This window comes from Herbaspirillum sp. FG34, from assembly GCF_057809315.1.
In genome coordinates this window covers 343,958-401,628 of the sequence record NZ_JBMDJS010000001.1, presented here as the reverse complement: position 1 = coordinate 401,628, position 57,671 = coordinate 343,958, and the positions used below count along the sequence as shown (strand labels likewise).

Below are 57,671 nucleotides of genomic sequence, written 5' to 3'. Positions count from 1 at the left end.
CTCCATCCACTGCGCAAAAGAGAAAACGATGAGCTATTTCGCCAACATGAAGATAGGTCGCCGCCTGGGCCTGGGTTTTGCCGTCATCCTCGCTGCTGCCAGCGTTGTGGTGGCACTCTCGATCTGGCGTCTGCAAGGCATTGCCGAAGCCACCAGGGAGATGATGCAGGAGCCGCTGACCAAGGAGCGCCTGGTCTCGGACTGGTACCGCACCATCCACACCAGCGTGCGCCGCACCACGGCCATTGCCAAGAGTGCCGATCCCAGCCTGGCCGCCTTCTTTGCCGCAGACGCGGCAGAGGCCAGCCGCATGTCCACCTCGCAGCAGAAGGCTATCGAGGCCCTGATCGAGTCGCCGGAAGAGAAGGCCGTCTTCGCCAGGCTGGGCCAGGTGCGCAAGGATTACATCAAGTACCGTGACGCCATTTCCAAGGCCAAGGCCGATGGCCAGCCTGAGGAAGCGGCCAAGATCCTGGCCGGCCCCTTTGACGCGGCCGCCAAGGGCTATATCGATGAGTTGCAACAATTGCTCAACTTGCAGCGTGCCAACATCGACCAGGTGGCCGCCCGCATCCAGAGCGTCTATCAGGAAAGTCGCAACCTGATGATCGGCCTGGCCATCCTGCAGGTGGCACTGGGCTGGCTGTTTGCACGCAGCCTGGCGCTGGGCATCACGCGACCGCTGGAAAAGGCGGTCAATGTGGCCGAATCGGTCGCCGCCGGGGATCTCACCACCCGCGTCGACGAAACCCTGGTCGCCCGCAAGGATGAAACCGGCAAGCTGATGCACGCGCTGGAGGCCATGACCGGCAACCTGGCCCGCATCGTCGGCCAGGTGCGCAGCGGCACTGATGCCATCGGCACGGCCTCGCGCGAGATTGCCACCGGCAACCTGGACCTGTCGGCGCGTACCGAACGCCAGGCCGGTGCCTTGGAAGAAACCGCCTCGGCCATGGAAGAACTGACTTCCACCGTGGCCCAGAATGCCGACAACGCCCGCCAGGCCAACCAGCTGGCAGCCTCCGCTTCGTCGGTGGCGCAGCATGGCGGGGAGGTGGTGTCGCAGGTCATTTCCACCATGGGGTCGATCAACGAATCCTCGCGCAAGATCGTCGACATCATCAGCGTCATCGACGGCATTGCCTTCCAGACCAATATCCTGGCACTGAACGCGGCGGTGGAAGCCGCGCGCGCCGGTGAACAGGGCAGGGGCTTTGCGGTGGTGGCTTCCGAAGTGCGTTCGCTGGCCCAGCGTTCGGCCTCGGCCGCCAAGGAAATCAAGACCCTCATCGATGACTCGGTGGCCAAGGTCGGCTCCGGCAGCGAACTGGTCAGTCGCGCCGGCACCACCATGGACGAAGTGGTGACCAGCGTGCGCCAGGTCGCCGATATCGTGGCCGAGATCACCGCCGCCAGCAGCGAGCAGAGCGACGGCATCAGCCAGGTCAACCTGGCCATCACCGACATGGACCAGACCACGCAGCAGAATGCCGCCCTGGTCGAACAGGCCGCCGCCGCAGCCGAAGCCATGCAGGAACAGGCCGCGCGCCTGTCCGACGTGGTCAGCCAGTTCAAGGTGCATGCCCAGGACCAGGTCGGCTACGCCAGCGCCGAACCGGCCAGCCGCGCACCGGTGGATATCACGCCGCCGCGACCGGCCTTGCCCTGAGGGGATGGTGAGGTCACAAACAATTAACCAGGAATCGCCCTTCATATCCGGGCGGGTTCCTGGTCTTGGGTAGGCCGAAAGTACGGAGGCTTGCAGCGCAACTGAAGCAATCTGCTTCAGATTGGCCGGGCATGTCCGCCAGCCCGGCCCGGCGCCATCAGTAGGTGGCCCGACCGCCCGAGAGGTCGAACACGGAGGCGGTGGTGAAGGAATTTTCCTCGGACACCAGCCAGGCCACCATCGCCGCCAGCTCTTCCACCTTCACGAAGCGTGCGCGCGGGATCTTGGAGAGCATGTAGTCGATGTGCGCCTGGGTGCATTGCTCCAGGATGCGGGTTTGCGCCGCAGCCGGGGTGATGGCGTTGACGGCGATGTTGCGGGTTGCGGTTTCCTTGCCCAGGCTCTTGGTGAGGGCGATCATGCCGGCCTTGGCCGCGCTGTAGGCGGAGGCGGTGGGATTGCCTTCCTTGCCGGCGATGGAGGCGATGTTGACGATGCGCCCATAGTTTTGCGCGATCATGCGCTGGACCACCACCTGGTTGACGTAGAAGGCCCCGTTGAGATCGATGTCGATCACGCGGCGCCATTCTTCGGGCGAATAGTCCGCCACCGGATTGTTCTGGCCGGCGATGCCGGCGCTGTGCACCAGGATGTCGATGGACTGGGTCAGTTTTTCGGTGGCTTCGATGGCTTGCTGCACGTCGGCCTGGCTGGAGATATCCACGCGGATGGTCTCGACATTGCCCAGCGGCTCCAGCCTGGCGCGGGCCTCGGCCAGGGCTTTTTCGTCCATGTCCCAGAGGACCACCTTGGCGCGGCCTTGCAGCAGGCGTTCGGCCACGGCATAGCCGAAGCCCTGGGCACCGCCGGTGATGATGGCGCTGCGGCCCTGGAAATCGTAGTGATTCATTGTGTCTTCTCCTTCCCTGTTGCGGTCGATTGGATCGCGCAGGCGCAGTCGTGCCCGCGCTTGGTCATTCTTGTTCTTGTACCTGGATGGGATACTGCCGCGCTGCCGACGGGCAGCGCGGGGTGACGCGGTGAACCGTGACGGATCAGGCGTCGATGGTCTTCTGCTGCTGTTCGCCCAGGCCGTCGATGCCCAGGCGCATGGTCTGGCCGGCGCGCAGGTAGACCGCTTCCGGCTTGACGCCCATGCCCACGCCCGGCGGCGTGCCGGTGGAGATGACGTCGCCCGGCTGCAGGCTCATGAAGCGCGACAGGTAGGAGACGATATGCGCCACACCGAAGATCATGGTGCTGGTATTGCCGTTCTGGTAGCGCTTGCCATCCACTTCCAGCCACATGCCCAGCTTCTGCGGGTCGGCGATTTCGTCGCGGGTGACCAGCCAGGGGCCGATGGGGCCGAAGGTATCGCAGCCCTTGCCCTTGTCCCAGGTGCCGCCGCGTTCGATCTGGTATTCGCGTTCGGAGACGTCGTTGACCACGCAGTAACCGGCCACGTGGGACATGGCATCCTTCTCGTCGATATAGGTGCCGCCCTTGCCGATGACCACGCCCAGTTCGACTTCCCAGTCGGTTTTCCTGGAGCCGCGCGGGATCTTCACGTTATCGTTGGGACCGACCACGGCGGAGGTCCACTTGTTGAAGACGACCGGTTCGGCGGGGATGGGCAGGTTGGATTCGGCGGCGTGATCGGCGTAGTTCAGGCCGATGCAGATGAACTTGCCGATGTTGCCCACGCAGGCGCCGATACGCGGCGAGCCCTCGACCACGGGCAGGCTGTTGATGTCCAGCTGGCGGATTTTCTCCAGCGATGCGTCATCCAGTACGGCGCCGTTGACATCCTTGAGATGGGCGGACAGGTCGCGGATCTTGCCGGACTGGTCGAGGATGCCGGGCTTTTCCTGCCCCACCGGGCCGTAACGCAGTAATTTCATCGTGTTTCCTTTGAGAAAGAATTGTCTCTGATTGACACCGTGGCGCCGTTGCGCGGCCTCAGATTGCCGAGGGCGGGCGACAGGCCGGTGGCTTTCGTTCTTGGGAAACTGGATATTACCAGTTTATTGGTAAGACCAATAGGTGGTTGATGGGGGAGGGGGGCTGCAGCTCTCCCTGCGGTGAAACATCCCTCGCGCACTACAACGAGCGCGCTGGCAGGTCAAATACAAAGCAGCTTGTCGTTGCGTGGGCGTAGCGCTTGCCTTGCTCGTCCTCGATACGCGCATCGGCCGTGGCCAGGCGGTCGCCGCTGTGGATCAACCGGCCAGTCACGCGTAACGGGCCGGTTTCGTGCGAGGCCGACCGCACGATGTGTTCACGATCAGGCAACTGGCCGCGGTGCCTGACAGCGATGGTATGGTCCCGCTCTCGGACGGGCAACGACTGGCTCAGGCCAGTCCAAACGTTTTTCTCAGCCCCTTCTCGACCGGGCCGGCAGGCATGAAGCGGCGCAGCTTTGCCAGAAGGGACGCTTCACCCTTCGGCGTGCGGCGCATTTTCCAAGGTCCCAAAGCGGCATCGACAATCGTATCGGCCACGCCACCAGGATCGGGCGCGTTTTTGACGTTCTTCTCAATGGCCTGTGAGACGGCACTGAACTCTTCGCCGTACTCAGGAATCTTGCAAAGGGTTTGTGGTGCATTGAGATCCAGGTTGGTCCTTGTGAACGATGGTTCGACCAGTGCGACGCGAATGCCGAACTGGCGCACTTCGTGGTCGAGTGTCTCGGAGAGCCCCTCGACGGCATGCTTGGATGCGGAATAGAGCGCCATGTAAGGTGCGGGCAGAAAGCCCAGCACCGAACTCACGTTGACAATGCGGCCGGAGCGCTTCTCGCGCATGTGCGGAAGCACTGCCTTGATCATGCGCAAAAGGCCAAACAGATTGGTATCAAACAGCGTCTTGGCTTCATCGGTTGACGTTTCTTCGGTCGCGCCCACCAGAGTCACGCCCGCGCTGTTGACCAGAACGTCGATACGCTGGGCCTGAGCAATGATGGTCTGGATTGCGTGTTCAACGGAGGCTTCATCGCGAAGTTCCATCTCCACCAGCGCGACACCGGGTATGGCCTGAGCCTTTTGCAGGTTGCGCACGGTCCCAAATACCCGGCACCCGCGTTGCGCGAATTTGATTGCAGTGGCGCGGCCTATGCCGGATGAAACGCCAGTGACGACAACGACCTGGGAGTTCGACATGGTAGTTCCTTTTATTTTGGTGAGTTGGCGATAGAGGGTGCTGAGCTTTGCAAAGGAACCGGTCTGATCTTGAACCAGATGGAATACATGGCCGGCAGAAACACCAGAGTCAGAATCGTCCCGGCGAAGGTGCCACCGATGAGTGTGTAGGCCAGCGTCCCCCAGAACACCGAATGCGTCAGCGGAATGAACGCCAGGATAGCGGCCAGTGCCGTCAGGAGCACGGGCCGTGCACGCTGTACGGTTGCTTCGACAACCGCATTGAAGGGGCTCAAGCCCTCCTGTTCATTGTGGTGAATCTGTCCAATCAAGATCAGCGTGTTACGCATCAGAATGCCGGACAGCGCAATCAACCCGACCAGAGCATTGATGCCGAATGGTTGCTGGAACAGCAGCAGCGTGGGCACTACGCCGATCAATCCGAGCGGGCTGGTCAGAAATACCATGACCATGGCCGACATCGACCGCACCTGCAAGATAATCACGAGCAGGGTCAGCGCAATCATGACAGGAAACAGTGGCAGCATTGCCGTGGTGGCCTTGCCGGCTTCTTCGATGGAACCTGCCAGTTCGATGCGGTAGCCAGCAGGGAGCTGTTTGATGATCGGTTGCAATTGCTGGTAGATGGCTGTGGAGACATCCGGCGGTTGCAGTCCGTCAGCGATGTCACCCCGCACTGTCATGGTGGGCGTGCGGTCACGGCGTCGCAGAATGGGATCTTCCATGCGCACTTCGACGCTACCCACCTGTGACAGTGGAATGCGTTGCCCCGCCGAACCGATCAGCGTAAAGCCTGCGATCTTTGCCGGATCAAGACGAATCTCGCCAGCCGCACGCCCAACCACCTGCACCGAACGGATATCCTCTCGTACTTCTGTAATCGGTACGCCACTCAACAGGAATTGCAACTGCAAGGCCACGGAGCTTGACGTTAGTCCCACGGCCTGGAGCCGGTCCTGATCAAGCGCAAAGTGCAAGGTGGGTACGCGCGAGCCCCAATCCGTGTTGACGGTCCGCATCATCGGACTGGCGCGCATGACCTGCTCGACCTGCGCTGCGATCATGCGCAGCTGGTCGGGGTCGGGCCCCATCACGCGGAAGGCCACCGGGAACGGAGAAGGCGGGCCGAAAACGATCTGAGTCACGCGTACCCGCGCCTGCGGTGCCAGGCCGTCGGCGATTACCTGGCGCAGCCGGTATTTGAGCGACTCGCGCTCTTTTTCGTTACCGGTGAGTACTACAATCTTGGCGAACGACGGATCAGGCAATTCTGGCGACATCGCAAGGAAGAAGCGCGGAGCGCCCTGGCCGATGTAGGATGTAACAACCTTCGCTTCCGCCTGCTTGGCCAGCCAGGCTTCCACCTTCGCCGTCGCCGCACTGGTTTGCTCAATCGAAGTGCCATACGGCATCTGCACTTCGACAAGTACCTCGGGCCGGTCTGATGTCGGGAAGAACTGCTTTTTGACCAGTCCCATGCCGACAACGGCCAGTACGAATGTCCCCACCACTGCACCGGCCACCCACCATTTGCGGGCGATGACACGCCTCAGTACCTGCCGGAAGCGATTGTAGTTGCGGGTGTTGTAGATGGCTTCATGTCCACCCTCTACGCGCTTGATGTCAGGAAGCATCTTCACGCCAAGATATGGCGTGAACGCGACCGCAACTACCCAGGAAACGACCAGCGCGATGCCGACAATCCAGAACATGTTGCTGGTGTATTCGCCAGCCGTGGAACGTGCGAACCCATTGGGCATGAAGCCGATGGCCGTGACCAGCGTACCGGAGAGCATGGGCGCTGCCGTATGACTCCACGCATAGGCTGAAGCGGCGATTCTGCTATAGCCTTCCTCCATCTTCACGACCATCATTTCGATGGCGATGATGGCGTCGTCCACCAGCAGGCCCAGCGCCAGAATCAGCGAGCCCAGCGTGATGCGGTCGAAGTTCTTTCCGGTAGCCGCCATGATGATGAACACCGCCGCCAGCGTCAGAGGTACCGCGGCCGCGACCACGATACCCACGCGCCAGCCCATGCTGAGGAAACAGACCACCATCACGACAAGTAGCGCGACGAAGAACTTGACCATGAATTCGTCCACTGCCGAACTGATATTGACCGACTGATCGGTCACCTTCGTCAGAGACATGCCCAGGGGGAGGCTTTTGTTGATCTTGGAGACTTCCGATTGCAGTGCCTTTCCGAGCTCCAGGCCGTTCCAATCATCGCGCATCACGACCCCGAGGAGCAGCGCCGGTTCGCCGTTGCTGCGCACCTGGAAGGTGGCGGGATCCTCATAGCCGCGCTCGACCGTAGCCACATCCGCAAGCTTCAGTGTGCGCCCCCTGGCGCTGATCGGTGTTTGCCGGATCTTCTCCAGCTTGTCGAATGCGCCATCGACGCGCAGGAAGACTTGCGGCCCCTTGGTTTCAATTGCCCCGGCGGGAGTCAAAACGTTCTGCGCATTGAGTGCCGCAAAGATGTCCTGAGGCGTGATCCCCAAGGTGGCAAGACGATCATGCGAGAACGACACGAAGATGCGTTCGGACTGCTCTCCAATGATATTGACTTTCTTTACCCCGGGAACATGCAGCAGTTGCTGCCGCAAGGTTTCCGCATCACGCACCATCAGACGCTGAGACTCGCCTTTGGCCTTGAGTGCAAAGAGCGCGAAGGTCACATCGGCATATTCGTCATTGACGATCGGCCCGATGACCCCGGCCGGCAGCTTCTTGGCCTCATCGGCGAGCTTTTTGCGCGCCTGATAGAACTCCTCCTGTACTTCAGACGGTGGGGCGCTATCGCGCAGCACAACCATGGTGAAGGCCAGACCGGGACGGGTGTAAGTCTCCGTCCGATCGTACCACCGCAGCTCTTGCATCCGCTTTTCCAGCGGCTCTGCAACCTGATCCTGCATTTCCTGTGCGGTTGCGCCGGGCCATGCCGTGATGACCGTCATCTGCTTGATCGTAAAGGGCGGATCTTCTGCACGCCCGAGCTGAAGGAATGCAAGGATGCCGGCACCAGTAATGAGCAAAATCAGAAACAGGGTAATGGAGCGCTCGCGCACCGCGAGTGCTGACAGGTTGAATCGGCCTTCGCTCACGGACGCTCTCCTTGCGCAGCCATGTCCGGTTGAGCACTGACTCGAACCTGCACACCTTCCTGCAAGAGGTGTGCACCCAACGCCACGATCTGGTCGCCCAATTTGAGCGGCCCGGAAATCTGGGCACTGTCCTCACCCAGATGCTCGATCCTTACAGCCCGCCAAGACACCTTTTCGGGCTTGCCACTGATGAGCCAAACGCCCGGCCCCTTGCCCCCATCGAAGACGGAGCCGATGGGGACCTGCAGACGGCCTTGTGTGGAGGCTAGCCCATTGGCAATCTGGATGGTGACCGTACTGCCCAGCGGCGCTTTGCCCAATTCACCGTCGAGCACATATCTGGCCTCGAAAGTTCGGGTAAGCCGATCAGCCGCATCGGAGAGCTGGCGAAGCCTGGCCGGAACGCCTGGCCCCGTTTTGCCAAAGAGCCTGGCCTGCGCGGTCGAGCCGATTGCCGGGCGCAGGGTCTCGGGCAGCTGGATCACGGCCTCGCGTTGCCCGGCGCGCGCCAGGCGCACGACAGTCTGCCCGGCGCTGACTACCTGCCCGGGCTCGGCGAGCGTTTCCATGACCACCCCATCGCTATCGGCAATTAATTCCGCATAGCCGCTCGCATTGCGTGCAACGACAGCCTGCGCTTCGGCAGCGCTCAGTTGGGCTTTCGCTGCATCCGCCGCTGCCTTGATTTGATCGTAGCTTGAGGCCGAGATTGCCCCCGTTCCCCGCAAGTCGCGGTAACGCGCCTCATCTTGCGCGCTCTGCTCGGCGCGTGCCCGCGCAGCAGCGACGGCTTCTCGTTGCGCCTGAGCTGCAAGTTTCAGATCGACGGGGTCAAGGCGCATGAGCGTCTGGCCGCGCTTGACGGTTTGCCCGGCGTCCACAAGTCGTTCCAGCACCTTGCCGGAGACACGGAAGCCCAGATCGCTCTGTATCCGTGCAGCGACGGTGCCGGTGAATGAACGTGATGCCGGAGTAACACCTGTGACCGTGGCGGCGCGCACCAAGGGCGCCTCGGTGCGCGGGTCAGATGCCGCTTTGTCGCCGCAGGCGGCCAGCGCAAAGGGGAATGCACAGAGAAGGGTGGAGGTAACGAAGCGGCGCCGGAGCATGAAAGTCCCATCGACGAAGTAATTGGACCTTCATTTTGATACTTGTGACCAATTCAGTCAATGGTCACAAAAGAATGTGGAAGATATGTCACGGTGACAAACTTCGCAGCACCAAACTGGACAGGTGTAACGGTGCCGCCTCGACATAATCGAAGCTGTGTTGCAAGAGCAAGGGGTTCAGGTAGGGGCGCATCACCAGGTAGATCGCCTTGACGATCTCGTCCAGAGGCGTTTTGCGTTCGAATTCACCGCTCTGTCGCCCGGCCTGCAAGACGTCTTGCAACAGCTTTTGAATGCGTTCTTCGTAGGCAATCACTGACTGCCAGTTCTCCGTGGCGGCGGCCGCGGCAATCTCGTAGAGCTTGCGATCCTGGAAAAACAGCTTGAGGCTTGCCTCTGTGGAGGTTTTGAACATGCGACGCAGCTTTTCCGGCGCAAGATCTGTCTGCGCCACGGCTTCGCGGATCTCGGCTTCGATCTGACGCAGGCAATTGGCGCAGATCATCTCGCCGATGGTCTGCTTGGACTCGAAGAACTTGTAGATGTATGCCTTGGAGAAGCCAATGGCCTTGGCCAGGTCGGATACTGTGGTTTTTTCGTAACCATAGCGGCTGAAGTGCTCGGTAGCAGCGTTAACGATTTGGTCCCGGACTTCATGGTCCACGGGCCCCCGGGCGGACACCGGGTAGGTATGGGGCTTGTTCATGGCGATAGCTTACGCCAAGATTCGTGATTGAACAAAGTGTGACCAATTGGTATTATGGTCACAACACATCACTTCCACGGATACTGGATCATGTTGCTCAAGCGTTCCCTTTTCGCACTGCTGGCTGCGGGCACGGTGTCAGCCTGCTCTGTCGGCCCGGATTATGTCCGACCTGCCACCGCATTGCCGGATCACTATCAGACCCGGAGCCTGTTGCAAAAGCCCAGTGGCAGCGCTCCGAGCCTGGCGGATCTGGGTCAATGGTGGACCCGTTTCGGCGATCCGCAATTGACGCGCCTGGTGTCTTTGGCCTTGCAGCAAAACCTCGATCTGGCGCAGGCCAGGGCACGCCTGCAGCAAGCGCAGGCAGCCGTGGGTGCTGCCAATGCGGCGCTGTTGCCTTCGGCTGGAGTGAGCGCTCAGGCTGCGCGGGCGTACCAGTCAGTCCAGACGCCACTGGGACAGATCCTCAACTCCCAGCCCGGTTTTGACCGCGATGGCCATGCGTATTCTGCGGACCTCGATGCCAGCTGGGAACTGGACATCTTCGGCGGCCTGCGTCGCGGCAAAGAGGCCGCGCTGGCCGACTACCAGGCCTCCGAGGCCGCAATGGCCGCTGTCGAGCTGGCGGTGGCGGCTCAGGTCGCCGATACCTACATCAGCATTCGCGGCTTGCAGGAGCGCCTGCAGAATGCGCGCGAGCAGGTACGTACCCAGCAGGCATTGCTGGATCTGAGCCGACGACTATTGGAACGTGGCTTGCTGGCGTCGATGCAGGTCAGACAGATCGACGCTGGCCTGGCCCAGTCGCAGGCTGCCGTCCCGGTACTGGTCACCGCGCTGGATGTGGCGATGAATGCCATGGATGTAATGCTGGGCGCGCCGCCGGGTACGTATGGCTCCGAACTGAAACAAGCGGGGAGCATTCCGCAGTCCCCGCAGCTTGGTGATATCGGCGCCCCCGCGCAACTGCTGCGACGCAGACCGGACGTCATCGCCGCAGAGTATCGACTGGTCTCTGCCAATGCCCGTATCGGCGTCGCCATGGCGGAGTATTACCCCAAGCTGTCGCTGTCGGGCCTTATTGGCAGCGCCACCTCGGTTTCCAGTGGCAACCTCTTTAGCTCCGGCGCAAGCCAGGCCAGTGGCGCGTTGGGATTGCGCTGGCGCTTGTTTGACTTTGGTCGCATCAATGCCCAGATTGAGCAGGCAAAAGGACAGGAAGCTGAAATGCTGGCAGCTTATCGTCTGACAGCGATCAAAGCCACAGAGGACGTCGAGAACGCCATTTCCACCTTGACCCGCAGGGAAGAGCAGGCAGCGTTCTTGCTCCAGAGCGTGCACTCACTTGAGCAATCTCGTGCCTCTGTCATTGCTGCCTACCACAGGGGCAGCGTGAGCATGATTGATGTGTTGCAGGCCGACCAGAGCGTGCTGCGCTCCGCCGATGCGCAAATCCAGGCACGTGCTGAAGCCGCGCGCGCGGTCGTGCTGACCTTCAAGTCCCTGGGAGGAGGCTGGCATCCACCTGCCAGCGCCAGCAGAACGTGAGGCGCACACCACCGACCCATTTCGTTGGCGCAAGTCAGTAATTTGCCGTGTTTGCGACGCTCCCCCCGGTCGTCTGCAAACCTTTCACCCCGTCTTGGCTCCCCGGCCCGGCGGGGTGTTTTTTGCGGATATTGTTTCCCTGGCCGTCAAGCGTGAACAGGCTCCAAGGGCGACGGCGCATCTGGCAGATTGAATGTGAACCGGCCTCGGGATCCCAAAGCGGGCAGAAAAGTCTGAGAGTCCCCGGGATGCGGATCAATCCGGGAATCGCCTTCATGGTTCTCCGCAAAAAACGCCGCACAGCACCCGCTGATCAGAATTGATAACGCAAGCGCAAATCCCCGGTCTGGGCCGTATAACCTGGCGCGACTTCCATCGTGTAGCGTGCCGTGATCGTCAGATTCTGCCGATTGACGAGCGTGGCGCTCAAGGCGAATACTCCGCTGTCGCGCAGCGCCGTGGCGCCGCTGCTGACAAAGGTGGAGGTTCCGGTGGTGTCGTCAGCAAAGCTTGAAATCGTGCGCAGCGCATTGCTGCGGTACTCGTGGCGCCATCCAATCTGAATGGCTGGCGACAATTCTCCATAGGCTGTGTCGACCATGCGCTCCAGCTTGAGCCCCACTTCGCTCTTGAGCGAATTGGCCGATACCCCGTCTACCCGCAGCGCCGCACCGTTGCCGCCGGTTTCGGTATAGGCATCCTGGCGCAGATTGCTGTAGCTGATCTTGCCGATGGGGGTCAACGTGGTACGGGACCACATCTGGTCCAGACGCACAGGCAGACCCGCTTCCAATGACACGATGTTCTGCAGTCCCTGGAAACGCCCGCTGGCAATACTGGAGAAACCGGTGAAATCAATGACGCGTGCCGTATCGTAATGATGCTTGATGACACCGATGCTGGCATCGGCATACCACCGGTCAGCCGTGTAGCCGGCGTAGGCCATCGCCCCGTAGGAATCCACGTGAGAAGAACTGCCGGCGTTGTCATCGCGGCCCACGACCGAGTTGCTGACGTAGCTGGCCAGCGCGCCGACGCGCCAGCGCTCTTCCACGCTGCGATCCACGCCCATCAGAAGGCCACTGTAGCTGGCGTGAAATCCGCTGACGTTATCGCGCATGCTCTGCCGGGCGCTTCCGGCCAGTGCTTGCCCCCACCAGGCCCAGTGACTCGCGGATTCGCCGGTGGCGATGCCGGAGCCGCTGCCGGCTTGCGCCACGCGCAAACCATCAACGTGCGCAGAAATGACGTCGACAATTTTATTGGTCGCACTGGAGACCGCCTGGTTGGCCGCCACCGTCCCGGCCGCCGGACTCAGTTGCGCACCCGCCTTGTTGGCCTCGCTCGTCGAGCCCAGTGCCAGAGCGGCGTTGAGCACGTTGAGCAAACGCTGGTTGGCACCGCCGTAGTTGATCAGCCCGTTGAAGGCGGATTGCGCATTGCTGGTGGTGGCGGGATTGACGGCATCGCCCAGACTCAGCACCAGTGCCGTGCGGCCGTTATCGATGACATTGGCACCGCTGACCGTGAAGCCGCTGGCCACATAGTTCAGGTTGGCGGGATCATAGTTGGTGGTGCCACTGGTGGAGATGGCCACATAGCGCTGTCCGCGCGCAAAGGAATACGCGCTGTCCAGTTTCTTGAGCGAGATGGTGGTGCCGGCGGCCAGCGTCGTATTGCCATCGACCTGCAGGGAACCGTAGCCGCTATCACCGCTGTTGCCATTGGTGGTGGCGCCATTGGCCACGCCCAGGATCAATCCGGCAGCGGCCGCTTGCGTGTAGTTGCCGGTAATGTCCAGACGATTGTTGATCTGCAGCTGACTGCCGCTGTTGTTCACCGTATGTGTGCCGGCATTGATATGGTCATTGAGCAGCAGGTTGCCCGAGCTCAGTACCACGTCTGCGGCATTGCTGGTGATGGTGCCGATGCCGTTGTTGTAGCCCGTGAGCACGCCCAAGCCCGAACCGCTTGCCCCGGAAATGGTGAGCGCGGCGGCCGCCGTGTTCTCGATGTCGCCAGCCAGCGTGCCGGTATTGGCAATGGTGCTGGCGCCCCCACTGAGGATCAGCGATTTGCCCTGGGAACGGATGGTGCCGCTGTTGCTGATGTTGTTGGCGGAGGAATCCAGATAGGCAGCATAGTCCACACCGCTGATGGTGCCGCTGTTGGTCAGACTGGCATTGCCGGTGATCGTGTTGCTGGCCGATGCCGAGGTGTCGTTGATGCTGTCGTTGCCCAGACCGGCGCCGCTGGTCATGGCCACGCCGGCCTTGCCGCTTACCTGTCCGGCATTGGTGATGCTGGCATTGCCTTGGGGGGTGTGGGCGACGATGGCAACGTCACTGTTGGCTGTCGCCGTTGCGCCGCCGCTATTGGTGATGTCACCGACATAGTCCACCGCTGCCCGCATGGCGGAGAAACCCGCGGTACCGGCGGACCCCGAGACCAGCTTGCCCGCGGTGGCGGTGCCGCTGTTGCTGATGGTCGTATTGCCAGCCTGCGACCACGCAACCAGTGCCTGTGCCGTGGTCGAATGTGCGCTGCCGGCATTGCTGGCCTGCGCCAGGCCGTAGTAGTTGATGACGCGAATGGCCGCCTGATAGGCCTCCACTGTGCCTGTCGCGGTATTGTTGATGTTGACGGTGACTTCAGGCCCGCTGGTGCCGGTGATGTTGTAGCTGCCATCCACGGTCACCGCCCGTGAATTGCCGTCCGCATACAGACCCCGTCCATTATTCACTGGGAGCTCCGCACGTCAGGGGGGGCAATCGATGTTTCGTCAGGGCCGCACCGCCCGCCTTACTTCACGCCCGCCGCCACCGCCATCCGATCAAAATCTGCATCCAGCTTTTGCAGCGAGCCGGCAATGTGCTGCTGTCTCGCCTTGATCCAGGCGTCCTGTTGCGCCACTCTTGCCGTGGCTTCGCGCAGCATGCGATCCATCTCGGCCGGCTGCGGACCGCCGACGGTCGCGCGATTGCGCACGATGGCCACGGGATCGAGCGTGCTGCGAAATTCCTGTTCCGACATCGGCAGGCTCTGCGGGAATTCCGAATTGAGCACCGCTTCGTGATAGATGCGCTGCGCCTGGTCATAAGGGAAATCCAGCGGACGGATATCGTTGGCCTTGGCATACTCCACCACCTCCGAGGCAAAGTGGTGACCCACCCGGAACGGCAGCTTGTACTTGCGCATGAGCACATCGGCCAGCTCCTGGGATGCGGTCCAGTCACTGTTGAGTTCTTCCAGCGCGCGCTTGGGATCGATGACCAGCGCCCCCAGAATGCTCTCCCAGTTCTTCAGTACCTTGACCGTGTTGAGCACCATCTCCTTGTTGGGTTTGACATCCTTGGCATCGCTCATGCCGGGCGGCAGGTTGTGCGCCACGATGAGCACGCCCATGCCATCGGCAATGACCCGCGAGGCATCGCGCCGGGTGCCGTTGAGCAGGCCCGGATTGCGTTTCTGCGGCATGGCCGAGGACACGTAGGTATTGGCGCCGCCTTCCTGCAACAGGATCCATGGACGCGGCTGGGCATATTGCGTCATCACGTCCTGAATGTAGGCGCCCGCATGCAGGGCGATGGACGAGACCAGGGCGCCCACTTCCACCGGGGCATCCACCGGCGACAGCTGCGCGGCGTCATAGGCGTTGTCGACAATGGCCGCAAAGCCCAGGTAGTCCGCCATGCGCTGGCGGTTCAGCGGCCAGCTGGTGCCATTGAGGACGGTGGTCCCCATGGCCGAGCGGTCCAGGCGCACATAGGCTTCGCGCAGACGCTGGGCGTCGCGGTCCAGTGCGGCCGCGAAGCCCAGCAGGTAGTGACCGTAGCTGTTGGGTTGCGCGGCCACGCCATTGGTGTAGTTGGGCACGATGGTGTCGCGCTGGCTGGCAGCCAGCTTTACCAGCGCGGCGGTGGTGGCGTTGAGCTGGCTGGCCAGGGTCAGCAGGTCTTCGCGCAGGATGGCCGCGCGCAGGGTGGAAAGCATGTCCTGGCTGGAGCGCCCCGCATGCAGCAGCGTGATCTGCGGGCCGGCGGCCTGGATCAGCAGCGGCTCGAAGGTGATCACCAGTGTCGGCCGTTTGGCCCCGGGCAGCTCGCCATCGGCCAGCACCTTGCGGATACCCTTGACGAACAGCGGCGTCATCGACTTGTCCAGCAAGCCTTCGTCGGTATTGATGACCGCCGTGGCCTTGTTGATTTCACCCAGCCAGAAGAATTCATCGTGGCGCGTGTGCTGCTGCGCGTGCAACGGGGGCGCGCTGCCCAACAGGGCGGCGCACAGCGCAAAGGCGAGGGTAGAAGGCTTGGGCAAGGCGGTCTCCTGGAGCAATGTTGGAATGTGCAGCGCCCATGATAGCGGCCATCGGCCATTCGCGTGGAGGCAGCCGCGTCACATCCTTCATACGCAGTCACGCCAATCTGTAGCGATTTGTCAGGACACGATATACTGTGCATTCATACAGTCATCTCGCCACGCCATCTCAGCCGCAATGCCCGCCGTCTCCGATCACCGCTTCTACTCCCTGAGCAATTTCCAGCAGGCGGCATGAGCGAGTCCACCCTTCCCCCCATCGTTGTGGTGCAGGACAGGAGCGTGCCGCGCTATACCGTCTCGGTACGCGCCTTGTGCGAATTCACCGCCAAGGCGGGCGATCTGGACCTGCGTTTCACCCCCACGCCGACTGCCCGGGAAGGCATGGCCGGTCACCTCATCGTGGCGCAGCGGCGCGGGCAGGGCTACCAGAGCGAAGTGAATCTTTCGGCGCAGCATGGGGCGCTGCACGTGCGTGGACGCGCCGATGGCTATGACCCCATGCGCACGCGGCTGGAAGAAGTGAAGACTTATCGCGGTCAGCTCGCCAGCCTGCCGGACAACCACCGTCACCTGCACTGGGCGCAGTTGCGCGTCTACGGGCACCTGATGTGCGAGAAGCTGGGACTGGCGCACATCCATCTGGCACTGGTGTATTTCGATATCGGCAGCCAGCAGGAAACGCTGCTGGAAGAGACCCGCAGCCGTGAAGAACTTGCCGCACTCTTTGCCGCCCAATGCGAGCGCTTCATGCGCTGGGCCGAGCAGGAACTGGCGCATCGCCACGCGCGTGATGCGGCCTTGCAGGCCCTGCGCTTTCCGCATGGGGATTTTCGTCCCGGCCAGCGGCAACTGGCCGAGGCCGTCTTTCGCGCCCACACGGCCCGGCGCAGCCTGCTGGCACAGGCGCCCACCGGCATCGGCAAGACACTGGGCACGCTGTTCCCGGCGTTGAAGGCGGCACCGTTGCAGCGGCTGGACAAGATCTTCTTCCTCGCCGCCAAGACGCCGGGCCGGCAGCTGGCGCTGGATGCCGCGACCACCTTGAAGGAGCACGGCAGGCTGCCGCTGCGCGTGCTGGAACTGTGCGCCCGCGACAAGACCTGCGAATATCCCGACCGGCTGTGCCGGGGCGATTCCTGTCCCCTGGCCCAGGGTTTCTACGATCGCCTGCCGGCGGCCCGCGCGGCCTGTCTGACGCAGCCGCTGCTGGATCGCGACCAGTTGCGCAGCGTGGCCCTGCAACACCAGGTCTGCCCCTACTACCTGGGCAGCGAGATGACGCGCTGGAGCGACCTCATCGTCGGCGACTACAACTACTGGTTCGATGGCGGCGCCATGCTCTACGCAATGGCCCAGGCGCATGACTGGCGCGTGAGCGTGCTGGCCGACGAGGCCCACAACCTGGTCTCCCGCGCCCGTAGCATGTACAGCGCGCAACTGAGTCGCGCGGCCCTGCGTGCGGCACGCGCGGTGGCCCCGCCGGCGGTGGCCAAGCCGCTGGAACGACTGGGCCGCGCCTGGACCGCCACCGGCAAGAAGGCCGACTTGCCCTATCAGGTGCTGGAGGCGCCACCGGCCAGACTGGTCGAAGCGCTCGCCGGCAGCGTGGGCGCCATCAGCGACTACCTGGCCCAGGTGGCGGTGCCGCTGGAGGCGCCGCTGCGGGATTTCTACTTCGATGCCATGGCCTTCGTCAGGCTGGCCGAATCCTTCGGTCCGCATTCACTGTTTGACCTCACGCGGGAAGATGAACGCAACACCGTGCTGTGCATTCGCAACGTGGTGCCCGCACCCTTCCTCGGAGCACGCTTTGCCTGCGCGCATGCCACCATCCTGTTCTCGGCCACGCTGGCGCCGTGGAACTACTTTGCCGATCTGCTGGGCATGCCCGCCAGTACCGCCTGGGTCGACGTGGCGTCACCCTTCCAGGCCAGCCAGTTGCAGATACGGGTGGCGCACCGGATCGCCACCACCTGGCAGCGCCGCGCCGCCTCCATCGCGCCCATTGGCGAACTGATGGCGCGCCAGTATGCAGAGCGTCCCGGCAATTACCTGGCGTTCTTCTCCAGCTTCGATTATCTGCAACAGGCGCATGGCGCCTTCGCCCATGCGCACCCGGAGATTCCCACCTGGCAGCAGTCGCGCCGCATGTCCGAAACCGACCGCGATGCCTTCCTGGCCCGTTTCGAAAGAGGCGGGCAGGGTATCGGTTTCGCGGTCTTGGGCGGTTCCTTCGGGGAGGGCGTGGATCTGCCCGGCGAGCGCCTCATCGGTGCCTTCGTGGCAACCCTCGGGCTGCCGCAGTTCAATCCGGTCAACGAGCAGATGCGCCAACGCATGGAGCAATTGTTTGGTTGCGGCTACGACTACGCCTACCTCTACCCCGGCATGCAGAAAGTAGTGCAGGCGGCCGGCCGCGTCATTCGTACCGAGAGCGACTACGGCACCGTGTGGCTGATCGACCAGCGTTTTGGCCGACCCGAAGTGCAGGCCCTGCTACCCGCCTGGTGGCAACTCGATTCACCACCGGCAGCAACTCCCCGAGACCCTCGGTAGCCGCTGTGCAGCAGGGGCTGCACGGACTTGTCAGGTTTTTCCCGAGTGACAAGTTTTTTTGAATGGATAGCATAGGCGGTGTTGGTACGGGTAGGGCAAATTCGCCACATCTTCCTGCAAAGTGGGAGGTGCGGCGCTGACCGGCACAGGCTGGGCGATCTGGCCGAAAGGGCTAGGTGGCCGGTGTGTCAAATCCGCGTCGCGGCAGGAACAAATTGTCGCTGACAAGCGACAAGACGAGCCGCTGACATGTAAGATTCCGCCTCTTCCTTCATGTATTCCCGTCAAGAAATGAGTGTTGTGTCTTGTCGGCTTTTTACATTTTTGACAACGAAGAAGGTTGCGGTATCAGGATTTGTTTGTTTTAATGACAACTCGGAATGTGGTCGAAAATACAACATTCCTGCGCTTGGTCCGTACGGAGCATCACTCCGTAGGCAGAGGGGAACGCACCGCCGATAGAGCGGATTAACGAATATAGCAGGGGGATGGCAGCATATGGGGAAACTTACCGCTTTTTAACAAGGTTGCAGGCAGGTCGTGCGCACCAGGTCAAAAGCCGCCGGTAGCAGGACTGGGCAGGGAGTCAAGCATGGGAAACGATATCTCCAACTTGCTGAGCAAGTTCGGGGCAACGGTGGACGGATACCTCGAGATCGAGGCTGCGATCAACTACAAGGAGCCGTCGCGCAAGCCCAAGGCGCCGCTGGTGGTGGCGCAGCAGGGCGCCGCCGTGACGGCAGCCGGGTCGGTGGACGGCAGTGCCGGGGCCGAGCCGGCACCGGTAGTGGCGGCCAGCGCAGCGGCGCCCTTGCTGGCGGACCCTGTGCCTTCTTCTTTGCAACGCATTGAGCCCGTGATGGATCCCGTCACGGCACCGTCGCCCGTTCCCGTGGCCGCCAGGCTGGCTCCGGTTGCCCCGCTTGCCCGTCCGGCACCTGCGCCGACCGCCCCGACCGCGACCCCGGCTGCGGGCTCACCCGATGCTTCTGCGAGCGTTCCCGTCCAAGCTGCCTCCACCACCGAGCCCGCCGTTCCCACCCTGTTGCGCTCCATGCTGGGCGAGGCCGCGCGCGAACGCGAAGCCCAGCAGCGCGCCAGCAATGACGACACCGGCCAGCCCCAACTGGCCGTGCCGCCTACTACACCGGCGCAGGTGATTGCCGTGGTCTCGCCCAAGGGCGGGGTCGGCAAGACCACCCTGTGTTCGGCGCTGGCCTGCAGCCTGGCGCGTCATGGCCGTGTGGTCGCCATCGACCTGGACCCGCAGAATGCCTTGCAATATCACCTGGGCGTGAGTGCCGAGGCCGTGGCCCGGCAGACTGCCGCGGCCGCCAGCGGGGACTGGCGCAGCAGCCTGGCCGTCGGTACGGCCGGTACGCAGGTGTTGAGTCATACCGTGGTGGCTGCAGCCGGGGAAGCGGCGCTGGCGCGGCAGATGAGCGTGGATGGCCAATGGCTGCTGCGCCAGCTGCACGCGCTGCAATTGCAGGCGGGTGACGTGGTCCTGCTGGATCTGCCGGCCGGCCAGACCCCTTATCTGGAGCAGGCCCTGCAGGCGGCCGATCAGGTGCTGGCGGTGGTCACGCCCGATGCCGGTTCCTTCCTGGCACTGGAGCACATGCGCCAGGCCCTGCATGGCCGCAACAATTGCCGCTACGTGGTCAACAAGTACGACGGCAGCCGCAGCTTCTGCCAGGACATGCTGGAAGTCCTCAAGCGCTGGATGGGGCCGCGCCTGGCCGGTGTGGTCGCGCTCGATCACGCCATCAGCGAAGGTCTGGCCTACGGCTTCAATCCGCTGGTCAAGGCCGGGCATTCGCCGGTCTATGATCAGTTGCAGGGCGTCAGCGAAGTGCTGCGCGCCGCTGTGCTCAAGGCGGCCGCCGCAGGTGCACGCGCATGAACCATGGACCACAGGCAACATCGCCATCGCAACGCCAGCCCGACATGAAATCCCCCGCCACGCTGTCCCCCCACCCACCAGGACAGGAGCCCTCGGCCCGCCCGTCGGCCAATCGCCTGCAGCAATGGATACAGCGCGTCGGCGAGCGCCTCGAAGGTCTGCCACGCGGCCCGCGCCGCCTGGTGCAATGGGCCGTGATGCTGTTTGCCACGCTGCTGGCCCTGCTCATCATTTCGGTGCCGCTGGATTTCACCGCGCAGTGCGTCTTTGCCATCGGCTGCTTTGTCGCCGCGCTGGTGCTGCGCAAGCAGTCGGGGCGCTTCCCGGTACTGGTGCTGATCACGCTCTCGCTGATCGTCTCGATGCGCTACATGTACTGGCGCATCACCTCCACGCTGGCCTTTGAAAGCTGGCTGGACATCGTCTTCGGCTATGGCCTGCTGGCCGCCGAAATGTATTCCCTGCTGGTGTTGACGCTGGGTTACCTGCAGACTGCCTGGCCCTTGCGCCGCAAGCCGCAGATGCTGACCATGCCGCCCTCGCAATGGCCGACGGTGGATATCTTCATTCCCTCGTACAACGAATCGCTGGACATCGTCTCGCTGACCATCTTCGCCGCCCAGGCCATCGACTGGCCCCAGGACAAGCTGCGCGTGCACGTGCTCGATGATGGCCGACGTGAGCAATTCCGCGAGTTCTGCGACAACATCGGCGTGAACTATCTGGTCCGTTCCAACAACAAGCATGCCAAGGCCGGCAATCTCAACGAAGCGCTCAAGGTCACCGATGGCGAATTCGTCGCCATCTTCGATGCCGACCACGTGCCGACGCGTTCTTTCCTGCAGATCTGCATGGGCTGGTTCTACAAGGACCCCAAGCTGGCCATGCTGCAGACGCCGCACTTCTTCTTCTCGCCCGATCCCTTCGAGAAGAACCTCAACACCTTCCGCTCGGTGCCCAACGAGGGCGAGCTGTTCTATGGTCTGGTGCAGGATGGCAATGACCTGTGGAATGCCGCCTTCTTCTGCGGCTCCTGCGCCGTCATGCGCCGCACTGCCCTGACGGAAATCGGCGGCATCGCCACCGAGACCCTGACCGAGGACGCTCACACGGCGCTGAAGATGAACCGCGCCGGCTACAACACCGCCTATCTCGCCATCCCCCAGGCGGCCGGCCTGGCCACCGAGAACCTGGCGCGCCACATCCGCCAGCGCGTGCGCTGGGCGCGTGGCATGGCGCAGATCTTCCGGGTGGACAATCCCTTGAAGGGACGCGAGCTGCGACTGGGCCAGCGGCTGTGCTATCTCAACGCCATGCTGCACTTCTTCTATGGCTTGCCGCGCCTGATCTTCCTGACCGCGCCGCTGACCTACCTGTTCTTCGGTGCCCATATCTTCCACGCCTCGGCGCTGATGATCACGGCCTACGTGCTGCCCCACGTGCTGCACGCCAGCCTGACCAACTCGCGCATCCAGGGACGCTTCCGCCATTCCTTCTGGAACGAGGTCTACGAGACCGTACTGGCCTGGTACATCCTGGGGCCGGTGCTGCTGGCGCTGATCAATCCCAAGCTGGGCGGCTTCAACGTCACCGACAAGGGCGGCATCATCACCGACGATCATTTCGACTGGAAGCTGGCGCGTCCCTACATGTTGCTGCTGGCGCTGAACGTGGCCGGCCTGGGCTTCGGCATCTGGCAACTGATCCACGGCGACCCCAATGCCGTGACCACCATCCTCATCAACATGGCGTGGACGCTCTACAACGTCATCATCAGCAGTGCTGCCATGGCCGTCGCCTCCGAAACCCGCCAGGTGCGCAGCGAGCCGCGCGTGGCGGCCGAGCTGCCGGTGCGCATCAAGTGCGATGATGGCAGCCTCATCGAAGGCACTACGCTGGACTTCTCGCAGAAAGGCATCGGCCTGCGCCTGCCGGCCGGGGCGACCATCGCGCGCAATGCCCGCATCGAGGTCACGCTGTTCCGCAATGATCAGGAGAAAGTGTTCCCGGCAGTGGTGGTGTTCAGCCGCAACGACATGGTCGGTGCGCAGTTCCACGAACTGACGCTGCGCCAGCAAAGCGAACTGGTGCGCCTGACCTTTTCGCGCGCCGACATCTGGGCCAACAACTGGGGCAAGAGCCGTCCCGATACCCCGCTCAAGGCCCTGCGCGAAGTGGCCGGCATCGGCATGAATGGTATCCGGCAAATGTTCAAGGCGCTGGCGATCCAGCTGCGCCGCCGGCCCGCCGAAGCACGCGCGCCTGCCTCGGCAGCAGCAGCCTCCGCCTCATCGGCAGCTCCCGCACCTGCCATGGATAACACTCTGGAAAAACAATAATGAAAACGAAGCAGCCTCAAGCGCAGCGCGCCCTGTTGCGCCAACGCTCCCTGTGTCTGATGCTGGCGGCGGTGATGACCGCCGGCAGCCTGCCGCTGCCGGTGCTGGCGGCCTCTGCTGGCAGTCCCGCGAGTGCGGCCACGCCCGGCCTGCCCGCACCGGTTCCGGTAGCCGGCGACCCTTACGTGTTCACCTTCAAGCAGCTGGGGCGCAATGGCTCCATGAACCTGCATGGCGTGGACGCTACCGACAGCCTCAACTTCGACGTGCCGGTCTCGCTGGTGACCACCGGCGCCCACGTGACGCTGTATTACACCTATTCCCCGGCCTTGCTGCCGGACCTCTCGCAGATCAACGTGATGGTCAACGACGTGGTGGCCGGCAGCATCCCGCTGCCCAAGGAAGGCTCGGGCAGCATGCAGACCGCCAAGGTCGACATCCCGCCCAAGCTCATTACCGAATTCAATCGGCTGAGCCTGCAATTCATCGGCCACTACACCATGGGCTGCGAGGATCCCCTGCATTCCAGCCTGTGGGCGCGCGTGGCCAATGGCTCCACGCTGGACCTGCAGACCACGCCCTTGCCGCAGAAGGATGACCTGGCGCAGATGCCATTGCCCTTCTTCGACCGGCGCGACATCCGCATGCTGAGTCTGCCCTTCGTCTTCGCGGGGAACCCTGACAACGGTACGCTGGAAGCGGCGGGTACGCTTTCTTCCTGGTTCGGCGCGCTGGCCGCTTATCGCGGCGCGCGTTTCCCGGTGCAGATCAATGCCTTGCCGCCGCGCGGCAATGCCGTGGTGATGGTGGCCGGCGAGGCCCCCACCAGTGTGGCCGGACTCGAGGTGGCCGCCCCCAAGGGGCCGACGCTGACCGTGCTGCCCAATCCGAATGATGCCAATGGCAAGCTGCTGGTGGTGTCCGGTCGCAACGTGGGCGAACTCAGGCAGGCTGCCGCCGCGCTGGCGCTGGGCAGCAAGGGCCTCTCGGGCAGCTCGGCAGTGATCGACAAGCTGCAGCCGCTGGCGCCGCGCCAGCCGTATGACGCGCCCAACTGGTTGCCCACCGATCGCGCGGTCAAGCTCTCCGAACTGATCGATCCCAAGCGCCTCAACGTGTCCGGCTACAACCCCGGCGAGATCACCATCCCCCTCAATTTCCCGCCGGCTCTCTCCAACTGGCGCCAGGATGGCGCGAAGCTGAAACTGGTCTATCGCTATACGCCCCAGCCCAAGTCCACCAACTCGTCCTTCCTGGTCAGCTTCAATGATGGCCTGATCAAGTCCGACATCCTGCTGCCCAAGGACAAGCTGGACAAGAGCCTGCTGGCTTCGATCAAGGATGAGGCCCTCACGCGCGAGATGGATCTGCGCCTGCCGCTGAACCTGGCCGGTCCGCAATCGCGCCTGCAACTGCGCTACATGTATGACTTCGTCAAGCAGGGCGAATGTCAGGACATCATCATCGACAACGTGCGCGGCAGCATCGATCCCGATTCCACCATCGACCTGCGCGGTTACGATCACTTCATGGCCATGCCCAACCTGGGCGTGTTCAAGGATGCCGGTTTCCCCTTCACGCGCATGGCCGATCTCTCGGAGTCGGCCGTGGTGTTGCCCGACAATGCCAGCACCGACGATCTCGCTGCCTACCTGACGCTGCTGGGCCGCTTCGGCAGTGCCACCGGATACCCCGCCACGGGCGTGGTGGTGACCCAGGCCGCCCAGGTCGACAAGGTCGCCTCGCGCGACCTGCTGGTACTGGCCTCGGGCCAGAACCAGCCATTGCTCAAGCAGTGGGCCGATCATCTGCCGGCGGCGGTGACGGGGGACAAGCAGCGCTTCGATGTGGGTGATTTCGCCCTGCGCGTACGCAGCTGGCTCAAGCTCGCCGACGATGACCAGGCCAAGCGCCGTGCGCGCCTGGCACTGGCCTTCACGGGCGGCGAACCGACCTCTTATCTGACCGGTTTCGAGTCACCGCTCGACAGTGGTCGCAGCGTCGTGGTGCTGGCCGGTGGCGACGCCACGGGCCTGGACCAGATCCTCGCGGCCATGGCCAGCAAGGATCCCGAAGCCGAGACCATCCAGGGCAGCCTGGTGGCCGTACGCGGCACCACCATCGATCCGCTGCTGGCTGAAGAACAGTATTTCACGGGCAGCATGTCACCGCTGCGCATGCTGCGCTGGTGGCTGTCGCGCCACGTCCTGGCCATGTTCGTGCTCATTGCCGGTGGCATCCTGATGCTCGGCGGCCTGGCCTACCTGACCCTGCGCGCCAAGGCGAGAAAGCGTCTCAATGCCTGAGCTGTCGTTTCAATTTCGACGCCGCAGCCTGGTCAAGGCCATGGCCGCGCTGGCGCTCGGTGGCGTAGCCGGCGTGGTTGAGGCCGCACCCGCGTCCTCCGCGTGTGCAGTCACGGACTGGCCGGCCTGGCAAGCCTGGGCCAGCGGCCACGTGCAGCCCGATGGACGGGTCCTGCATTCCAGCCTGCTGCCCAATCACACCACCTCCGAAGGTCAGTCCTACAATCTGTTGCTGGCGCTGATCGCCAACGATGCACAACGCTTCGAGCAGATCTGGAGCTGGACCCGCGACAACATGATGGGCGCCGATGCCGCCAACCGCCTGCCGGGCTGGCTGTGGGGGCAGGGCGCCGATGGCAGGTGGCAATTGCAGGATGCCAATTCGGCTTCCGATGCCGACCTGTGGATCGTCTACGCCCTGCTGGAAGGCGCACGCCTGTGGCAGCGCCCGACCTACCGCAGCGATGCCCGGCGCCTGCTCGACAGCATCGAAGCGCGCCTGGTGGTGGACCTGCCGGGCCTGGGCAAGATGGTGTTGCCGGGACCGCAGGGCTTCAACCAGCACAACCAGGTCTGGACGCTCAATCCCAGCTATCTGCCGCTGCCGCTGCTGCGCCGACTGCACAAGGAGCGCCCCAAGGGGCCCTGGCAGCAGATCGCCAGCAATACCGTGCGCATGATCCAGGCCACCAGCCCCAAGGGTTTCGTGGCCGATTGGGTCGGCTACAAGATGACGGCGGTACAGGCTGGTCAGTTCATGGTCGATCCGGCCAAGGGCGAGCTGGGCAGCTATGACGCCATTCGTGTCTACCTGTGGGCCGGCATGACCTCGCCGCGCGACCCTGATGCCGCCGCGCTGCTGGCCGCACTGGACGGCATGCGCCAACGCATCCTCGCCACCGGCGCTGCGCCCGAGAAGGTGGCCGTGACCACCGGCGTGGCCGAAGGCCAGGGGCCCTTCGGGTTTGGCGCGGCCCTGGTCCCCTACCTGCAGGCCAAGGGGGAAACCACCCTGGCCGCGCAATGGCAGGCGCGCGCCGCACAGCAACTGGAAAGCGGACTGGCGCAACCCAGCGCGCAACCTGAAATCCTTTACTACAACGTCATGCTGGGCCTGTTCGGAATCGGATGGGCCGAGAAGCGATACCAGTTCCGCGATGACGGAACACTCAATCTGTCCTGGGAGAAGTCATGCGCACGCGCCGTACCACGCTAGCCATCGGAGTGCTGACCGCGCTGCTGGGGGCCCATGCCGCACCGGTCCTGGCCGAGTCCGCGGAGATCGAGGCCCAGTTGGTGGAGCAGGGCCAGTACTGGCAGGCGCGCAACAACAACCAGCGCGCCGCCGAGGTGTGGCAGAAGGTGCTGCAGCTGGACAAGTCCCAGGTCAATGCGCTGTACGGCATGGGTCTGATCGGCGTCAAGCAGAACCGACCACAGCAGGCCAACGACTATCTGGAACGCCTGCAGGCACTCTCGCCCCAGCCCTGGCAGGCCCGCCAGCTGGCGCAGGACATCGCCCTGGCGCGCCCGGAAAACCAGGCCCTGCTGGCCGAAGCGCGGCGCCTGGTCGATGCCGGCGAGCGTGACCGCGCCACCGATACCTTCCGCAAGATGTTCAACGGCCTCACCCCTTCGGGGTCGGTGGGCCGCGAGTATTACAACAACCTGGCCTTCAACGATGCCAGCTGGCCGGAGGCACGCAAGGGCATGGAACGCCTGTTGCGCGAGACACCGGGCGACAGCATCCTGGCCCTGTTCTACGGCAAGCAGCTGGCGCGCCATGAAGACACCCGGGTGGAAGGCATCCGCGTACTTTCGCGCCTGACCAAGCAGGTGGACATCGCCGGTGATGCCGATGAAAGCTGGCGTCTGGCACTGACCTGGCTGGGGCCGCCGACACCGGCGCAGGTGCCGCTGTTCGAGGACTTCCTCAAGGTGCATCCGGACGACAAGGACATCCGCGATCTGCTGGCCAAGGGCCGGGCGCAGGTGGCCGCCGCGCAGACGCCCACGGTGCTCTCGCGCGGCTTGCAGGCGCTCGAGAAGGGCGATCTGCAGGAAGCCGAAAAAGCCTTCCAGGAGCGTCTTTCCACCCATCCCGATGAAGCCGATGCGCTCGGTGGCCTGGGCGTGGTGCGTCAGCAGCAGAACCGCCTGGCCGAGGCCGAACCGCTGCTCGCGCGCGCCGTCGCCAGGGGCGGCAGCGGCTGGAAGAAGGCGCTGCAAAGTGTGCGCTACTGGTTGCTGATCCAGCGCGGCCGCGACTTGCAGGCACGCGGCCAGAGCGCCCAGGCGCAAGATGCACTGACCCAGGCCCTGCGCCTGGATCCGAACAATACCGACGGCCTGGTGGCCATTGCCGACATCGAAGCCACGGCCGGCCGACTGGAGGCTGCCGCCGGCCATTATCGCCAGGTGCTGGCGGTGCAGCCGGCCCAGGTGGGCGCCATTCGCGGGCTGGTCAACGTGCTCTCGCAAAGCGGCCGTGCCGACGAAGCGCTGCGCCTGCTCGACAAGCTCACCCCGCAGCAGCAGGCCGAGTTCGGCGACCAGGGCCGCCTGCGCGCCCTGCGCGCCACTCAGCAGGCCAACCTGGCCGAACAGCGCGGAGACCTCAATGCCGCCCTGGAGGCCATGCGCGAAGCCGTACGCAACGACCCCGACAATGTCTGGACCACCTTCGATCTGGCGCGCCTCTATGTCAAGTCCGGTCAGTCGCGCCAGGCACGCGTGACCATCGACGACTTCACCCGCGCGCATCGCGACAACGTCGATGCGCTCTACGCCAGTGCCTTGCTCTCGGTGGAGATGGCGCAGTGGCAAGATGCGCAGGACACGCTGAGGCGCATCCCCGAGGCCCGTCGCACCGCCGCCATGACCGAGCTGATGCGCCAGGTCACGCTGACCATCCAGGTCGGCCATGCCACCGAGCTGGTCAAGACCGGTCAGCGTCAGGAAGCCCTGGCCCTGCTGGACCGCGTGCAGCCCGATGCAGCCGGCAATGCCGAACGTACCGGCACGCTGGCCTCGGCCTATGTCGACGCCGGTGACACCCCACGCGCGCTGGCGCTGATGCAGCCGCTCATCGCGCCACCGGCCACGCCGACCATCGGCACCCGCCTGCAATACGCCTCGGTTCTGCTCAAGGCCGGTGAGGATGCCCAGGTCTACGGCGTACTGACGGCCTTGCAGAACCAGAACATGGACGTGGGCACCCGCAAGCAATACGACGACCTGCGCTTCCTGTACCGTGTGCGCCAGGCCGAACGCCTGCGCGAGGGCGGCGACCTGGCCGCAGCCTACGACACGCTGGTCCCGGCCCTCTCGCAGCGCCCCAGCGATGTCGGTGCCGTCTCGGCGCTGGCCCGCATGTTCAATGCCGCCGGCGACAACGCCCGTGCCCTGGCGCTCTACAAGCCGCTGGCCGCGCGCAATCCGCGCGACGTCAATGTCTTGCTGGGCGCGGCGGATACAGCCATGCAGGCGCGCGAGAACGACTATGCGATCAATCTGCTGGAGCAGGTCGGCAAGCTCGACAGCACCGACCCCGCCACGCTGACCGAAGCCGCGCGCATCTATCGGGCGCTGGGCAAGGTCGGTGAAGCCACGGCGCTGTTGCGCCGGGCGGTGGCCATCGAAAACGGCGCGCGCCAGCGCACCCTGGCCGCGCGCGGCAATGGCTTCGACCCGGCTGTCAATCCCTTCCGTACCCGACGCACTCTGCCGGGCAACGAGAACGTGGCTGCCATTCCGCCGCCGGCGGAAACCCTGCTGCGCCCGGCCATGATGGCGGCCGCAGCCCCGGCTGCCAGCGATGTACTGCCCACTCCCGCAGCGGCGCGCGCCAGCACGTCCACGGCAGCGCCGGCGGTGGCCTATGGCCAGACGCTCGGTCCGGTGTTCAGCAATGCAGCACCGGCCCAGATGGCCCAGACCACCCAGCCTGCCGCGATGCGCGGCTACGCACAGCCGCCGGTGCAAGCCGCGGCCACTGGCACCGCCTTGCCCGGCGCGGCCAGTGCAGCCCAGCGCGCTTTGCTGGCACTGCAGGGGCAGGGCGACCAGCCCACTGACAATCTGAGCCCGGCACAGCGTGCACTCAACGACATCCTGCAGGCCCGCAGTCCCTACGTCACGCAAGGCGTGGTGGTGCGCGGCAATGCCAGCGAATCCGGTCTGAGCCGCATCAACGACATCGAAGCCCCGCTGGAGGCCAACATGCCCGTCGGTAACGGCCGCGTGGCCGTGCGCGTGACCCCGGTCTCGCTGGATGCCGGCGCCATGACCGATGAGGCGGCCAGCCGCTTTGGCGGCGGCGGCTCCAGTGCTACCGGAGTGGGCAAGCAGAGCGCCAGCGGGGTAGGCGTGGCGGTGGCCTATGAGCGTCCCGACGATGGCATCAAGGCCGACATCGGCACCACGCCCAGCGGTTTCAAGTATTCCAACGTGGTCGGTGGCGTCAGTGTGGAGCAGCCGCTGGGCGGCAGCAGCACCAACCGTTTCGGCGTGACGGTCTCGCGGCGTGCCGTCAATGACAGCATCACGTCCTTTGCCGGCAGCACCGATACGCGCGTGGGCCGCTCCTGGGGCGGCGTGACCGCCAACGGCGGACGTGCCGAGATGAGTTCGGACGATGCCCGCACCGGCGTCTACGCCTATGGTGCCCTGCACAGCCTGCAGGGCCACAACGTGGAATCGAACACGCGCGTGGAACTGGGCGGCGGCGCCTACCAGTACCTGACCAACGGCAACGACGAGAAGATGACGGCAGGCGTCTCGGCCACCCTCATCAGCTACGCCAACAACCAGAACTTCTACACCTATGGTCACGGCGGTTACTTCAGTCCGCAAGCCTACCTGGGACTGGGCGTGCCGGTGACCTGGGCCAAGCGCACCGACCGCTTCAGCTTCCAGCTCAAGGGCTCGGCTGGGGTGCAGTACTTCCGCCAGGATGGTGCCGATTACTTCCCCACCGATGCCGCCCTGCAAGCGGCCAGCGGCAAGAGCTACGCCCAGCAGACCAAGACCGGCATCGGCTACAGCCTGGAAGGCAGCGGCGAATACCGCTTCGCGCCGCGCCTGTTCGTGGGCGGCACGCTGCGCCTGAACAATTCGAGCGACTTCCGCGAACTCAATGTCGCCATGTACCTGCGTTATACCCTGGAGGACATGCAGGGCAGTTTCCTGACCTTGCCGGTCAGCCCGTATCGTTCGCCGTATTCCAACTGATTTGACTGAACACTTTTTGATAGAGAGATCGCCATGGCAGCTGCATCCATCCTCGCTGGTCTGAGTATCCTGGTCCTGGGCGAAAGCCACATGAGCCTGGCCGACCACCTCACCGAACCCCTCAACGCCAAGCTGGTCCAGATGGGCGCCAAGGTCCACTCCATCGGCGCCTGCGGCGCCAGCGCCGGCGACTGGCTGACCACCAAGAAGGTCGATTGCGGCGCCGAGCAGATCGACAACGGCAAGATCCAGATCAAGGGGCGCGATGCCACCACCACGCCCATCACCGAGCTCATCGCCAAGGACAAGCCGGACCTGGTCGTGCTGGTCATCGGCGACACCATGGCCTCCTACGACAAGCCCGACTTCCCCAAGGCCTGGGCCTGGCAAAGCGTGACCAGCCTGACCAAGGCCATCGCCGCCACCGGCACCAAGTGCGCCTGGGTCGGCCCGGCCTGGGGCAAGGCCGGCGGCATGTACCACAAGAACGATGCGCGTACCGAACTGATGTCGCGCTTCCTGGCGGCCAACGTGGCGCCCTGCACCTACATCGATTCGCTGACCATGTCCAAGCCCGGCCAGTGGATCACCACCGATGGCCAGCACTTCACCGTGGCCGGCTACAAGTCCTGGGGCGCAGCCATCGGCGATGCGCTGGGCAAGCTGCCGGCCGCTGCCGTGAGTGCCAAGGGCGGCAAGAAATGAGCGCGCTGCGCGTACTGGCGGCCAGCATCGCCCTGCTGGGCTGCGGCGTAGCGATGGCAGCCGATATTCCCTTGTATCCGACCGGCCCGGCCGAGGATGCCGCCTTCATCCGCTTCATCAACGCCACCAGCGAGCCGCTGCAAGTGGTGGCCCGCAAGGGCCAGCCGCCCTTGAAGCTGGAGGCCGCCAAGCCGGTCTCGTCGTTCTTCCCGGTGCAGGCCAAGTCCACCATCAAGGGCACGCTCACCGTCGGTGCCAGGAGCCTCGAGCTGGGCGTGCAAGCCAAGCCGGGCGAGTTCGCCACCGTGGTGGTGCTGCCTGACGCCAAGGACATCCGCCAGGTGACGGTCCAGGACAATCCGGATGACTTCAATGGCCTCAAGGCCTCGCTGGCCTTCTTCAACCTCGACGCCTCCTGCAGCGGTGCCGCATTGCGTCCGGCTGGCCGTACTGCCGACCTGTTCAAGGGCGTGGCGCAAGGCAGCCTGCAGCGGCGCTCCATCAATCCGGTCAAGCTTGCGGTGCAACTGGTCTGCGGCGGCAGCAACACCGGTCCTGCCCTGGATCTGGGCGAGCTCAAGGCGGGCGAGCGCTACAGCGTGCTGCTGCTGCCCTCGGCCAGTGGTCCGCGATTGCTGGCGACCACCGACAAGCTGGCCAATTGAGTGATTCATCGACGTTGACTGCGCCACGCCATGGTCTTTGCCTCGCTTGAATTCCTCACGCTGTTCCTGCCGCTGTTCCTGCTGGTCTATGCACTGGCGCCGCAGCGCGCACGCAATGGCGTGCTGCTGGCGGGCAGCTGGCTGTTCTACGGCTGGCTGAGCCCGCTGTTCCTGTCGCTGCACGTGGTGCTGACCATCGTGGCCTGGGTCGGCGGGCTGTGCGTCGATCGGGCCCGGGAGCAGGGTGGCCAGCGTCGTCCCGTGCTGCTGATCGCTCTGGTGGTCTTCAATACGGCCGTGCTGGTCTGGTACAAGTACGCCAACATCGTCGCCGCCACCCTGAGCGAGGTGATGCAGCATTACGGTGCCCTGCCGCCGGCCTGGCAGAAGGTGGCGCTGCCGGCCGGACTGTCCTTCATCGTGCTGCAGGCCATCTCCTACCTGGTGGACGTGCAGCGCCGCACGGTGGCGGTGGAGCGCAGCTTCATCAATTACGCCACCTACATTTCCATGTTCGGGCACTCCATTGCCGGACCCATCATCCGTTATGACTGGGTACAGCGCGAGTTGCGCCAGCGCTGGTTCAACCGGGAGAATTTCTCCCTGGGTGCGCGCCGCTTCATGGTCGGCATGGCCATGAAGGTGCTGGTGGCCGATACCCTCTCGCCGCTGGTCGATGCCGCCTTCCACCTGGAACATCCGGCGCTGGTGGATGCCTGGATCGGCTGCCTGGCGTATTCGATGCAGCTGTTCTTCGATTTCTCCGGTTACAGCGCCATGGCCATCGGCCTGGGCCTGATGCTGGGCTTCCACTTTCCCGAAAACTTCAACCATCCTTATCTGGCCGGCAGCATCCAGGATTTCTGGCGGCGCTGGCACATCTCGCTCTCCAGCTGGCTGCGCGATTATCTCTACATCGGCCTGGGCGGCAACCGCCACGGGGTCTGGAAGACCTATCGCAACCTGTTCCTGACCATGGCCATCGCCGGACTCTGGCACGGCGGCGACAGCTGGAACTACCTGCTGTGGGGCTCGGCCCACGGTGTGGCGCTGTGCATCGATCGCGCCTGGTCGCGCTCGTCGCTGCCGGCCATCCCCTCCTGGCTGGGCCATGTGCTCACGCTGCTGTTCGTGTGCCTGGCCTGGACCCTGTTCCGCGCCCCCGATTTCGACACCGCCCTGGCCATGTATGCGGGCCAGTTCGGCCTGCATGGACATGGCCTGAGCGATGCGCTGGCCGTGATGCTGCGTCCGGTACAGGCGCTGGCTGTACTGCTGGGCCTGTTCTGGATCGTGGCACCGCTGTGGCAGTCGGCGCTGGAGGCACGCTGGGGCAGGCGCGCGCTCTATCTCTGGTTCGTGCAGCTGTGGCCGATTGCGGCCTTCCTGCTCTCCTTCGCACTGATCGCCAGCCGCGAGACCGTTCCTTTCCTTTATTTCCAGTTCTGAGTCCACGATGAGCACGCCTCCCGTTTCCGCTGCGCATACGCCCCCTGAGCCCAGCGCCATGGCGCGCCGGGCCAGCCGCTGGGCCGGTAGCGCGCTGGCCGCCGTGCTGTGTGCCGGATTGCTCTCCTGCGGCTGGCTGGTGTATGCCGGCAAGATCGACTGGCTGCCTGCCCGCTGGACGCGCGAGGATGCCTTGCACGGCGAGCTCACGCATCTGCTGGCCAAGCAGCTCTCCAATGCCTGGCTGCCTGACCAGGCCGCCAGACTGGAACGTGCCGGCAGCTGGTTGCTGCTGGGCGATACCGGCCCGCGCGTGCGGGTGGGCTGTCCCGGCTGGCTGTTCCTGGCCGAAGAATTGCAGGTCAATCACCACGCCCAGGCCAATGCCCAGGCCAAGCGCGCCGCCGTGCTGGCGATCCGCCAGGCGCTGGCGCGTCGTGGCATCGGGCTGCTGGTGGCAGTGGTGCCGGACAAGAGTCGCATTGCCGCCAATGCCTTGTGTGGCCTGACGCGCCCCCCCGAATTGAATACCCGCGCAGCGCTCTGGGTGGCCAGTCTGCAGCAGGCCGGCGTGAGCGCCATCGATCTGGCCGCCACGCTGGCGCCGCTGGGAACGGCGGCCTATCTGCATACCGATACCCACTGGAACGAGGCCGGTGCCCGCGCGGCGGCCCAGGTGATTGCCGCGCGCATCGTCGCATCCGGTTTCCATGCCACGCCCGAGCAAGCCTACTCCGCCCAGCCCGGCCCCATGGCGCGTCGTCCCGGTGACCTGGTGCATCTGGCCGGTCTGGACTGGCTGCCGCTGCGCTGGCAACCGACCCCGGAAAGCGTGGCCGCCACGGTCTTCACGGAAGTGCCCGGTGCAGGGGCCGGGCAGGGCGCTGCCACCAAGGGCGGCGATGATCTCGACGACCTGCTGGGCGACAGCCAACTGCCCAACGTGGCCTTGATCGGCACCTCCTTCTCGCGCAATTCCAACTTCCTGGGCTTCCTGCAGCAAGCCCTGGGCGCGAAGATCGGCAGCTTCGCCAGGGATGGCGGCAAGTTCTCCGGCAGCGCCCGCGAGTACTTCGCCAACCCGGCCTTTACCCAGACCCCGCCCAAGCTGGTGCTATGGGAAATCCCCGAGCGTGACCTGCAGACGCCCTATGAGCCCATCACCCTGGCACCTGGTCCCGTGAGCCAGCATTAAGCCTGGCTTAATGCTGTCACTACGGGCATTAATGTTGCGTTAATGCAATAAATCATTTCCTTTCCGCTGCATTTTCCGTTGCCCCATCGTCCGCTTTGCTGGAGGCTGTCCCGCGGGCCTGCTAAACTTGCCGGTCCGCCCACTGACCGGGCCAGGACCCAGGCTTGTACCTGGTCAACCGCCACGACAAATTGACAGAAGAATTCGACCCCGCTCCCCTTGCGGACGAGCATGAATCCGGCTCCTTCGAGAGCTACTTCCGCGATCCTTCGCAAGCCGCCGAAGCGCCCCTGGCCTGGGGCCTGGGCCAGCGGCTGGACGTGCTGGACGCCTTGCGCGGCCTGGTCTCCGGCGGCCAGGCGGCGGCGCGCCTGCGCATCTGGATGTTCCTCGAACTGGCGGCGCAGCCGCAGGGCCGCCTGCAGCGCGAGGACCTGAACCAGCTCTTCTATGCCTTGAAGCCCGAGGCCATGGAAGCGGCCTTGAAGCGCCTGCGCGACCTGGGCCTCCTGGTCTGGGATGCCACCGGCCAGGATTACCAGCTCTCGCCCATCGCCCAGCAGGTGCAAGCCCTGCTGGCTCCGCTCACGCGCGCCGTCGGCGAGGATGACGAGATGGCCGCGCTGCTCTCTCAGGTCGCCGGTGCGCAGGCACTGGGCCTGTCTGACGCCAGCCAGATCCGTCACCTGCATGCCCAGCTGGCGCGCCTGCACGACCAGTTCGCCGATGCCATCGCCAGCGGTTCGGAAGCCCTGCTGCGCCAGGCTCAGCCGCGTTTCGAGCGGGCCTTGAAACTGGTCAATCGCGCCGGTGAAGCGCTGACTGCGCTCATCCGCAGCGAGCACGCCGACGCCCGTCTGGAGCGCGAAGCGCGCGCCCTGGGCAATGGCCAGGCGCGCCTCTTGACCATGGCCAGCCAGTTCACCCGCGCCCTGCAACAGGCTGACCGCCAGCGCGTCACCCTGGGCAGCACCGGCGTGACCAGTTCGGATGTGCGGCGCTGGCTGCAGGCGCATGCGGACTTGTCCTCGCTGATGGGGGAGGCGCTCTCCATGGGCGTAAAACCGGTCTTCGTCAGTGGCCATGAATTGCTGGACGTGGCCGAAGGCGAGTTCGAGCGCGACCGCCCCGATGCCCAACGCTCGCAAGGTTTGCCGCCTCCGGCCCAGGCCGTGGAAGGCAAGATCGAGGCCCTGCGCATGCCCGCCGAGCTGGGCGAGCTGATTGAACAACTCACGCGCCTGGGCGTCCTGCCGGAAGGCGAGGAGGCCGCCGAGCTGCAACCGCAGCCGCTGAGCACGGTGGTGCTGGGCGGCAGTTTCGGCAAGGCGGCCTATCGCCTGCAACTGCTGCCGCTCCTGGGCGACGCCCAGGCGCGCACCCTGCAAGGGCAGACCGGCGACCTGGCACGCCTGCCGTGGCAAGCCGGTTTCCTGCCGCGTGTCGATAAAGTCGATGACCCCGATGTCGCCGCCATGAGCGCCGGGGCCGTCCATCCAGATCCATCCCGGGAAAGACCGAATGAGTGAGACCCTAGACGAGGCCGGCCTGTTGGCCGCCGAACTGCTGGCACGCCGCTGGCTGCCCCGCAAGCACCCGCGCGTGCGCCGCGCCCTGGTCGATGCCGACCTGTGGCAAGCCCTGCAGGACCGCCTGGCCCAGGTCGGCCTGCGCCTGGTGGACAACATCCACGCCGACCACATCAGCGTGGTGCTGGTGCGTCCGGCCGAATCCGCCGTCTTCGGCGAAGCCGGCATGAATGCCAACAACAACCTCGACCTGCCGCGTGACGCCATCTCGCTCTTGGTAGTGCTGTGGGCGCTGATCGTATTGCCCAAGCGCGAGCGCCAGTCGGCGCGCGCCGCCGGCGACGACGCCCAGCAGCAGGACGAGATGTTCCAGACCGAAAAGCCCATGCCCAGCGCCGCCGAGGTCAGCCCGGTGGTGTCCTATACGGCACTGCTGGCCGACTTCGGCAACCAGCTCGGCAAGAAGACGCGCATGGACACCAACCTGCGTCGCCTGGAAGCCCACGGCTTCATCGTGCGCCGTGGCGTGGACATCGCCGAAGGTCCCTTGCTGGACCTGCTGCTGGACTACGATGCCCTGGCCCCACGCATTCTTGACGGTGCCTTAGGCGACGTGCTGGCCCGCGCCACGGTGCGCGACGAGAGTGGTGCCGCGCAGGCCGAGGCCGACGCCGATGCTACCGATGAATCATCCGAAGAGGGAGACGCCTGATGTTCCACCTGCAATCGCTGGAACTGTTGCAGTGGGATTATTGCCAGCGCCTGACGCTGCCCCTGGACGGTTCCATCATCACCATCGCCGGGCCCAACGGGTCCGGCAAGACCACGCTGCTCGATGCCATGCGCACCCTGCTGGGCCTGGATTGCTCGGGCGGGCGCAGCTACAAGACCTATGCCCGCCACGCCAATGCCGATACCACCTGGCTGCGCGCGACGGTGGACAATCGCCCGCATGGCCGCCAGAGCTCGACCCGCCCGTTCGCGCGCAACCTGCTCTATGCGGACCAGGTCACGCTGGCCTGCCGCATCGAACGCAACGGCGGCGACTGGCAGCGTCGCTACTGCATGAGCGATGGCGACGTCGCCATCGAAACCCTGGCGCAATTGCCCGAGAAGGATTGGCTGGGCCTGGACCACTGGCGCAAGCGTCTGGAAGGAGCCGGCCTGTCGCGCGCGATTGCCCGCGTGCTGGCGCTGGAGCAGGGCCAGACCGACCGCCTGTGCGAATTCTCTCCCAAGGAATTATTGCGCCTGGTCTTTGAAGTCTTTGGTGACCAGGAAGTGCTGGACCGCTACGAAGAAGCCCGTCGCCATCAACGCGACCTGGCCGCCGAGGTCACGCTGGCCGAACAGGAGCTGGCCTACAGCGAAGCGCAACTGGCACAGCTGGACAGCCGCGTGACCCTGTATCGCCAATACCAGGGCAAGCTGCGCGAACGCGAGATGCTGTCCACCGAAGTCATTCCGGTATTGCGCTGGCACGAGGAGCGGCAGGGCACGGCCACGCGCCTGCGCGAACTGCATCGCCAGCGCCTGCACCACCATCATCTGCGCCGCCAGCGCAGCAGTGACACCCTGCTGCTGTCCTCGCTGCTGACGCAGCAACAGGCTGCGCGCGAGAAGGTCGCCACGCTGGAGCGCGACAAGGCCGATGCCCAGCAGGCCCAGCAAAAGGCGCGCGACGCCGAAAAACCCGTGGAAGAACTGGTCAAGCAGGCCGATGAACTGCTGGCCCTGTCTGCCGTGGAAGGTGATGCCACGCAACTGCTGGCGCGCGTGGATGAACTGGAACAGCAGAAGAACACGCTGCACGACCGCTGGCGCGATCTGGAGCAGCAGCGCAAGGACGCCAGCGGCGCGCTGGAGCGCCTGACCGGACAACGCCAGGCCCCGCGCCCGAACGACGTGCAGCAGTTCACGCGGGCCTTGCGTCAGGCCGGTATCGCCCATCATCTGCTGGCCGACGTGATCGAGATTGCCGATGACCACTGGCGTGCCGCAGCCGAAGGCGTCTTGCGCGCCTCGTGCTGGGTAGTGGTGCTGGACGATCCCAAGGATGAAGCTGCCGCCATGGCCCTGGCCGAGCGCGAGCGCTATCGTCACTACGTCGTAGCCGACGCCGCCACGGCCAGCGCGCAGCCGCCGGCAGAGAGTCTCCTGGCGGTGCTGCGTTTCTCGGCCAAGGCACCGTCCTGGCTACTGCGCCAGCTGGCGCAGATCCGCCGCGTGGCCGATACCGTGGAAGGTGCGCGCAGCGGCGGCGAATGGATCACGCCGCAAGCCTACTGGCGCGATGGCCGCGGCGGGCGCAGCGTGTGGCGCGACCCGGGCGACTACCAGTTCGGCGCGGCGGCACTGGCGGCGCGTCAGACCTCCATCCAGAAACGCCTGGCCACGCTGGACGAGCAATTGACGGACGTGGTCCTGAAGCAGAGCGACATCAAGCGCCAGCTCGACGCCGCCAAGAAAGCCACCGAGGGCCACCTCGCCGCAGAGGCGCTGGCGAAGCGAAGTGAAGAATTCGAACAGGCACGCCGCCAGTTGCCGGCCCTGCGTCAGGCGCGGGTGGCTGCCAGTGAACGTTGGGGTCAGCTGGATGCCCGGCACGCCGAGGCCATCGAACAGCGCACCATCCTCGATGGCAAGCTCGATGCCCTGCAACGCCGCCTGCGCGACAGCGAAGGGGATCTTGCCGGGCAGGAGCGTGAATGGCGTGCACGTCACGATGAGCAGCGCGCCCGTGCGCTGGCCTCGCGCGCACAGAAGAGCCGTTTCCCGGCGCACTGGATTGTCGCGGCGACGGTGCAGGCTTTGTACGAGAAATACACCAACGCCAAGCAGGCCGAGCTGCGCATGGCTTCGGTGGAGAACGAACTGGAGAGCGGCCAGTGGGAGAAGGACGGTACGGTTGAGGACAAGCACCTCATCATGCAGGGCACGGTGGGCAACCAGCGCAATGAACTGGATGCGCGCAAGATCAGCAATCACCAGGCCGAGGAAGCCGTGGGCAATGCCCGCGAACGCTACATCGACGTACTGCGCGCCACCGTGCGTCGCTATCGCAAGAACATCGTCGACCTGGGCGCGCTGGCCGGGGTGGTGGTCAGCGCCGACCTGCCGCATCTGGACAATGACGACACCATCCTGCGCCAGGCCGAACTGAAGGTCAGTTTCAACTTCGACGGCAAGGGCGAGATCGGCCTGAACGACGGTGAAGCCTCGGGTGGCCAGCAGGTCATCAAGTCGCTGATCCTGCTGGTGGGCTTGTTGAAGGACGACGACATGCCGGGTGGTTTCGTCTTCATCGACGAACCCTTTGCCCACCTGGACGTGCGCAACATCCAGCTGGTCGGCAACTTCCTCAAATCGACCCGTGCGCAATACGTGCTCACCACGCCGATCACGCACAACGTCGAAGTCTTCGAGCCGGCCGATATCACGCTGGTCACGTCGAAGAAACCGCGCGAGGCGCGCTGGGCGCCGCCCATTGGCGTGTTGCAGCGGCGCTTGCGGTTGGATGCCTGAGGGCCTCAGCGATGCGCAGCCTCATCGAGATGCCGCGCGGTCGCAAAGGCCGTGATCTGCAGTCTGCGAGCGAGCCGCCCCCCGAGCTGCCCTTGCTGGATGCCGACGAGCGCGCGGCCCTGTTGCGCTGGGCGCGCGGCGAGGCCGCCACGCGCAGTCGCGAGGTCTTGCTCAAGGAGGCCGCCAGCGCCGGGCTCTCCATCGAAAAAGCCGAGCGTCTGTGCCAGCGCCTGCTCAACGAAGGCTGGATCAGCCAGCGCGAAGAACTCAGCGGTGGCAACTGGTTGTGGAAATCCATCACCTGGCGCGATCTGCGCCAGCTGCAATCCTTGCTCGGGATTGCCCATGCAGGCCAGCGCCAGGAGGAGCGTGAAGCGCTGTTGGCGCACTCGCGCCACTGGCTGCAAGCGCGCACGCAAGTGGAAGCAGTCGTTGCCCTCGATCCTGATCTGCTCGATGAACTGAGCACGGCCCTCGCTGCGCTGGAGGCAGAGAAGACCTTGCGCCGCGATCTGCTGGCCGAGCGTCTGGGCTTGCTGGAAGCGATTGCGTCCTGGCACGACAGTGGCCAGCAGGGATTACGTCGCAATTTCGCCCTGCATGCGCGTGACCTCACCAAGGCACTCAGTGCAAGCGAATGGCGCTGGCTGGAATCGATGTTTGATCTGGAACGACTCGGCATCGCCAACTTCGCGCAAGTGGGATGGCTGGCCGGCGATCTGCTCCTGTCATGGCAAGCGCACAGGGTGGAACTCGCTCCGCTGCATTGCCTCGGCCTGCCGCTGGAAGATCTGCGGCGTTGTGAGCGCATCACCTCGCCGCAACGCTGGTGGCTCATCGAGAACCGCGCCAGTTTCGAACACCAGGCGAGACAACGCCCTGCGGGCGTGGCACTGCTGTGGATGCCGGGCCGTCCCTCATTGGGCTGGCTGGACATGGTATCGCATCTCCTGCGACTGGCCCCGGCGCCGGCCTGGATCAGTGCCGATGCCGATCCGGCCGGTGTCGATATCGCCTGTACCGCAGGGGCGCGCTGGGAGCGTGCCGGGCTTCGGTGGGAGCCGTATCAGATGGGATTGGTGCAATGGGAAAACACTACTCAGCGCTGGCCCTTGAATGCCCACGACGAACGTCTGCTGGCCGCGCTGTTGGCGCGGCAGAGCCTGCCTGATTCCTTGCGCTGCCTGTGTGAAGCGATGCAGGCTGAAGGCCGCAAGGCCGAACAGGAAGCCTGGCTGTAAGGGCCAGCGTCCTGTCCTTTCTTTCTCACTCCGTCAGGAACTGAACCACCGCCTGCGTGAAGGCACGGGGCTGCTGCTGGTTGGAAATGTGGGCCGCATCGAATTCCACATACAGCGCTCCGGGGATGCTGGCGCGCATGAACTGTGCATCGGTCGGGGGCGTCGGCACGTCGCCACTGCCGGCAATGACCAGCGTGGGCGCACGGATGCCTGCAATCGCTTCTCTCAGATCATTGTCGCGCACCGCGGCACAGGCGCCTGCGTAGCCTGCGGCCGGGGTGGCCAGCAGCATGGCGGTCAGGTCCTGGACCTGCTGCGGATGCTGCGCTGCATACTCGGGCGTCAGCCAGCGCGAGACCACGGCGGCGGCAATGGCAGAGAGGCCATCACGCTGCACCGTCTCGATGCGACTGTTCCAGGCGTCCGCCGTGCCGATCCTGGCGCCCGTGTTGCAGAGGATCAGTTTGTTCACACGCTCGGGATGATGCACCGCCAGCCACATGAAGGTGCTGCCGCCCATGGAGAGTCCGCAGAAGTGCGCTTGCGCAATCTCCAGCTGGTCCAGCAGGGCGATCACGTCGCTGCCCAACTGGGTGATGGTGTAAGGGCCGGGCGTGACCTCGGACTGGCCGTGACCACGCGTGTCGTAGCGCAGCACGCGGAAGTGCTTGCTCAGTTCGGCAATCTGCGGATTCCACATCGCCAGCGAGGTGCCCAGCGAGTTGGACAGCACCAGCACCGGCAGGGCGGCGTCGCCGTCGAGCTGGTAATGCAGTTTGATTCCGTTCAGGGTTGCGAAGGGCATGAGTAAATCCTTGGCCCGCGCCACCGGACGGTGGGTGCGGGCGTGTGTGAATCAAAAAGCGTCAGATGCGCCGGGAATCAGCCAATCTGCGCGATGGCCGAGGGATGCTGGGTCAGCGGTGTGACCGAAATGGTCATGAACGGGTAGAGCGGCAGGGCCGAGAGGATGTTGTGCAGCTCATCATTGCCGGACACATCGAAGATGCTCACGTTGGCATACTGACCGACCACGCGCCACAGGTCGCGCCACTTGCCTTCACGCTGCAGCTTCTGCGACATCTCCTTCTCATCCTTCTTCAACTGGTCGGCCACGGCCTTGTCGAGCGTGGCGGGAATGTTGACCTGCATTTGAACCATGAACAGCATGATGTTTGCTCCGTTGTCGTTATAGGGGATGTTGCGATGTTCGATAGTCGAACATAAATCCTTTATTCGCACAAACCAGTGTAGGCGTCCGTGCTTGGACCTGTCAACTTGGGCAGACGGTTTTCTCCGCGTCAACAGCGATCCGCCTGTCGCTGCGGCGCCGTCTCCATGCGGCTCAGTCGCGTCGTTCGGGAATCGGAAAGCCGGTGGCCGGGAAGGAGCTGGTCTCGATATCGAGCCAGGCCGGGCGCTCGGCATACATGTCGGCCACCAGTTGCTTGATGGCCTCGATGTACCAGGCATTGTCGTTGATGCGGTGGGTCAGGATGATGGGCGAGGTCGCGCGGGGATCGTCGATGAGCCGGTAATGCAGGTCATTGCGCAGCCGTGCCGAGGCCGGGATCAGGCACAGCCCCGATTCGGCCGCCACCAGGCCCAGCGCGGTCTGGATCTCGCGCACTTCATGCACTTCGGCCGGGTGGATGTCCTGGTCGTTGAGCAGACTCAGGATGTGGTCGGCGAAACTGGGGCGCGGCTCCTTCGGATAGACGATCAGCTTCTGCCCGTGGACTTCCTTGAGGTTCACGCGCTGCTGGCTGGCCGCCAGCGGGAAGGAGGGCGGGATCGCCAGCACCAGTTTTTCCTCGCGCAGGACGATGCGCGCCACCGTCGCGTCATTGCTGCGGATACGCCCGAAGCCGACGTCGATGCGGCCCGACTTGAGGGCCGCAAACTGCTGCATCGAGGTCAGCTCCAGCAACTGGATGTCCACCTCCGGGTAGTGCTGGCGCAGCTTGCGCACCAGCACCGGCAGGCCGCCATAGAGGGTCGAGGCGACGAAGCCGATGGACAGCGTCTGGCGCTGGTTCAGGCCGATCTGCTGGGTGGCGTTCTTGAGTTGTTCCAGGCGATTGAGGATCTGCAACGCCTGCTCATAGAACACCCGACCGGCTTCGGTCAGGCGCAGCGGACGGCTGTTGCGCAAGATCAGCTGCACCCCCAGTTCTTCCTCCAGCAGCTGGATCTGGCGCGACAGCGGCGGTTGCGCGATGTGCAGTTGTTCCGAGGCGCGGGTGAAGTTGCGCGTATTGGCCACGGCCACGAAGTATTTCAGTTGTCTGATGTCCATGGCGGAAAATCATATCTCACAGAAACTAATGATGTCTAATTCTTTGATTTTTATAGGAGGTATTGGAAACTATATAAAAAAGGTATGAAACTAGACGAATTTAGTGTTGGCAATGGCAGGGCTTCCGGGTGTTCAATGCAGTCCATGGATACCCCACAACACCTTCACGCTGCGGCCCCGGCCCTGATCGACCGGGTCGAGACCTTCCTGGTCGATCTGCCGACCATCCGCCCGCATCAATTGTCCATGGCGACGATGAACGGCCAGACCCTGATGCTGGTACGTCTGTACTGCTCCGACGGCACCGTCGGCGTGGGGGAGGGCACCACCATTGGTGGCCTGGCCTATGGTGCCGAATCGCCCGAGGGCATGAAGCTGGCCATCGATACCTACTTCGCGCCGCTGCTGCTGGGGGCCGACGCCGGCCTGATCCCGGCCATCATGGCGCGCCTGAACAAGGCCATTTGCGACAACCGCTTTGCCAAGTGCGCCATCGAGACTGCGCTCTTCGATGCCCTGGGCCAGCGCACCGGCCTGCCGGTCTCGCAGCTGCTCGGCGGTCGTGCCCGCGAAAGCCTGCCGGTCGCCTGGACCCTGGCCTCGGGCGACACCGCCAAAGATATCGACGAAGCCGAACGCATGCTGGCCGCGCGTCGTCACAGGATTTTCAAGCTCAAGATCGGTCGCCGCGACGTCGATGCCGATGTGGCCCATGTGGCCGCCATCAAGAAGGCGCTCGGTGATCGTGGCGCGGTGCGGGTGGATGTGAACATGGCCTGGAGCGAACTGGAGGCCCAGCGCGGTCTGGCCGGTCTGGTCGATGCCGGCTGCGAACTGGTGGAGCAACCGGTGGCTTCGGCCCAGGCGCTGGCGCGCCTGAAGGGCAAGCACGCCATCGCCATCATGGCCGATGAGTCGCTCACCGGTCCGGCCTCGGCCTTTGCGCTGGCGCGCATCGGCGGGGCGGACGTGTTTGCGATCAAGATCGAACAATCCGGTGGCCTGCGTGCGGCCCAGCAGGTGGCCGCCATCGGCGACGCGGCCGGCATCGAGCTTTACGGCGGCACCATGCTGGAAGGGGCCATCGGCACCATCGCCTCGGCGCATGCTTTTGCCACCTTCCGTGAATTGCAGTGGGGGACGGAATTGTTCGGCCCGCTGCTGCTGACCGAGGAAATCCTGGCCGAGCCTTTGCGCTATCAGGATTTCGAACTGGCCATTCCCAACCGCCCTGGCCTGGGCATCGTGCTGGACGAAGAGCGTGTGCAATACTTCCGGCGCGACCGCAGGCAAGGGGCGACAGTGACAGCAGTGAGGCCGGCCACCCTGGCCGGATAAAACAAGAAAAGCACTTTCCCCATCAACAAGATCAATTAGGAGACTCAACATGGCAGCCAAGATTTTCAGCACCCCCGAAGTTCAGGACTTCCTGCGTCTGGCCAGCGGCCTCGATACCGAAGGCGGCAGCCCGCGCACCAAGCAGATCGTGCATCGCATCCTGTCCGATTTGTTCAAGACCATCGAAGACCTGGAGATTACCTCCGACGAATACTGGGCTGGCGTGGCCTACATCAACCGTCTGGGCGCGGCCAGCGAAGCCGGTCTGCTCTCGCCCGGCCTGGGCCTGGATCGCTTCCTGGACATGCGCATGGATGCCGAAGACGCTGCCCTGGGCATCACCGGCGGTACCCCGCGCACCATCGAAGGACCGCTGTACGTGGCCGGCGCGCCGGTGACGCAGGGCTTCGCGCGCCTCGACGACGGCAGCGACCAGAGCGGCCAGACCATCATCATGCACGGCACCGTCTACGGCGCTGACGGCAAGCCCATGGCGGGCGCGCAGGTCGAAGTCTGGCACGCCAACACCAAGGGTTTCTATTCGCACTTCGATCCGACCGGTGAGCAGAAGCCCTTCAACATGCGCCGCACCATCATCACCGATGCCCAGGGCCGCTACAAATTCCGCAGCATCATGCCGGCCGCCTATGGCTGCCCGCCGGCCGGCCCCACCCAGGGCCTGCTGAACCAGCTGGGCCGCCACGGCAACCGTCCGGCGCACATCCACTTCTTCGTCACGGCCGAGGGCCATCGCAAGCTGACCACGCAGATCAACATCGACGGTGATCCGCTGATCTATGACGACTTCGCCTACGCCACCCGCGAGGGTCTGGTGCCGCCGCTGGTCGAGCGCACCGATGCGGCCAGCATCAAGGCCGAAGGACTGGAAGGTCCGTTCGCCGAGATCGTCTTCGACATCAGCCTGACCGCACTGGTCAACGGTGCCGACAACCAGGTCGTGGACCGTCCGCGCCTGGCCGCCTGATCCCCTGATCGTTCTGCGCCAGCCGGGCTGGCGCACGACTGTCCCCTCCCCGCCGACAGACTTGCCGCGATGCCTTGCAGCGCGGCAGGCGGGGTGCACCCTGGAGAACCTGACATGACCACCCTTGCCGCCGCCGACAAGTACGAAGAGGTCGAACGCCTGCTCGACACCGCCCTGGACGAAGACGCCACCAACGGCATCTTCCGCTGCCGCCGCGACATCTTCACCAATGCCGACCTGTTCGAGCTGGAGATGAAGCACCTGTTCGAATCGAACTGGGTCTACCTGGCCCATGAGAGCCAGGTCCCCGAGATCAACGATTACTACAGCACCTGGATCGGCCGCCAGCCGGTGGTCGTCACCCGCGACAAGAACGGCGAACTGCATGCCGTCATCAATGCCTGCGCCCACAAGGGGGCCATGCTGTGCCGTCGCAAGCATGGCAACAAGAGCAGCTTCACCTGCCCCTTCCATGGCTGGACTTTCTCCAACAGCGGCAAGCTGTTGAAGGTCAAGGACGAGAAGACCACCGAATATCCGGTCTCCTTCAACAAGAACGGCTCGCATGACCTGACCCGCGTGGCGCGCTTCCAGAACTATCGCGGCTTCCTCTTCGGCAGTCTGTCGGAGGACGTGCTGCCGCTGGAAGAGTACCTGGGCGAGACCCGCGTCATCATCGACCAGATCGTCGATCAGGCCCCCAACGGCCTGGAAGTCCTGCGCGGCAATTCCAGCTACCTCTATGACGGCAACTGGAAGATGCAGATGGAAAATGGTTGCGATGGTTACCATGTCAGCTCGGTGCACTGGAACTACGCCGCCACCATGAGCCGCCGCAAGGAAGGCGGCACCAAGGCCACCGACGCCAACAACTGGAGCAAGGCGGTGGCCGGGGTATATGGTTTCGAGAACGGTCACATCCTGCTGTGGACCAATACCCTGAACCCGGAAGTGCGCCCGATCTGGAACCAGCGCGAAGAACTGGCCGCCCGCGTGGGACAGGCGCGCGCCGATACCATCGTGGCACAGACGCGCAACCTGTGCCTGTATCCCAACGTGTTCCTGATGGACCAGTTCGGTACGCAGATCCGCGTGGCCCGTCCGATCAGCGTGAACCAGACCGAGATCAGCATCTTCTGCTTCGGCCCCAAGGGCGAGAGCGATGAAGACCGCCGCGTGCGGATTCGCCAGTATGAGGATTTCTTCAATGTCTCCGGCATGGGTACCGCCGACGACCTGGAAGAGTTCCGCGCCTGCCAGGCCGGCTATGCCGGTTCGGCCGTGCGCTACAACGACATGAGCCGGGGTGCGCCGCTGTGGAAGCAGGGCCCGGACGAAAATGCGAAGAAGATGGGCATGAACCCCAAACTGAGCGGCGAGCGCAGCGAAGACGAAGGTCTCTTCGTCTGCCAGCACCACTACTGGACCGAGCAGATGCGCAAGGCCGTCAGCAAGGAACGCGCAGCCGCAGGGCAAGGAGAACAAGCATGAGCCAGCCGACCCGACTCGATGCCGTCTGCGCCTTCCTCTATCGCGAGGCGCGCTATCTCGACGAACGCCAGTGGGAATCCTGGCTGGAACTGTACGCCGCGGACGTCGAATACTGGATGCCGGCCTGGGACGATGACGACCAGCTCACCGAAGATCCGCAGCGCGAGATCTCGCTGATGTATTACGCCAATCGCGATGGTCTGGAAGACCGCGTCTTCCGCATCAAGACCGAGCGTTCCAGCGCCTCCATGCCGGAGCCGCGTACCAGCCACATGATCGCCAACGTGGAGATCCTGGAGGAGACCGATGACGCGCTGGAGGTGCGCTACAACTTCCATACGCTGTCGCACCGCTACAAGATCACCGACCAGTTCTTCGGCACCACCCTGGTGAGCTTGCGCAAGACCGAGGATGGCCTGCGGATCGCGCGCAAGAAGATCGCCCTGAAGAACGACTACATCCGCCAGGTCATCGACGTCTATCACGTCTGACCAGAGCGCAGGAGACACGACATGAGCAGCTATCGCATCGCCCTCAACTTCGAAGACGGGGTGACCCGCATCATCCAATGCGGCGCCAAGGAAAAAGTCCTGGACGCGGCGTTCCGCCAACGCATCAACCTGCCCATGGATTGCTCCGACGGCGTGTGCGGCACCTGCAAGTGCCGCGCCGAGAGCGGACAGTATGACCTGGGCGACGACTACATCGACGACGCCCTCAGCAGCGATGAAGCCGAGCAGGGACTGGTGCTGACCTGCCAGATGATCCCGCAATCCGATTGCGTGGTCGCCGTGCCGGTGGCCTCGACCGCCTGCAAGACCGGCAGCGCGAAATTCGCTGGCAAGGTGGCCGAGGTCAGCGCCTTCGGTGAGGCCGCCTTCGAACTGGTGCTGGAGGTGGCGGCTGACGCGCCGGCTTTCCTGCCGGGGCAATACGTCAATATCGCCGTGCCGGGCAGTGGCCAGCATCGCTCGTATTCCTTCAGTTCGCCTTCCGGTGCTACGCGCATGAGCTTTCTCATCAAGAACGTGCCGGGCGGTCTGATGAGCGGTTGGCTGAACAAGGCCGGCACCGGTGACGCACTGGAGATGACCGGCCCGCTGGGCAGCTTCTACCTGCGTCCGGTCAACAAGCCCGTGCTGATGCTGGCCGGTGGTACCGGACTGGCGCCGTTCCTGTCGATGCTCGAAGAGATGGTGCAGCGGGGTGGGCAGCACCCGGTACACCTGATCTATGGCGTCACGCGCGACCAGGACCTGGTATTGGTGGATCGTCTTGAAGACCTGGCCAAGCGTTTGCCCGGGTTCAGTTTCACCACCTGTGTGGCCGATGTCGCGACCACGCATCCGCGCCAGGGCTACGTGACCCAGCACATGCCTGCCGAGGTTCTGCATGACGGCCAGGTCGATGTCTATCTGTGCGGTCCGCCGCCGATGGTGGAGGCGGTGCAGAAGCACTTCCAGTCGCAGGGCATCGCCCCGGCCAGCTTCCATTACGAGAAGTTCGTCACCAGCCAGCCGGTGGCGGTGGCGGCATGAGCGCAGCGCTCACGCGTGGACGCTTCGCGGGCAAGGTGGCCGTCGTCACCGGCGCGGCCCAAGGCATCCTGCAGGGCGTGGCCATGGGCATCGCCGCTGAAGGCGGCCAGGTCGTGATGGTGGACCGGGCCGACTTCATCCATGACGTTGCGATGCAGGCACCGGACGGACGGGCTACCGGCTGGGTCGCCGACCTCGAAACCTATGCCGGCGCACAGGCCGCGATGGCGCGTGCGATCCAGCTGCATGGTCGCATCGACCTGCTGGTCAACGGCGTGGGTGGTGCCATCCGCATGCGGCCCTTTGCCGAATTCGAGGCCGCCCAGATCGATGCCGAGATCCGCCGCTCGCTCATGCCCACCCTCTACGGCTGCCATGCCGTGCTGCCGCACATGCTGCGGCAGGGGCGGGGCACCATCGTCAATGTCTCTTCCAATGCCACGCGCGGCATACGCCGGGTACCCTATTCGGCGGCCAAGGGCGGTGTGAATGCCATGACCATGGCACTGGCGATGGAATACGGTGAACAGGGCATCCGCGTGGTGGCGACCGCGCCCGGTGGCACGCAAGCACCGCCGCGCCGCGTACCGCGCAATGCGGAAGGCGACAGCGTGCAGGAACAGGCGTGGATGCAGCAGGCCGTGCAGCAGGTCACCGATTCTACCTTCTTCAAGCGCTACGCCACGTTGCAGGAGCAGGTCGCGCCCATCCTCTTCATGGCCTCCGATGAGGCCAGCTATATCACCGGGGCGGTGCTGCCGGTGGCCGGTGGTGACAACGGCTGAGCCGCTTGCCCCTCTACACTGAAACGGAGAAACCATGTCTGAACGCCAGGCCATCATTCCCAAGGGAATGGAAGACGTCTACGAAAAAATCGGTTATGCACCCGGCGTATTGGTCGGCGATGTGCTCTACGTTTCCGGCCAGATCGGACGCGGTCCCGACATGCAGCTGGTGGAGCCGCGCGAAGCCCAGATCGTGCAGGCTTTCGAGAATCTGAAACGGGTGGTGGAAACCGCCGGCGGCACCCTGGACGACATCGTCGACCTCTCCACCTTCCATACCGACATGCGCGACCTGCCCTTGTTCATCAAGGTCCGCAACCAGTACCTGAGAAGCTATCCGCTGCCTGCCTGGACGGCGACCGGTGCCCACATGCTGGGTGGTGGTCCCGGCTACCTCATCGAGATCAAGGCGGTGGCGCATCTGCGCAAGAAGGGAACTGCCTGACTCGTACCGGACCACGGCAAGAAAAATGCTGGGCATGACAACACAAAACAACGCCAATCCCGCAAGACAAACGACAACGGAGGAGACCCCATGAAAACCCAGGAAGTGAGCCAGATCATCGATGGCGCGCGTTTCACGCAATTCCACTGGATGGTGATGTGCCTGTGCGCATTGCTGCTGGTGTTCGACGGTTATGACCTGTTCATCTACGGCGCCGTGCTGCCGGTATTGATGAAAGAGTGGACCTTGTCACCCGTGCAGGCAGGTGCATTGGGCAGCTATGCACTGTTCGGCATGATGTTCGGTGCCTTCATCTTCGGCCCCCTGGCCGACCGCATCGGCCGCAAGAAGGGCGTGGCGATCAGCTTCGTGCTCTTCAGCCTTTCCACCTTCGCCAGCGGCTTTGCCAGTTCGCCCAACGAGTTCGGCATCTTCCGCTTCCTGGCCGGGCTGGGTTGCGGCGGTCTGATGCCCAATGCCGTGGCCCTGATGAATGAATACGCCCCCAAGCGCCTGCGCAGCACCCTGGTGGCCATCATGTTCAGCGGCTATTCGCTGGGTGGCGTGTTGTGTGCGGGCCTGGGCATCTGGATGCTGCCCCGTTTCGGCTGGCAATCGATGTTCTTCGCTGCGGCCGTGCCGCTGGTGCTGCTGCCGCTGATCCTGTGGAAGCTGCCGGAATCGGTCGGCTTCCTGCTGCGTGCCGGCAAGCAGGAGCAGGCGCGCGCCATGCTGGCGCAGGTGGCGCCGCACGCCGCGCCTGGTGCCGATGTACAACTGGTGCAAGGGGAGGCCAAGCCCTCTGGCGCACCGATGCTGGAGCTCTTCAAGCAGGACCGCACCGTGGGCACGCTGATGATCTGGATCGCCTTCTTCTGCTGCCTGCTGATGGTCTATGCACTCGGCTCCTGGCTGCCCAAGCTCATGGCCAGCGCCGGTTACAGCCTGGGTTCGTCGCTGTCCTTCCTGCTGGCGCTCAACTTCGGTGGCGTGGTCGGCGCCATCGGCGGCGGCTGGCTGGGTGACCGCTTCACCCTGCCCAAGGTGGTGGTGAGCTTCTTCGCGGTCGGCACCGTCGCCATCGCCCTGCTGGGGTTCAACAGCCCCACGCCGGTGCTGTACCTGCTCATCATCGTGGCGGGCGCGACCACCATCGGTACCCAGATCCTGTTGTATGCCAATACCGCCCAGTTCTATCCGCTGGCGATCCGTTCCACCGGTCTGGGCTGGGCTTCCGGTGTGGGTCGCTCGGGTGCCATCGTCGGCCCCTTGCTGGGGGGCGCACTGATGGCGGCGGCGCTGCCGCTGAGCATGAATTTCCTGGTCTTTGCGATTCCCGGCCTGGTGGCGGCGCTGGCCTTCGGCATCTTCCTGCTGCGCTATCGTCACGGGCAGCGCGCCGTGGCGGCCGAGGCGACATCGACCGTGTCGGCTGCCACGATCTCGCGCAGCGTTTAAGCTAGTCATTCAAGCCGGTTCGGCGCCCCGGAGCATCGCTCCATCGGGCGCCGGACCTTTTCCCTTTTGTACGCTGGTGCGGTTGCCTCTGCAAGGAAGCTTCAATGGTTCAACGACAAGGCTCGCTCACCGCCTGGGTGGCGGGGTTTCTGGCAGTACTGATCTCCTATGCCGGCCCGCTGGTGATCTTCGTGCAGGCCGCCCATGCCGGCCAGGTGCCGCAGGCGCAACTGGTGTCCTGGGTGTGGGGGATTTCCATGGGGGCGGGCGTGAGCGGGTTGCTGCTCAGCTGGTGGTTCAAGATGCCCATCATCACGGCCTGGTCGGCCCCGGGCACGGCGCTCTTGCTGAGTCTGTTTCCCGCCATCGGCATGCCGGAAGTAGTCGGCGCCTACCTGATGGCCGCCGTGATCCTGATCGTCATCGGCGTGACCGGCTACTTTGAAAAAATCCTCGCCGTCATCCCCAAGGGCATCGCCGCCGGCATGATGGCCGGCATCCTGTTCCAGTTCGGGGTACAGGCCTTTCGCTCCAGCACCAATGCCCCGCTGATGGTTTCGGCCATGCTGGGCGCCTATCTCGCGGGACGCCGCTGGTGGCCGCGCTACGGCATCGTGGTGGTGGCGTTGACCGGTTTTGCGGTGGCCTTCGCCAGCGGCAGGACCGAACTCGGCGTGTTGCACCTGGAACTGGCGCGGCCCGTCTTCATCGCCCCGCACTTCAGCGTGGGCGTGTTCTTCAGCCTGACGGTGCCGCTCGTGCTGGTGAGCCTGACCGGCCAGTTCCTGCCGGGCATGGCGGTGCTGCAACTGGCGGGCTACCATCCGCCCACGCGCGCCGTGGTCACCGGGACCGCGCTGGCCTCGCTGGTGACGGCCTGCTTCGGCGGCATCACCATCGTGCTGGCCGCCATCACGGCGGCGCTCTGTACCGGCAAGGATGCCCATCCCGAGCCCGGCAGACGCTACGTGGCCGGCATCGCCAACGGCGTCTTCTATCTCATCGGCGGCACCTTCGCAGCATCCATCGTGACGCTCTTTGCCGCCTTCCCCAAGGAACTGATCGCAGCCCTGGCCGGGCTGGCACTGATCGGCGCCATCGTGTCCAACATCCGCCTGATGAGCGAGGACGGCATCCACGCCGAGCCCGCCGTCATCACCTTCCTCGCTACCGCGTCCGGCATGACCCTGTTCGGACTGGGTGCGGCCTTCTGGGGCGTGGTCATCGGCATGGCTGCGCACTGGCTGATCGGCCGCCCCACACAGAAAAAATGAACACAAGGAGACCCCGATGAAATCGCCGCATGATGTCTTCGACCCGCTGGCCCGCGAGGTGCTGGCCGTGGCGCCGGGCCGCGCGCATGACCTGGCGCGCCTGCGCGTGCTGGCGCACGTTCACGCTGCGCCGACCGTGACGGTGGTCGGCAAGTACAACCACGGCAAGAGCCGACTGCTCAACGAACTGATGGGGCGCGACGTCTTTGCCGTGGCCGACCGGCGCGAGACGGTCACGCTGTCCGAGCATCATCATGCCGAACTGCGCTGGCTGGATGCACCGGGACTGGATGCCGATGTCGCCCTGCAGGATGACAACCACGCCCAGGAAGCCACCTGGCTGCAGGCCGACGTGCGTCTGTTCGTGCATGCGGCCAAGGAGGGCGAACTCGATGCGGCCGAACGTCAGCTGTTGCAGGCTCTGCGCGCGGACCAGCAGCGCACGCGGCGACAGACCCTGTTCGTGCTCACGCAAGTGGACCAGATGAGCGACGAAGACCAACTGGCCAAGGTCAGCGCCGCCATTGTTGCGCAGGCGCCGGGGCTCACCCTGCATCCGGTATCCTCGACACGCCATCGCAGCGGCGTGGAAGGCGGAAAATCCCTGCTGCTGCAACGTAGCGGCATCCCTGCACTGCAGGCACTGCTGCGGGAGGTGGTGGAGCAGGTCCCGGGCGCTCGCCAACATGAACGCAGCTTGCTCTTCACGGAGATCGGCCAGCAGCTGCTGCAGCAGCAGGCTGCGCTGGAGAGCGGGCTGCAGACACTGCGCCAGCGCCAGCAACAACAACGCCAGGATTTCGAACAGGGACTGCAGGCTGTGCTGGAAAAAGTGCATCAGGACCTGCTGCCTGTCGTCGAATTTCAAGGGGATGATCCTGCCCTGGTGCCCGATACCGCCGCCGACGAATTCAAGCTCACCGCAGGCAAGCGTGAACGGGCGCGCATCCATGTCGCCTATTCCCGCGCCTGCATCGCCATTCGTGCGCACCTGATCCAGCATGGCGTGGAAGGTCTGCCGGCCAGTCAGCAGACCTCGGTGGCCAGTCTGGATACGGTGATGGTGGCCGTGCTGGGCATCTCCATCAAATACCGGGCCGACCTGCGCCGCCGTTTCTGCGAACCGGCAGGGCAGGCGCAACTTGCGCAATCCTTCCTGCATTACTACGAACTGTCCGAAGATCGCCAGGCCCTGCAGCAGCAGATCGCCAACAGCCAGTCCGATCTGCACGCGCACGCCCGCGCGCGACAGGCCCTGGCGCGGCTGCAAGACGGGGAGGGCGCATGAGCCGCGAAGAACAGCGTTTCATCGATGCCATCGGCCGCACCGGCCAGGGCGAGGCCGACCTGCAGCCGCTGCTGGCGGCGCTGCGCGACTGGCTGGCCGCGCTGGGCCAGGCACTGGCGCAAGCGGCGCTGCCCGGCGGCGGCTTGCAGTCTGTCTGCCCCATGGCGCGCCGCATCGCCGCCTTGCAGGAAGACCGGATACGACAGGCACGCCGCCGTGAAGAACAATGGATTGCGCTCGCCCCCGCACGCGCGCTGGCCCAGCGCTTCGAGGGCAAGCTCATGCTGCTGGTGTTCGGCAAGTTCAATGCCGGTAAAAGCTCGCTATGCAACTTTCTCGCGCAGCGCTTCGGCCAGCGCCACCAGACGGTGCAGTATTTCCATCTGCAGGGCGGGCTATTGGTGGAGAGTGAAGTTCCTTTCCCTGAAGGCGCCACCGAAACCACGGCACGCCTGCAGGGCGTTTGCCTGGGCCAGGGCCTGGTACTGCTCGACACCCCCGGCCTGCACTCGGCCACCGACGAGAATGCGGCGCTGACGCAGCGTTTCCTCGACAGTGCCGATGCCGTACTGTGGCTGACCAGTTCGACTTCGCCAGGACAAGTCCAGGAGCTCGATGAACTGGCGCGCGAACTGCGCCGTGGCAAGCCGCTGCTGCCGGTGCTCACGCGCAGCGACGTGATCGATGAGGATGAGGTGGACGGGCAGATCGTCAAGATCCTGCGCAACAAATCCGACGCCAACCGCGCCGACCAGGAAGCCGACGTGCGCGCCCGCGCTGCCGACAAGCTGCAATCGCTGGGCGTGGCGGTGCATCAGTTGAAGACGCCGGTGTCGGTCTCCGCGCATGTGGCCAGGACCGCCGGTGCCGATGCCCAGGCGATGCAGGGGGCCGGCTTCGAGCGCCTGTATGCGGCGCTCGCCGAGTTGCTGGCGCCTGCCCTGGCCTATCGCGACCGCAAGCCGGCGGAGGTCCTGCTGCATCATCTGCAGGAGGATGTGCTGGCGCCCCTGCAAGCGCAGACTCTGCCCGCGCTGCAGGGCTTGCAGCAGCTGGTGCAGGATGAACTGGATGCACTGCCGGCCCGGCGTGCACGCATCGTGCAACTGGCCTGGCGCGAGGTGATGCCGGGTCTGCCGGCCCTGCTGGAGCAGCATGCCGCCAGCGATGAGGTGGACGCTCTACTGGCCAGCCTGCAAGCGCAACTGATGCACGCCTTCGAACGCCACGCGCGCGCGGTACTGGACAGCCATGTGCTTCCGACACCGGTACCGGTGGCATTGGTTCTGCCTGCCGGAAGCGGCTATGAACGCGTGGCCGAGGATCTGCCGCCGTCCTACGAAAAACTGTATGAGGCGATCGGACAAAGTGTACTGGCCGTGCTGGAGGAACTGGCCGATGAAGTGGCCAGCTACTGTACTGCCCGGATGGCTGCACTGTCTGATGCAGTGTCCGTGCAGCGGGCGCTGATCGAAGAGCATGCGCGGCGGCTGGCGCAGCTGGAAGAAGATCTGCGTCAGCCACAGACCATGGCGGCGCGCTGACGTCGCTGTCTGGCGAGATGGCGGCTCGCCTGGAATCTTTTGGCGTGTTAAGGATCGCTTAATTTTGTCGACCTACAGTAAAGCATCGACGGTCAGCTCAGCAGTGGGCTGGCCCCGACGCTGCGCCATGGAGCGGCAGCACTTTCATCCTGAACCACGACAAGGAGCCATCATGGACATCACCAAGATCACCGCCATCAGTGCCATCGTCTTCGGCCTCGCCGGCATGGCTGCGCCATTGACCTACGCCCAGGACATGCAGGGCACGGTCGCCTACATGAACGGCGGCATCGGTGCCGGCGAGCAGGCCAAGCTGCGCGAGGCGGCCAAGGACTACAACCTGCGCCTGCTGTTTTCCGAAGCCAAGGATGGCGCCTACGTCAGCAACGTCAAGCTCGATATCACCGATCATCACGACAAGAGCGTCTTTCATCTGCCCAGTGCCGGCCCCATGACCAACCTCAAGCTGCCAGCGGGACAGTACCAGGTCACCGCCATCTACAACGGCGTCAAGAAGACCAGCAAGGTCAGCGTGGGTGAAAAGCCCGTCTCCTTGAGCTTCAACTGGGTGCATCAGGATAACTGAGTCCGCCTTCCCCCTTGGCCAGCCTCGGCCACCCCTCAATACCTGCCTGAACGCCGCCGCCCTGCGCCATGAGCGCGGTGGCGGTGCTTGCGCCTGGTCGGCGTGGTCATGGTGCGGCAAGGATCCGGAAACGGGGAGGCAAGGCGTCATTGTGCCCAACTTTGGGCCGACATGCGGCCAAGCAAGATCAGGACTATTGATGGAACGCCAACAAGGCAGCGGCTGAAACGCCCGGCATCCCCTCCGCGCCCAAAAAAATTAATGTTTTACATTTCATAATGTTTCCACCCGGCCAGTTTGGGATATCCTTGCCTGGCAAGGGTTTGCGGGCTTGCGTTGCCGTTTCGGCATACCATGTTTCTTCATTTTGAACTGGTCGCCAGGCCAGCGCACTCCTAGAATCGACCGCATGCAGGGCGGCGGTCACTGGAAGGCCAAGGGGTTGGCACCAGTCTTGCTGGTACGCATCAGGGGGCAAGCCGGACGGTCAGGGAAAGTCCGTCTTTCGGGGCGCCATAGTCAACATGGTTGGGATGGAAAGAAGCATGATCAAGAACATACGTATCGGCTCGCGTCTGGGGGCGGGCTTTGCCGTGGTGCTGGTGTTTTCCATGGTGGTTGCGGCGGTGGGCATCTGGCGCCTCAAGACGGTGGCCTACCAGACGCAGGAGATGATGGATGTGCCGCTGAAGACGGAACGGCTGGTGTCGCAATGGAATACCTTGCTGCTCATCGCCATCCAGCGCACCACCACCGTGGTCAAGAGCCATGATCCCGAGCTTGAAGCCTTCCTGGCCAAGGAAGCCGCCGCCTCCAGCAAAGAGTCCGCGCAAACCTTGAAGAGCGTCGAGCAACTGCTCAACAGCGAGGACGAGAAAAAACTCTTCGCAACCATCAACGTGGCGCGCAAGCAGTTCCTCACCATCCGCGACCAGATCTATGCGGCCAAGAAGCTGGGCGATGCGGCCAAGGTGGAGGAGCTCTACCAGCAGCAATACGTGGGCATTGCCAACCATACCCAGGCCGCCATGCGCGCCTTGCTGGATTTCGAACGGGCGCGCATCGATGAGATCTCCGCCGACATCGCCCGCGATGCCGCCAGCAGTCAATGGCAGATCTTCGCGCTGGAAGTCGTGATCCTGATCTGCGGTATCGCCTTTGCGCTGCTGCTCACACGCAGCATCACCCGGCCGGTACATGCGGCGCTGGCCATCTCGCAACGCGTGGCCGCCGGTGACCTGACCTCGCGCGCCGCCCCCATGGGCCGCGACGAACTGGGCCAGCTGGTAGCTTCGCTGCAAGGCATGAGCGAGCGACTGCATGGCGTGGTCTCCACGGTGCGCCTGGGGGCCGACAGCATCGCCGTGGCCTCGGGGCAGATCGCCAATGGCAACCTGGACCTGTCGGCGCGCACCGAAGAGCAGGCCGGTGCGCTGGAAGAAACGGCCGCCTCCATCGAGCAGCTCACCTCCAGCGTGCGTACCAATTCCGAGAACGCGCATCAGGCCAATGACCTCGTCAAGACCGCTGCGTCCATCGCCGGCCAGGGCGGGCAGGTGATGCAGGAGCTCATCGATACCATGGGCAACATCAATACGTCGTCGCGCAAGATCGTCGACATCATCGGTGTCATCGATGGCATCGCCTTCCAGACCAACATCCTCGCGCTCAATGCCGCCGTGGAAGCGGCGCGTGCAGGCGAACAGGGACGCGGCTTTGCCGTGGTGGCATCCGAAGTGCGCGCGCTGGCGCAGCGTTCGGCCTCGGCCGCCAAGGAGATCAAGCAGTTGATCGATGACTCGGTCTCCAAGGTCGATGCCGGCAGCGGCCTGGTGGAGCGCGCGGGCAAGACCATGCAGGAAGTGGTGGGCAGCGTGAAGGGCGCGCATACCCTGGTGGGCGACATCAGCACCGCCAGCCGCGAACAGGCCGAAGGCATCCACCAGGTCAACCAGGCAGTGGCCCAGATGGATGGCGTGACCCAGCAGAATGCGGCGCTGGTGGAGCAGGCTGCGGCCGCGGCCAAGTCGCTGGAAGACCAGGCGGCGCAACTGAAGCGGGCGGTGGCTTTCTTTGCCTTGCAGGCCGCGTAAGCCAATCGCAGGCAACAGGAAACATCGACAAGGGCCGCAGCATGCTGCGGCCCTTGTCATGCAGGCTCAGGAAAGAGGGTAGAGGGTCGAGGGAAGAGGGAAGATCAGGACAGTTCAGCAGCGATCAGGCCGCCCTGAGAAATTCAGGCCCGAAGTCCATCAGCACATCGCGCACCAGCGTTGCCGTGCTCTGGCAGCCGAGCTTGTCCTTGACGCTGGCGCGATGCACGTCCACCGTCTTGACGCTGATGTTGAGGTCGCGCGCGATGAGCT

General features: G+C 64.3%; 41 protein-coding genes (1 of these 41 cut by a window edge). 29 read left to right on the top strand and 12 right to left on the bottom strand.

The window, feature by feature from the left end; translation table 11 throughout:
* Nucleotides 1-28: 28 nt before the first annotated feature.
* Entirely contained in the window at nucleotides 29-1,669 is a 1,641-nt protein-coding gene (locus tag ACODSZ_RS01690; protein WP_488926906.1) for a methyl-accepting chemotaxis protein, read from the top strand.
* Nucleotides 1,670-1,826: 157 nt separating this feature from the next.
* Here the strand turns inward: ACODSZ_RS01690 and ACODSZ_RS01685 are convergent, their stop codons facing one another.
* The 6 genes from ACODSZ_RS01685 to ACODSZ_RS01660 form a co-directional block, all read right to left on the bottom strand.
* Entirely contained in the window at nucleotides 1,827-2,579 is a 753-nt protein-coding gene (locus ACODSZ_RS01685; protein ID WP_008326617.1) for an SDR family NAD(P)-dependent oxidoreductase, read from the bottom strand.
* A 145-nt stretch (nucleotides 2,580-2,724) separates the two neighbouring features.
* Nucleotides 2,725-3,570: an ureidoglycolate lyase gene (locus ACODSZ_RS01680; protein ID WP_008326618.1), complete on the bottom strand. Its 846-nt coding sequence runs from the start codon at nucleotides 3,568-3,570 to the stop codon at nucleotides 2,725-2,727.
* Nucleotides 3,571-4,020: 450 nt separating this feature from the next.
* The gene (locus tag ACODSZ_RS01675; RefSeq protein WP_175344099.1) at nucleotides 4,021-4,827 is read right to left on the bottom strand and encodes an oxidoreductase; all 807 of its coding nucleotides are present in this window, start codon (nucleotides 4,825-4,827) and stop codon (nucleotides 4,021-4,023) included.
* Between the two features lie 11 nt (nucleotides 4,828-4,838).
* Nucleotides 4,839-7,937: an efflux RND transporter permease subunit gene (locus ACODSZ_RS01670; protein ID WP_175344098.1), complete on the bottom strand. Its 3,099-nt coding sequence runs from the start codon at nucleotides 7,935-7,937 to the stop codon at nucleotides 4,839-4,841.
* Nucleotides 7,934-9,046 (bottom strand): efflux RND transporter periplasmic adaptor subunit, encoded by a 1,113-nt coding sequence (locus ACODSZ_RS01665; RefSeq protein WP_488926905.1) that lies wholly within the window; start codon nucleotides 9,044-9,046, stop codon nucleotides 7,934-7,936. Before ACODSZ_RS01665 ends, ACODSZ_RS01670 begins: the two co-directional genes overlap by 4 nt.
* 88 nt (nucleotides 9,047-9,134) lie before the next feature.
* Nucleotides 9,135-9,752 carry a TetR/AcrR family transcriptional regulator gene (locus tag ACODSZ_RS01660; RefSeq protein ID WP_175344096.1) on the bottom strand — a complete coding sequence of 206 codons (618 nt, stop codon included), beginning with the start codon at nucleotides 9,750-9,752 and terminating at the stop codon, nucleotides 9,135-9,137.
* 90 nt (nucleotides 9,753-9,842) lie between these two features.
* On the opposite strand from ACODSZ_RS01660, the gene ACODSZ_RS01655 reads away from it, so the two are divergent.
* Nucleotides 9,843-11,303: an efflux transporter outer membrane subunit gene (locus ACODSZ_RS01655; protein WP_175344095.1), complete on the top strand. Its 1,461-nt coding sequence runs from the start codon at nucleotides 9,843-9,845 to the stop codon at nucleotides 11,301-11,303.
* Nucleotides 11,304-11,616: 313 nt separating this feature from the next.
* Here the strand turns inward: ACODSZ_RS01655 and ACODSZ_RS01650 are convergent, their stop codons facing one another.
* A complete protein-coding gene (locus tag ACODSZ_RS01650) occupies nucleotides 11,617-14,046 on the bottom strand; it encodes an autotransporter outer membrane beta-barrel domain-containing protein (RefSeq protein ID WP_488926904.1) in 2,430 nt (809 codons plus the stop codon).
* 59 nt (nucleotides 14,047-14,105) lie between these two features.
* Complete coding sequence (locus tag ACODSZ_RS01645; RefSeq protein WP_008326633.1) at nucleotides 14,106-15,623, bottom strand: lyase family protein; 1,518 nt, start codon at nucleotides 15,621-15,623, stop codon at nucleotides 14,106-14,108.
* A 234-nt stretch (nucleotides 15,624-15,857) separates the two neighbouring features.
* Between ACODSZ_RS01645 and ACODSZ_RS01640 the strand changes: the two genes are divergently transcribed.
* The 14 genes from ACODSZ_RS01640 to ACODSZ_RS01575 all read left to right on the top strand — a co-directional run bounded on the left by ACODSZ_RS01640 (nucleotide 15,858) and on the right by ACODSZ_RS01575 (nucleotide 40,274).
* Entirely contained in the window at nucleotides 15,858-18,182 is a 2,325-nt protein-coding gene (locus ACODSZ_RS01640; RefSeq protein WP_488926903.1) for an ATP-dependent DNA helicase, read from the top strand.
* A gap of 592 nt (nucleotides 18,183-18,774) precedes the next feature.
* Nucleotides 18,775-20,088: a cellulose biosynthesis protein BcsQ gene (bcsQ, locus tag ACODSZ_RS01635; RefSeq protein ID WP_488926902.1), complete on the top strand. Its 1,314-nt coding sequence runs from the start codon at nucleotides 18,775-18,777 to the stop codon at nucleotides 20,086-20,088.
* Between the two features lie 44 nt (nucleotides 20,089-20,132).
* Nucleotides 20,133-22,427, top strand: coding sequence for a UDP-forming cellulose synthase catalytic subunit (gene bcsA / locus ACODSZ_RS01630; RefSeq protein WP_488926901.1), 2,295 nt, complete (start codon nucleotides 20,133-20,135; stop codon nucleotides 22,425-22,427).
* Nucleotides 22,427-24,733 (top strand): cellulose biosynthesis cyclic di-GMP-binding regulatory protein BcsB, encoded by a 2,307-nt coding sequence (gene bcsB, locus ACODSZ_RS01625; RefSeq protein WP_488926900.1) that lies wholly within the window; start codon nucleotides 22,427-22,429, stop codon nucleotides 24,731-24,733. Before bcsA ends, bcsB begins: the two co-directional genes overlap by 1 nt.
* The gene (gene bcsZ, locus ACODSZ_RS01620; protein WP_241822691.1) at nucleotides 24,726-25,949 is read left to right on the top strand and encodes a cellulose synthase complex periplasmic endoglucanase BcsZ; all 1,224 of its coding nucleotides are present in this window, start codon (nucleotides 24,726-24,728) and stop codon (nucleotides 25,947-25,949) included. The genes bcsB and bcsZ overlap by 8 nt, the downstream gene beginning before the upstream one ends.
* Nucleotides 25,925-29,965 carry a cellulose biosynthesis protein BcsC gene (locus tag ACODSZ_RS01615; protein ID WP_488926899.1) on the top strand — a complete coding sequence of 1,347 codons (4,041 nt, stop codon included), beginning with the start codon at nucleotides 25,925-25,927 and terminating at the stop codon, nucleotides 29,963-29,965. Before bcsZ ends, ACODSZ_RS01615 begins: the two co-directional genes overlap by 25 nt.
* Nucleotides 29,966-29,998: 33 nt before the next feature.
* Nucleotides 29,999-30,670, top strand: coding sequence for an SGNH/GDSL hydrolase family protein (locus ACODSZ_RS01610; RefSeq protein ID WP_008326661.1), 672 nt, complete (start codon nucleotides 29,999-30,001; stop codon nucleotides 30,668-30,670).
* Nucleotides 30,667-31,335, top strand: a complete 669-nt coding sequence (locus ACODSZ_RS01605; RefSeq protein ID WP_488926898.1) for an alginate O-acetyltransferase AlgF — start codon at nucleotides 30,667-30,669, stop codon at nucleotides 31,333-31,335. Before ACODSZ_RS01610 ends, ACODSZ_RS01605 begins: the two co-directional genes overlap by 4 nt.
* A 30-nt stretch (nucleotides 31,336-31,365) precedes the next feature.
* Nucleotides 31,366-32,784, top strand: a complete 1,419-nt coding sequence (locus ACODSZ_RS01600; protein WP_488926897.1) for an MBOAT family O-acyltransferase — start codon at nucleotides 31,366-31,368, stop codon at nucleotides 32,782-32,784.
* A 7-nt stretch (nucleotides 32,785-32,791) separates the two neighbouring features.
* Complete coding sequence (locus tag ACODSZ_RS01595; RefSeq protein WP_488926896.1) at nucleotides 32,792-33,979, top strand: alginate O-acetyltransferase AlgX-related protein; 1,188 nt, start codon at nucleotides 32,792-32,794, stop codon at nucleotides 33,977-33,979.
* A gap of 191 nt (nucleotides 33,980-34,170) precedes the next feature.
* Nucleotides 34,171-35,508 carry a hypothetical protein gene (locus ACODSZ_RS01590; RefSeq protein WP_488926937.1) on the top strand — a complete coding sequence of 446 codons (1,338 nt, stop codon included), beginning with the start codon at nucleotides 34,171-34,173 and terminating at the stop codon, nucleotides 35,506-35,508.
* On the top strand, nucleotides 35,501-36,220 hold the full coding sequence (locus ACODSZ_RS01585) for a DUF4194 domain-containing protein (protein WP_488926895.1): 720 nt from the start codon (nucleotides 35,501-35,503) through the stop codon (nucleotides 36,218-36,220). Before ACODSZ_RS01590 ends, ACODSZ_RS01585 begins: the two co-directional genes overlap by 8 nt.
* A complete protein-coding gene (locus tag ACODSZ_RS01580; protein ID WP_008326681.1) occupies nucleotides 36,220-39,033 on the top strand; it encodes an ATP-binding protein in 2,814 nt (937 codons plus the stop codon). Before ACODSZ_RS01585 ends, ACODSZ_RS01580 begins: the two co-directional genes overlap by 1 nt.
* An 11-nt stretch (nucleotides 39,034-39,044) precedes the next feature.
* Complete coding sequence (locus ACODSZ_RS01575; RefSeq protein ID WP_488926894.1) at nucleotides 39,045-40,274, top strand: toprim domain-containing protein; 1,230 nt, start codon at nucleotides 39,045-39,047, stop codon at nucleotides 40,272-40,274.
* A gap of 25 nt (nucleotides 40,275-40,299) precedes the next feature.
* Here the strand turns inward: ACODSZ_RS01575 and pcaD are convergent, their stop codons facing one another.
* The 3 genes from pcaD to ACODSZ_RS01560 all read right to left on the bottom strand — a co-directional run bounded on the left by pcaD (nucleotide 40,300) and on the right by ACODSZ_RS01560 (nucleotide 42,573).
* Nucleotides 40,300-41,079, bottom strand: coding sequence for a 3-oxoadipate enol-lactonase (pcaD, locus tag ACODSZ_RS01570; protein ID WP_488926893.1), 780 nt, complete (start codon nucleotides 41,077-41,079; stop codon nucleotides 40,300-40,302).
* Between the two features lie 77 nt (nucleotides 41,080-41,156).
* A complete protein-coding gene (catC, locus tag ACODSZ_RS01565; protein WP_008326688.1) occupies nucleotides 41,157-41,444 on the bottom strand; it encodes a muconolactone Delta-isomerase in 288 nt (95 codons plus the stop codon).
* A 175-nt stretch (nucleotides 41,445-41,619) separates the two neighbouring features.
* Entirely contained in the window at nucleotides 41,620-42,573 is a 954-nt protein-coding gene (locus tag ACODSZ_RS01560; RefSeq protein ID WP_008326689.1) for a LysR family transcriptional regulator, read from the bottom strand.
* A 144-nt stretch (nucleotides 42,574-42,717) separates the two neighbouring features.
* On the opposite strand from ACODSZ_RS01560, the gene ACODSZ_RS01555 reads away from it, so the two are divergent.
* The 13 genes from ACODSZ_RS01555 to ACODSZ_RS01495 all read left to right on the top strand — a co-directional run bounded on the left by ACODSZ_RS01555 (nucleotide 42,718) and on the right by ACODSZ_RS01495 (nucleotide 57,398).
* Entirely contained in the window at nucleotides 42,718-43,911 is a 1,194-nt protein-coding gene (locus ACODSZ_RS01555) for a muconate/chloromuconate family cycloisomerase (protein WP_175344082.1), read from the top strand.
* A gap of 49 nt (nucleotides 43,912-43,960) precedes the next feature.
* Nucleotides 43,961-44,896, top strand: coding sequence for a catechol 1,2-dioxygenase (catA, locus tag ACODSZ_RS01550; RefSeq protein WP_488926892.1), 936 nt, complete (start codon nucleotides 43,961-43,963; stop codon nucleotides 44,894-44,896).
* Between the two features lie 114 nt (nucleotides 44,897-45,010).
* Complete coding sequence (locus ACODSZ_RS01545) at nucleotides 45,011-46,387, top strand: Rieske 2Fe-2S domain-containing protein (RefSeq protein WP_488926891.1); 1,377 nt, start codon at nucleotides 45,011-45,013, stop codon at nucleotides 46,385-46,387.
* Nucleotides 46,384-46,878, top strand: a complete 495-nt coding sequence (gene benB / locus ACODSZ_RS01540) for a benzoate 1,2-dioxygenase small subunit (RefSeq protein WP_488926890.1) — start codon at nucleotides 46,384-46,386, stop codon at nucleotides 46,876-46,878. Before ACODSZ_RS01545 ends, benB begins: the two co-directional genes overlap by 4 nt.
* A gap of 21 nt (nucleotides 46,879-46,899) precedes the next feature.
* Complete coding sequence (benC, locus tag ACODSZ_RS01535) at nucleotides 46,900-47,925, top strand: benzoate 1,2-dioxygenase electron transfer component BenC (RefSeq protein WP_488926889.1); 1,026 nt, start codon at nucleotides 46,900-46,902, stop codon at nucleotides 47,923-47,925.
* Nucleotides 47,922-48,710 carry a benzoate diol dehydrogenase BenD gene (gene benD, locus ACODSZ_RS01530; RefSeq protein WP_008326695.1) on the top strand — a complete coding sequence of 263 codons (789 nt, stop codon included), beginning with the start codon at nucleotides 47,922-47,924 and terminating at the stop codon, nucleotides 48,708-48,710. Before benC ends, benD begins: the two co-directional genes overlap by 4 nt.
* Before the next feature lie 34 nt (nucleotides 48,711-48,744).
* Nucleotides 48,745-49,155, top strand: coding sequence for a RidA family protein (locus ACODSZ_RS01525; protein ID WP_175344077.1), 411 nt, complete (start codon nucleotides 48,745-48,747; stop codon nucleotides 49,153-49,155).
* 90 nt (nucleotides 49,156-49,245) lie between these two features.
* Nucleotides 49,246-50,613, top strand: coding sequence for an MFS transporter (locus tag ACODSZ_RS01520; RefSeq protein ID WP_008326697.1), 1,368 nt, complete (start codon nucleotides 49,246-49,248; stop codon nucleotides 50,611-50,613).
* Between the two features lie 104 nt (nucleotides 50,614-50,717).
* Nucleotides 50,718-51,887, top strand: a complete 1,170-nt coding sequence (locus ACODSZ_RS01515) for a benzoate/H(+) symporter BenE family transporter (RefSeq protein WP_488926888.1) — start codon at nucleotides 50,718-50,720, stop codon at nucleotides 51,885-51,887.
* A gap of 16 nt (nucleotides 51,888-51,903) precedes the next feature.
* The gene (locus ACODSZ_RS01510) at nucleotides 51,904-53,175 is read left to right on the top strand and encodes a GTPase (RefSeq protein ID WP_488926887.1); all 1,272 of its coding nucleotides are present in this window, start codon (nucleotides 51,904-51,906) and stop codon (nucleotides 53,173-53,175) included.
* On the top strand, nucleotides 53,172-54,719 hold the full coding sequence (locus ACODSZ_RS01505; protein ID WP_488926886.1) for a dynamin family protein: 1,548 nt from the start codon (nucleotides 53,172-53,174) through the stop codon (nucleotides 54,717-54,719). Before ACODSZ_RS01510 ends, ACODSZ_RS01505 begins: the two co-directional genes overlap by 4 nt.
* Before the next feature lie 172 nt (nucleotides 54,720-54,891).
* A complete protein-coding gene (locus ACODSZ_RS01500; protein WP_175344073.1) occupies nucleotides 54,892-55,305 on the top strand; it encodes a hypothetical protein in 414 nt (137 codons plus the stop codon).
* A gap of 545 nt (nucleotides 55,306-55,850) precedes the next feature.
* On the top strand, nucleotides 55,851-57,398 hold the full coding sequence (locus ACODSZ_RS01495; RefSeq protein ID WP_488926885.1) for a methyl-accepting chemotaxis protein: 1,548 nt from the start codon (nucleotides 55,851-55,853) through the stop codon (nucleotides 57,396-57,398).
* A gap of 124 nt (nucleotides 57,399-57,522) precedes the next feature.
* Here ACODSZ_RS01495 and ACODSZ_RS01490 read toward each other — a convergent pair whose 3' ends face one another.
* On the bottom strand, nucleotides 57,523-57,671 hold the final stretch of the coding sequence (locus ACODSZ_RS01490) for a response regulator transcription factor (RefSeq protein WP_008326707.1). It continues 484 nt past the right edge of the window; the window shows 149 of its 633 coding nt (coding positions 485-633); its start codon lies off the right edge, out of view; the stop codon is at nucleotides 57,523-57,525.

Coding starts and splice junctions, on each gene's coding strand:
- ACODSZ_RS01525 (WP_175344077.1), top strand. CDS start 48,745: ATGTCTGAACGCCAGGCCATCATTCCCAAGGGAATGGAAGACGTCTAC.
- benD (WP_008326695.1), top strand. CDS start 47,922: ATGAGCGCAGCGCTCACGCGTGGACGCTTCGCGGGCAAGGTGGCCGTC.
- ACODSZ_RS01560 (WP_008326689.1), bottom strand. CDS start 42,573: ATGGACATCAGACAACTGAAATACTTCGTGGCCGTGGCCAATACGCGC.
- ACODSZ_RS01660 (WP_175344096.1), bottom strand. CDS start 9,752: ATGAACAAGCCCCATACCTACCCGGTGTCCGCCCGGGGGCCCGTGGAC.
- ACODSZ_RS01655 (WP_175344095.1), top strand. CDS start 9,843: ATGTTGCTCAAGCGTTCCCTTTTCGCACTGCTGGCTGCGGGCACGGTG.
- catA (WP_488926892.1), top strand. CDS start 43,961: ATGGCAGCCAAGATTTTCAGCACCCCCGAAGTTCAGGACTTCCTGCGT.
- ACODSZ_RS01610 (WP_008326661.1), top strand. CDS start 29,999: ATGGCAGCTGCATCCATCCTCGCTGGTCTGAGTATCCTGGTCCTGGGC.
- ACODSZ_RS01515 (WP_488926888.1), top strand. CDS start 50,718: ATGGTTCAACGACAAGGCTCGCTCACCGCCTGGGTGGCGGGGTTTCTG.
- benC (WP_488926889.1), top strand. CDS start 46,900: ATGAGCAGCTATCGCATCGCCCTCAACTTCGAAGACGGGGTGACCCGC.
- bcsB (WP_488926900.1), top strand. CDS start 22,427: ATGAAAACGAAGCAGCCTCAAGCGCAGCGCGCCCTGTTGCGCCAACGC.
- ACODSZ_RS01555 (WP_175344082.1), top strand. CDS start 42,718: ATGGATACCCCACAACACCTTCACGCTGCGGCCCCGGCCCTGATCGAC.
- catC (WP_008326688.1), bottom strand. CDS start 41,444: ATGCTGTTCATGGTTCAAATGCAGGTCAACATTCCCGCCACGCTCGAC.
- ACODSZ_RS01600 (WP_488926897.1), top strand. CDS start 31,366: ATGGTCTTTGCCTCGCTTGAATTCCTCACGCTGTTCCTGCCGCTGTTC.
- ACODSZ_RS01580 (WP_008326681.1), top strand. CDS start 36,220: ATGTTCCACCTGCAATCGCTGGAACTGTTGCAGTGGGATTATTGCCAG.
- bcsQ (WP_488926902.1), top strand. CDS start 18,775: ATGGGAAACGATATCTCCAACTTGCTGAGCAAGTTCGGGGCAACGGTG.
- ACODSZ_RS01585 (WP_488926895.1), top strand. CDS start 35,501: ATGAGTGAGACCCTAGACGAGGCCGGCCTGTTGGCCGCCGAACTGCTG.
- ACODSZ_RS01680 (WP_008326618.1), bottom strand. CDS start 3,570: ATGAAATTACTGCGTTACGGCCCGGTGGGGCAGGAAAAGCCCGGCATC.
- ACODSZ_RS01500 (WP_175344073.1), top strand. CDS start 54,892: ATGGACATCACCAAGATCACCGCCATCAGTGCCATCGTCTTCGGCCTC.
- ACODSZ_RS01505 (WP_488926886.1), top strand. CDS start 53,172: ATGAGCCGCGAAGAACAGCGTTTCATCGATGCCATCGGCCGCACCGGC.
- ACODSZ_RS01685 (WP_008326617.1), bottom strand. CDS start 2,579: ATGAATCACTACGATTTCCAGGGCCGCAGCGCCATCATCACCGGCGGT.
- ACODSZ_RS01665 (WP_488926905.1), bottom strand. CDS start 9,046: ATGCTCCGGCGCCGCTTCGTTACCTCCACCCTTCTCTGTGCATTCCCC.
- bcsZ (WP_241822691.1), top strand. CDS start 24,726: ATGCCTGAGCTGTCGTTTCAATTTCGACGCCGCAGCCTGGTCAAGGCC.
- ACODSZ_RS01545 (WP_488926891.1), top strand. CDS start 45,011: ATGACCACCCTTGCCGCCGCCGACAAGTACGAAGAGGTCGAACGCCTG.
- ACODSZ_RS01605 (WP_488926898.1), top strand. CDS start 30,667: ATGAGCGCGCTGCGCGTACTGGCGGCCAGCATCGCCCTGCTGGGCTGC.
- ACODSZ_RS01640 (WP_488926903.1), top strand. CDS start 15,858: ATGAGCGAGTCCACCCTTCCCCCCATCGTTGTGGTGCAGGACAGGAGC.
- ACODSZ_RS01495 (WP_488926885.1), top strand. CDS start 55,851: ATGATCAAGAACATACGTATCGGCTCGCGTCTGGGGGCGGGCTTTGCC.
- ACODSZ_RS01510 (WP_488926887.1), top strand. CDS start 51,904: ATGAAATCGCCGCATGATGTCTTCGACCCGCTGGCCCGCGAGGTGCTG.
- ACODSZ_RS01595 (WP_488926896.1), top strand. CDS start 32,792: ATGAGCACGCCTCCCGTTTCCGCTGCGCATACGCCCCCTGAGCCCAGC.
- ACODSZ_RS01520 (WP_008326697.1), top strand. CDS start 49,246: ATGAAAACCCAGGAAGTGAGCCAGATCATCGATGGCGCGCGTTTCACG.
- ACODSZ_RS01615 (WP_488926899.1), top strand. CDS start 25,925: ATGCGCACGCGCCGTACCACGCTAGCCATCGGAGTGCTGACCGCGCTG.
- ACODSZ_RS01575 (WP_488926894.1), top strand. CDS start 39,045: ATGCGCAGCCTCATCGAGATGCCGCGCGGTCGCAAAGGCCGTGATCTG.
- bcsA (WP_488926901.1), top strand. CDS start 20,133: ATGAAATCCCCCGCCACGCTGTCCCCCCACCCACCAGGACAGGAGCCC.
- ACODSZ_RS01690 (WP_488926906.1), top strand. CDS start 29: ATGAGCTATTTCGCCAACATGAAGATAGGTCGCCGCCTGGGCCTGGGT.
- ACODSZ_RS01675 (WP_175344099.1), bottom strand. CDS start 4,827: ATGTCGAACTCCCAGGTCGTTGTCGTCACTGGCGTTTCATCCGGCATA.
- benB (WP_488926890.1), top strand. CDS start 46,384: ATGAGCCAGCCGACCCGACTCGATGCCGTCTGCGCCTTCCTCTATCGC.
- pcaD (WP_488926893.1), bottom strand. CDS start 41,079: ATGCCCTTCGCAACCCTGAACGGAATCAAACTGCATTACCAGCTCGAC.